Annotated in this window: 49 protein-coding genes and 9 pseudogenes (1 of these 58 cut by a window edge); 33 read left to right on the top strand and 25 right to left on the bottom strand. The window is 70.9% G+C overall.

The genetic code is table 11. The annotated features are described in order from the left end of the window. Both ACWDBE_RS25320 and ACWDBE_RS25315 read right to left on the bottom strand, forming a co-directional pair. Positions 1–57, bottom strand: partial view of a hypothetical protein gene (locus tag ACWDBE_RS25320; RefSeq protein ID WP_449809152.1) — the 5' portion only. It extends 150 nt beyond the left edge of the window; the window shows 57 of its 207 coding nt (coding positions 1–57); its start codon is at positions 55–57; the stop codon falls past the left edge of the window. Positions 58–599: 542 nt separating this feature from the next. Continuing rightward, positions 600–1,367, bottom strand: a complete 768-nt coding sequence (locus ACWDBE_RS25315; RefSeq protein WP_449809151.1) for an HAD-IC family P-type ATPase — start codon at positions 1,365–1,367, stop codon at positions 600–602. A 184-nt stretch (positions 1,368–1,551) separates the two neighbouring features. Between ACWDBE_RS25315 and ACWDBE_RS25310 the strand changes: the two are divergent. After that, a pseudogene (locus tag ACWDBE_RS25310) lies at positions 1,552–1,716 on the top strand (DUF4193 family protein); the annotation flags it as partial. 210 nt (positions 1,717–1,926) lie between these two features. Here ACWDBE_RS25310 and ACWDBE_RS25305 read toward each other — a convergent pair. From ACWDBE_RS25305 to acsA, 5 genes are read right to left on the bottom strand one after another with little or no spacing between them, the layout of a single operon-like run. Next, positions 1,927–2,169, bottom strand: a complete 243-nt coding sequence (locus ACWDBE_RS25305) for an acyl carrier protein (RefSeq protein WP_449809150.1) — start codon at positions 2,167–2,169, stop codon at positions 1,927–1,929. Further along, complete coding sequence (locus tag ACWDBE_RS25300) at positions 2,166–3,524, bottom strand: 2-oxo acid dehydrogenase subunit E2 (protein WP_449809149.1); 1,359 nt, start codon at positions 3,522–3,524, stop codon at positions 2,166–2,168. Before ACWDBE_RS25300 ends, ACWDBE_RS25305 begins: the two co-directional genes overlap by 4 nt. Before the next feature lies 1 nt (position 3,525). After that, positions 3,526–4,521 (bottom strand): alpha-ketoacid dehydrogenase subunit beta, encoded by a 996-nt coding sequence (locus ACWDBE_RS25295; protein ID WP_449809148.1) that lies wholly within the window; start codon positions 4,519–4,521, stop codon positions 3,526–3,528. Next, positions 4,518–5,543: a pyruvate dehydrogenase (acetyl-transferring) E1 component subunit alpha gene (gene pdhA, locus ACWDBE_RS25290; protein ID WP_449809147.1), complete on the bottom strand. Its 1,026-nt coding sequence runs from the start codon at positions 5,541–5,543 to the stop codon at positions 4,518–4,520. The genes ACWDBE_RS25295 and pdhA overlap by 4 nt, the downstream gene beginning before the upstream one ends. Continuing rightward, complete coding sequence (gene acsA / locus ACWDBE_RS25285; protein ID WP_449809146.1) at positions 5,540–7,315, bottom strand: acetate--CoA ligase; 1,776 nt, start codon at positions 7,313–7,315, stop codon at positions 5,540–5,542. Before acsA ends, pdhA begins: the two co-directional genes overlap by 4 nt. Positions 7,316–7,537: 222 nt before the next feature. On the opposite strand from acsA, the gene ACWDBE_RS25280 reads away from it, so the two are divergent. The 4 genes from ACWDBE_RS25280 (at position 7,538) to ACWDBE_RS25265 (ending at position 11,706) form a co-directional block, all read left to right on the top strand. Further along, complete coding sequence (locus ACWDBE_RS25280) at positions 7,538–7,984, top strand: universal stress protein (protein ID WP_449809145.1); 447 nt, start codon at positions 7,538–7,540, stop codon at positions 7,982–7,984. Between the two features lie 928 nt (positions 7,985–8,912). Continuing rightward, positions 8,913–9,332: a CBS domain-containing protein gene (locus tag ACWDBE_RS25275; RefSeq protein ID WP_449809144.1), complete on the top strand. Its 420-nt coding sequence runs from the start codon at positions 8,913–8,915 to the stop codon at positions 9,330–9,332. 755 nt (positions 9,333–10,087) lie between these two features. Further along, the gene (locus ACWDBE_RS25270) at positions 10,088–10,426 is read left to right on the top strand and encodes an amino acid kinase family protein (RefSeq protein WP_449809143.1); all 339 of its coding nucleotides are present in this window, start codon (positions 10,088–10,090) and stop codon (positions 10,424–10,426) included. Positions 10,427–10,581: 155 nt separating this feature from the next. Continuing rightward, complete coding sequence (locus tag ACWDBE_RS25265; RefSeq protein WP_449809142.1) at positions 10,582–11,706, top strand: site-2 protease family protein; 1,125 nt, start codon at positions 10,582–10,584, stop codon at positions 11,704–11,706. A gap of 205 nt (positions 11,707–11,911) precedes the next feature. Here ACWDBE_RS25265 and ACWDBE_RS25260 read toward each other — a convergent pair whose 3' ends face one another. Then, positions 11,912–12,256: an Hsp20/alpha crystallin family protein gene (locus ACWDBE_RS25260; RefSeq protein ID WP_449809141.1), complete on the bottom strand. Its 345-nt coding sequence runs from the start codon at positions 12,254–12,256 to the stop codon at positions 11,912–11,914. A 115-nt stretch (positions 12,257–12,371) separates the two neighbouring features. Continuing rightward, a pseudogene (locus ACWDBE_RS25255) lies at positions 12,372–13,351 on the bottom strand (IS5 family transposase). An 82-nt stretch (positions 13,352–13,433) separates the two neighbouring features. Between ACWDBE_RS25255 and ACWDBE_RS25250 the strand changes: the two are divergent. After that, positions 13,434–13,658 (top strand): hypothetical protein, encoded by a 225-nt coding sequence (locus tag ACWDBE_RS25250; RefSeq protein WP_449809220.1) that lies wholly within the window; start codon positions 13,434–13,436, stop codon positions 13,656–13,658. Between the two features lie 179 nt (positions 13,659–13,837). Here the strand turns inward: ACWDBE_RS25250 and ACWDBE_RS25245 are convergent, their stop codons facing one another. From ACWDBE_RS25245 to ACWDBE_RS25230, 4 genes and pseudogenes are all read right to left on the bottom strand, one after another. Further along, positions 13,838–14,905, bottom strand: coding sequence for a rhodanese-like domain-containing protein (locus ACWDBE_RS25245; RefSeq protein ID WP_449809219.1), 1,068 nt, complete (start codon positions 14,903–14,905; stop codon positions 13,838–13,840). 114 nt (positions 14,906–15,019) lie between these two features. Next, positions 15,020–15,655: pseudogene (locus ACWDBE_RS25240) on the bottom strand (transposase); the annotation flags it as partial. After that, the gene (locus ACWDBE_RS25235; protein WP_449809218.1) at positions 15,622–16,287 is read right to left on the bottom strand and encodes an IS3 family transposase; all 666 of its coding nucleotides are present in this window, start codon (positions 16,285–16,287) and stop codon (positions 15,622–15,624) included. The pseudogene ACWDBE_RS25240 and the gene ACWDBE_RS25235, both read right to left, overlap by 34 nt. A gap of 5 nt (positions 16,288–16,292) precedes the next feature. Continuing rightward, entirely contained in the window at positions 16,293–16,604 is a 312-nt protein-coding gene (locus ACWDBE_RS25230) for a transposase (RefSeq protein ID WP_402399720.1), read from the bottom strand. A gap of 360 nt (positions 16,605–16,964) precedes the next feature. Between ACWDBE_RS25230 and ACWDBE_RS25225 the strand changes: the two genes are divergently transcribed. The 6 genes from ACWDBE_RS25225 to ACWDBE_RS25200 all read left to right on the top strand — a co-directional run bounded on the left by ACWDBE_RS25225 (position 16,965) and on the right by ACWDBE_RS25200 (position 23,750). Continuing rightward, positions 16,965–17,534: a DUF6232 family protein gene (locus ACWDBE_RS25225; protein ID WP_449809140.1), complete on the top strand. Its 570-nt coding sequence runs from the start codon at positions 16,965–16,967 to the stop codon at positions 17,532–17,534. Then, on the top strand, positions 17,531–17,887 hold the full coding sequence (locus tag ACWDBE_RS25220; protein WP_449809139.1) for a hypothetical protein: 357 nt from the start codon (positions 17,531–17,533) through the stop codon (positions 17,885–17,887). Before ACWDBE_RS25225 ends, ACWDBE_RS25220 begins: the two co-directional genes overlap by 4 nt. A 272-nt stretch (positions 17,888–18,159) precedes the next feature. Continuing rightward, a complete protein-coding gene (locus tag ACWDBE_RS25215; protein WP_449809138.1) occupies positions 18,160–18,495 on the top strand; it encodes a CU044_2847 family protein in 336 nt (111 codons plus the stop codon). Next, complete coding sequence (locus ACWDBE_RS25210; RefSeq protein ID WP_449809137.1) at positions 18,492–22,826, top strand: nSTAND1 domain-containing NTPase; 4,335 nt, start codon at positions 18,492–18,494, stop codon at positions 22,824–22,826. Before ACWDBE_RS25215 ends, ACWDBE_RS25210 begins: the two co-directional genes overlap by 4 nt. Positions 22,827–22,910: 84 nt before the next feature. Further along, entirely contained in the window at positions 22,911–23,150 is a 240-nt protein-coding gene (locus ACWDBE_RS25205; RefSeq protein WP_449809136.1) for a hypothetical protein, read from the top strand. 375 nt (positions 23,151–23,525) lie between these two features. After that, on the top strand, positions 23,526–23,750 hold the full coding sequence (locus ACWDBE_RS25200; RefSeq protein ID WP_449809135.1) for a hypothetical protein: 225 nt from the start codon (positions 23,526–23,528) through the stop codon (positions 23,748–23,750). Between the two features lie 858 nt (positions 23,751–24,608). Here the strand turns inward: ACWDBE_RS25200 and ACWDBE_RS25195 are convergent. Further along, the gene (locus ACWDBE_RS25195) at positions 24,609–26,168 is read right to left on the bottom strand and encodes a thiol-activated cytolysin family protein (RefSeq protein WP_449809134.1); all 1,560 of its coding nucleotides are present in this window, start codon (positions 26,166–26,168) and stop codon (positions 24,609–24,611) included. 723 nt (positions 26,169–26,891) lie between these two features. On the opposite strand from ACWDBE_RS25195, the gene ACWDBE_RS25190 reads away from it, so the two are divergent. After that, positions 26,892–27,236, top strand: a complete 345-nt coding sequence (locus tag ACWDBE_RS25190) for a hypothetical protein (protein WP_449809133.1) — start codon at positions 26,892–26,894, stop codon at positions 27,234–27,236. Positions 27,237–27,644: 408 nt separating this feature from the next. On the opposite strand, the gene ACWDBE_RS25185 is transcribed toward ACWDBE_RS25190, so the two are convergent. Continuing rightward, entirely contained in the window at positions 27,645–28,571 is a 927-nt protein-coding gene (locus ACWDBE_RS25185; protein WP_449809132.1) for an NADP-dependent oxidoreductase, read from the bottom strand. Positions 28,572–28,762: 191 nt separating this feature from the next. Between ACWDBE_RS25185 and ACWDBE_RS25180 the strand changes: the two genes are divergently transcribed. Together ACWDBE_RS25180 and ACWDBE_RS25175 are read left to right on the top strand one after the other, a co-directional pair. After that, entirely contained in the window at positions 28,763–29,068 is a 306-nt protein-coding gene (locus ACWDBE_RS25180; protein WP_449809131.1) for a Mu transposase domain-containing protein, read from the top strand. 129 nt (positions 29,069–29,197) lie between these two features. Further along, positions 29,198–29,470 carry an ATP-binding protein gene (locus ACWDBE_RS25175; RefSeq protein WP_449809217.1) on the top strand — a complete coding sequence of 91 codons (273 nt, stop codon included), beginning with the start codon at positions 29,198–29,200 and terminating at the stop codon, positions 29,468–29,470. 44 nt (positions 29,471–29,514) lie between these two features. On the opposite strand, the gene ACWDBE_RS25170 is transcribed toward ACWDBE_RS25175, so the two are convergent. After that, the gene (locus ACWDBE_RS25170; RefSeq protein WP_449809130.1) at positions 29,515–30,690 is read right to left on the bottom strand and encodes a glutathione-independent formaldehyde dehydrogenase; all 1,176 of its coding nucleotides are present in this window, start codon (positions 30,688–30,690) and stop codon (positions 29,515–29,517) included. Positions 30,691–30,964: 274 nt separating this feature from the next. On the opposite strand from ACWDBE_RS25170, the gene ACWDBE_RS25165 reads away from it, so the two are divergent. From ACWDBE_RS25165 to ACWDBE_RS25145, 5 genes are all read left to right on the top strand, one after another. Continuing rightward, positions 30,965–31,120 (top strand): hypothetical protein, encoded by a 156-nt coding sequence (locus tag ACWDBE_RS25165; protein WP_449809129.1) that lies wholly within the window; start codon positions 30,965–30,967, stop codon positions 31,118–31,120. Positions 31,121–31,840: 720 nt separating this feature from the next. After that, complete coding sequence (locus ACWDBE_RS25160; protein WP_449809128.1) at positions 31,841–32,374, top strand: hypothetical protein; 534 nt, start codon at positions 31,841–31,843, stop codon at positions 32,372–32,374. A gap of 16 nt (positions 32,375–32,390) precedes the next feature. After that, complete coding sequence (locus tag ACWDBE_RS25155; RefSeq protein WP_449809127.1) at positions 32,391–33,401, top strand: hypothetical protein; 1,011 nt, start codon at positions 32,391–32,393, stop codon at positions 33,399–33,401. A 20-nt stretch (positions 33,402–33,421) separates the two neighbouring features. Next, positions 33,422–34,756 carry a Dyp-type peroxidase gene (locus ACWDBE_RS25150; protein WP_449809126.1) on the top strand — a complete coding sequence of 445 codons (1,335 nt, stop codon included), beginning with the start codon at positions 33,422–33,424 and terminating at the stop codon, positions 34,754–34,756. Positions 34,757–34,773: 17 nt separating this feature from the next. After that, positions 34,774–35,664: a bile acid:sodium symporter family protein gene (locus tag ACWDBE_RS25145; RefSeq protein ID WP_449809125.1), complete on the top strand. Its 891-nt coding sequence runs from the start codon at positions 34,774–34,776 to the stop codon at positions 35,662–35,664. Between the two features lie 191 nt (positions 35,665–35,855). Here ACWDBE_RS25145 and ACWDBE_RS25140 read toward each other — a convergent pair whose 3' ends face one another. Then, the gene (locus ACWDBE_RS25140) at positions 35,856–36,131 is read right to left on the bottom strand and encodes a Tn3 family transposase (RefSeq protein WP_449809124.1); all 276 of its coding nucleotides are present in this window, start codon (positions 36,129–36,131) and stop codon (positions 35,856–35,858) included. Between the two features lie 33 nt (positions 36,132–36,164). Beyond that, positions 36,165–36,470: a hypothetical protein gene (locus tag ACWDBE_RS25135; RefSeq protein WP_449809123.1), complete on the bottom strand. Its 306-nt coding sequence runs from the start codon at positions 36,468–36,470 to the stop codon at positions 36,165–36,167. Positions 36,471–36,967: 497 nt separating this feature from the next. On the opposite strand from ACWDBE_RS25135, the gene ACWDBE_RS25130 reads away from it, so the two are divergent. Continuing rightward, on the top strand, positions 36,968–37,219 hold the full coding sequence (locus ACWDBE_RS25130) for a hypothetical protein (RefSeq protein ID WP_449809122.1): 252 nt from the start codon (positions 36,968–36,970) through the stop codon (positions 37,217–37,219). A gap of 87 nt (positions 37,220–37,306) precedes the next feature. Here ACWDBE_RS25130 and ACWDBE_RS25125 read toward each other — a convergent pair. Next, a pseudogene (locus ACWDBE_RS25125) lies at positions 37,307–37,438 on the bottom strand (transposase); the annotation flags it as partial. Between the two features lie 320 nt (positions 37,439–37,758). Here ACWDBE_RS25125 and istA point away from each other — a divergent pair. After that, positions 37,759–39,270, top strand: a pseudogene (istA, locus tag ACWDBE_RS25120) (IS21 family transposase); the annotation flags it as partial. A 16-nt stretch (positions 39,271–39,286) separates the two neighbouring features. Further along, positions 39,287–39,469 (top strand): hypothetical protein, encoded by a 183-nt coding sequence (locus ACWDBE_RS25115; RefSeq protein ID WP_449809224.1) that lies wholly within the window; start codon positions 39,287–39,289, stop codon positions 39,467–39,469. Positions 39,470–39,485: 16 nt separating this feature from the next. On the opposite strand, the gene ACWDBE_RS25110 is transcribed toward ACWDBE_RS25115, so the two are convergent. Then, positions 39,486–39,710 (bottom strand): hypothetical protein, encoded by a 225-nt coding sequence (locus ACWDBE_RS25110; protein WP_449809223.1) that lies wholly within the window; start codon positions 39,708–39,710, stop codon positions 39,486–39,488. Positions 39,711–39,742: 32 nt separating this feature from the next. On the opposite strand from ACWDBE_RS25110, the pseudogene ACWDBE_RS25105 reads away from it, so the two are divergent. Both ACWDBE_RS25105 and ACWDBE_RS25100 read left to right on the top strand, forming a co-directional pair. Beyond that, positions 39,743–40,360, top strand: a pseudogene (locus ACWDBE_RS25105) (ISL3 family transposase); the annotation flags it as partial. Positions 40,361–40,503: 143 nt separating this feature from the next. Then, a pseudogene (locus tag ACWDBE_RS25100) lies at positions 40,504–40,710 on the top strand (ATP-binding protein); the annotation flags it as partial. Between the two features lie 21 nt (positions 40,711–40,731). On the opposite strand, the pseudogene ACWDBE_RS25095 reads toward ACWDBE_RS25100, so the two are convergent. Further along, positions 40,732–41,718: pseudogene (locus tag ACWDBE_RS25095) on the bottom strand (thiopeptide-type bacteriocin biosynthesis protein); the annotation flags it as partial. A 33-nt stretch (positions 41,719–41,751) separates the two neighbouring features. Here ACWDBE_RS25095 and ACWDBE_RS25090 point away from each other — a divergent pair. Continuing rightward, the gene (locus tag ACWDBE_RS25090) at positions 41,752–43,020 is read left to right on the top strand and encodes a YncE family protein (RefSeq protein WP_449809121.1); all 1,269 of its coding nucleotides are present in this window, start codon (positions 41,752–41,754) and stop codon (positions 43,018–43,020) included. Between the two features lie 95 nt (positions 43,021–43,115). Here ACWDBE_RS25090 and ACWDBE_RS25085 read toward each other — a convergent pair whose 3' ends face one another. Beyond that, positions 43,116–43,601 (bottom strand): hypothetical protein, encoded by a 486-nt coding sequence (locus ACWDBE_RS25085; RefSeq protein WP_449809120.1) that lies wholly within the window; start codon positions 43,599–43,601, stop codon positions 43,116–43,118. A gap of 101 nt (positions 43,602–43,702) precedes the next feature. Here ACWDBE_RS25085 and ACWDBE_RS25080 point away from each other — a divergent pair. Continuing rightward, positions 43,703–44,299, top strand: a pseudogene (locus ACWDBE_RS25080) (phytanoyl-CoA dioxygenase family protein); the annotation flags it as partial. A gap of 141 nt (positions 44,300–44,440) precedes the next feature. Here the strand turns inward: ACWDBE_RS25080 and ACWDBE_RS25075 are convergent. Both ACWDBE_RS25075 and ACWDBE_RS25070 read right to left on the bottom strand, forming a co-directional pair. Further along, positions 44,441–45,301: an alkaline phosphatase family protein gene (locus ACWDBE_RS25075; RefSeq protein ID WP_449809119.1), complete on the bottom strand. Its 861-nt coding sequence runs from the start codon at positions 45,299–45,301 to the stop codon at positions 44,441–44,443. Positions 45,302–45,336: 35 nt separating this feature from the next. Further along, the gene (locus tag ACWDBE_RS25070) at positions 45,337–47,454 is read right to left on the bottom strand and encodes an alpha-galactosidase (RefSeq protein WP_449809118.1); all 2,118 of its coding nucleotides are present in this window, start codon (positions 47,452–47,454) and stop codon (positions 45,337–45,339) included. Between the two features lie 171 nt (positions 47,455–47,625). Here ACWDBE_RS25070 and ACWDBE_RS25065 point away from each other — a divergent pair, with 171 nt between their 5' ends. From ACWDBE_RS25065 to ACWDBE_RS25040, 6 genes are all read left to right on the top strand, one after another. Continuing rightward, positions 47,626–48,783, top strand: a complete 1,158-nt coding sequence (locus ACWDBE_RS25065) for an ROK family protein (protein WP_449809117.1) — start codon at positions 47,626–47,628, stop codon at positions 48,781–48,783. Positions 48,784–48,957: 174 nt separating this feature from the next. Continuing rightward, positions 48,958–50,229 carry an ABC transporter substrate-binding protein gene (locus ACWDBE_RS25060; protein WP_449809116.1) on the top strand — a complete coding sequence of 424 codons (1,272 nt, stop codon included), beginning with the start codon at positions 48,958–48,960 and terminating at the stop codon, positions 50,227–50,229. Next, positions 50,229–51,215 carry a carbohydrate ABC transporter permease gene (locus tag ACWDBE_RS25055; protein WP_449809115.1) on the top strand — a complete coding sequence of 329 codons (987 nt, stop codon included), beginning with the start codon at positions 50,229–50,231 and terminating at the stop codon, positions 51,213–51,215. The genes ACWDBE_RS25060 and ACWDBE_RS25055 overlap by 1 nt, the downstream gene beginning before the upstream one ends. Before the next feature lie 5 nt (positions 51,216–51,220). Beyond that, a complete protein-coding gene (locus ACWDBE_RS25050; protein WP_449809114.1) occupies positions 51,221–52,066 on the top strand; it encodes a carbohydrate ABC transporter permease in 846 nt (281 codons plus the stop codon). 97 nt (positions 52,067–52,163) lie between these two features. Beyond that, a complete protein-coding gene (locus ACWDBE_RS25045; RefSeq protein WP_449809113.1) occupies positions 52,164–54,125 on the top strand; it encodes a glycoside hydrolase family 5 protein in 1,962 nt (653 codons plus the stop codon). Between the two features lie 37 nt (positions 54,126–54,162). After that, entirely contained in the window at positions 54,163–55,917 is a 1,755-nt protein-coding gene (locus ACWDBE_RS25040; protein WP_449809112.1) for a beta-galactosidase, read from the top strand. 18 nt (positions 55,918–55,935) lie between these two features. Here the strand turns inward: ACWDBE_RS25040 and ACWDBE_RS25035 are convergent, their stop codons facing one another. Continuing rightward, positions 55,936–56,238, bottom strand: a complete 303-nt coding sequence (locus ACWDBE_RS25035) for a hypothetical protein (RefSeq protein WP_449809111.1) — start codon at positions 56,236–56,238, stop codon at positions 55,936–55,938. Positions 56,239–56,767 lie beyond the last annotated feature (529 nt).

Raw genomic sequence — 56,767 nt, 5'->3', positions numbered from 1 at the left:
GCACACGCGGTCGCCGGTGTGGAACTCCACGGTCTCCGAGACGATCACCGCACTCACCTTCCCTCTCTCCTGTTCCGATACCTCCACGGTGACGTATGCGTGCGGCGGCACCGAGAGGCTCAGAGCCCTCGTCGACGGATCTCCCCCGCCCTCGTTCACCAGGGCATCCGGCCGGGCCGGTCCCGGCCGACGGGCCCCCTCGGTCTCGCCGATAGGGCCCACCAGTGAGCCGAACGGCCCCGTCGCCTCGCGCCCGGCGGCGGTCCCCTGGAAGGCGGAGGCCCGGTTCCCCGTGCCGGACCCTGCACCCCCCGGAGGCATGGCCGTGCTGACCGACGACTCCCGCACCACCACCCGGGCAGCTGATGCGCACCACCTGCGGACGAACCATCGCGGTGTCCCGCTTCACCCCGGAAGTCCTGTCGGACACCGGCCGCGTCGTCCTCGACGCGAACCTCGAACCGTACGACAGTGGGCGTCCGGTCGCGCAACCCTGGCCGTCGACCGCCGCGCCGACCCCGGTCGAGCTGTGCGCCTCGCCCCTGGTACTCACCGTGGCCGACGCCGCTTCGTCCACTTGGTCGCCTTGCTCGTCCGACTCAGCGGGTCGCGGCGCGGCGGCGCAGCAGCCAGCGGCGCAGTTCGTCGGCGCCCCACACGATCAGCGGGTACGGCAGGAGCAGGACCAAGTCGCGGGCGGGCGGGACGGCGGTCCCGAGCAGGGACTGCAGCGGCGGGGCGTAGACGCTGAAAACCAGGTCCGGAGCGTCCAGGCGGTGCGCCGTGAGGTCCGTCAGCTCCGCCGAGCGCAGCACCGGGACCGACTCGCCGGTGAGCGTGGACATGTCCACATCGACGGCGCCGGACAGCAGCCGGATGTCGGCGGCGACACGGTCTCCCTCTGCCAGCACGACGATGTCGCCCGGGACGAGCCCGACGGCATCGATGAGCGCCGGCTCGCCGTCACGCAGCACTGTGGCGTGCTGCGGCAGGTACTGTGCCAACGCCTCGACCGCTCGCTCGGCCTGCATCTCCTGGACGAAGGCGAACAGCGCGTTGAGCAGGATCACCAGCAGCACCGCGACGGCTACCGTGCGGCTTCCCACCGCGAACGACAGCGCGGCCGCGACCCACAGCAGCAGGGCGAGCGGATGCGTCACCTGCCGCGCCAGCTCCCGAGGCCAATGACGTCCGCCGCGCCGCCGCAGCTCGTTCGGCCCGTACTGGACGAGCCTCCGCGCCGCCTCCCGCGACGACAGCCCCTGGCGTGCGGCGTGCAGATGTCGCAGCAGCAGGTCTGCAGGCTCCTCCGGTAGCGGCAGCGTGAAGGACTGGATCTGCGCCGCCGGCTCGCTCCTCTCGGACATTCCACTCACCCCGTTGTGATCTCCGGACCAACGCTAGGCATGCGCGGAGCCCCCCACCTGGGCTGAGACCCGAAAGGGCCCCCCTGGGACGGGGCTGGAGGAGAAGCAGGACGCGTACCCCAGGGCATCGAGCGCGACAGCACCGCTGCCGAGCTTCGCCTTCCGGGCCTGTCGTGCACGGCTCGAACCCGTGGAACTGCCCGGTGCAGATCTGTCCGGCGAGGAACTCACTGTCCGCGTTTTTCCTCAGCAGGCTGACGAGTTCGTCTGCGCGGTCTGCTTCACGGTTCACCACCGCAGTCAGCTCGCCGGTCAGACTGCCGACGGCCGGCCCGTCTGCCGTGACTGTCGGGACTGGCCTGCTGGTCGTCCGTGCCTCACCGCCGCGGAGGTATTTTTCGTGGCCGTCTTGGCCATGGCCATATGATCCGAGGACGCCGCGTCTGGGATAGCGGGTAGGCCAGTAGGCCAGCTCAACCAACTCGGCGATCAAGCGGCCCTCCAACCCGTCGGACGTGACCGAGATCCACGCCCACCTCAGTGCGTAGTGGAGGTCCGGTCAGGTCCGTTCGACCAGCAGGGCCGCGCTCTTGGCGAGAGTGCCGAGTCGCGGGTAGTCATCCTCGTCGATCCGACAGCCGGCGCGTTCGGACAACCGCTCCACCAGGGTGAGGAAATCGAGCGAGTCGAGTTCGAGGGCCGCTCGGTAGTCGGCGTCCGGGCCGATCCCGGTGAAGTCGGCGTCCGGAACGATTTGGGTGAGCACCTCCTGCACGAGGGCGAGGGCCTGGTCGTGATTCACAGTTCCTCCGGTGTCTGCAGCAGCCGGTCCAGTGCTGCCAGGTAGCGGGCGCCCGTGGCGCCGTCGCTGGCCCGGTGGTCGGCCGACAGGGTCGCCGTGACCACCGGCCGCACGCCGATCATGCCCTCGGCGGCCCAGGGACGCTCGACCACCTTGCCGAGGCCGACGAGAGCAACCTGCGGCGGGTAGATGACGCCGAACACCGCCTCGACCCCCTGGTCGCCGAGGCTGGTGACGGTGATGGTGGGGTCCGTGGTCTCGGAGGCGCGCAGCCGTCCGGCACGTGCCCGGGCCACCAGGTCACGTAGAGCGGCCATGAGGTCGAGCACCGTGAGGTCGGCGGCGTCGTGGATGGCGGGCGCGATCAGTCCGCCGCCACGCAGAGCGACGGCAACGCCCAGGTGGACGGCGGGCGCGGGGGTGAAGCCGTCGGCGGTCCAGAAGCCGTTGAGCTGCGGCACCTCGCGGGCGGCGAGCGCGGACGCCTTGAGCAGCAGTGCGGCGGGTACCAGCCGTTCGGGGACGGGGAGTTGACGGTTGCGCTCGCGGAGCCACCCGATTGCGGCAGTGAGATCGACGGTGGTGGACAGGTAGTAGTGGGGGATCTCCCGCTTGGAGCGGGCCATGAGATCCCCGACCGCGCGGCGCATCGCCTCCGGCCGGCTGGTCGGCACCTCGCGAGCGCGCTCCGTAGGCGGGGCCGCTGCGGGCCGGGTCCTGCGGGCCGCCCGGATGTCGGCGGCCCGGACCGCGCCCCCTGTGCCGGTGCCCCGCACCTGGCCGAGGTCGATCCCCGACTCGGCCGCGAGGCGCCGGGCCATCGGCGTGGCGCGTACCCGGGTCGTTGCCCCGGGGGCGGCTTGTGGCCGCCCGCCCGGCCCTGTGACGGTGGGGGCGGTGCGCGCAGGCTCCGGCCGGGTGGGCCCGGCGGCGCTCGTCACGTCGGCACGGGTGATCCTTCCTCCGGGACCGGTGCCGTGCACGGTGGCCAGGTCCACTCCGCTCGCCTCGGCGATGTGCCGGACCAGCGGGGTGACGGGAGGTGCCGCCACCCGGCCGACGGGCTCGGCCTTGGGTGCGGCGCGCGGAGCCGCCTTCGGCGCGGGCCGGGGCTCGGGCTCGCCTGACGCGATGGCGGCGAGTGGCGCCCCCACGGGGACGGTCGTCCCGGGTTCGACGAGGAGGCGCTCGACGGTGCCGGTCTGGAAGCACTCGACCTCGATCGCTGCCTTGGCGGTGTCCACGACGGCCACGATGTCGCCCCGGGTCACCTTGTCCCCGGGGTGGACGAGCCACTGGACGAGGGTTCCCTCGGTCATGTCGGCACCGAGCGCGGGCATCGTGAACTCGGCCATCTCAACCGACCGCCCGCCTGGCCGCCGCCACGATGCCGTCGACCTGCGGAAGGGCAGCCTCCTCCAGCTGCCGGGCGTAGGGTACCGGCACCTCGGCCCCGCACACCCGCTCCACCGGCGCGTCCAGATCGTAGAACCCCTGCTCGGTGATCCGCGCAGCCACCTCGGCCGACAGGCCGCCGGTGCGCCAGCCTTCATCGACCAGCACCGCCCGGTGGGTCCGGCGGACGGAGCCTAGGACCGTCGCGTCGTCCAGCGGCCGGAGCGTGCGCAGGTCGACCACCTCGGCGTCGATGCCGTCGGTGGCCAGCCGATCGGCGGCCTCCAGGCACTTGCCGAGCGAGCCGCCGTAGGTGACGAGACTGACGTCGGTGCCACGACGCCGCACGGCCGCGCTGTCCAGGTCCACCGGCCCGGCTCCGGGTGGCAGCGTGCCGGAGGTGTTGTAGAGCGAGCCGTGCTCGAAGATCACCACCGGGTCCGGGTCGGCCAGGGCGGGCGCCAGCATGTGCCGGGCGTCCGCGAGGGTGGCGGGGGCCAGCACCCGGATGCCCGGGATGTGGGCGTACCAGCCTTCGAGGCTGTGCGAGTGCTGGGCGGCCAGCTGACGGCTGGCCCCCGTGGTCATCCGGATCACCAGGGGCACCCCGATCTGCCCGCCGGACATGTGCAGCAGCGTTGCGCCGTTGTTCAGGATCTGGTCCAGGGCCAGCAGGCTGAAGTTGACGGTCATCACCTCGACGATCGGCCGCAGCCCGGCGACGGCGGCGCCGATACCGGCGCCGACGAAGGCCGACTCGGACAGCGGTGTGTCGCGGACCCGCTCCGGCCCGAACTCGTCGAGCAGCCCGAGGCTGACCCCGAAGGCTCCGCCGTACCGGCCGACGTCCTCGCCCATCAGGAACACCCGTTCGTCGGTCGTCAGCGCCTCGCGCATGGCCTCCCGGAGCGCCTCGCGGTAGGTGATCGGCCCGGGTGCGGCCTTCGCCCGGGTCACGACGGTTCCCCGGTCGGGGTGCGGACGAAGCGCAGCAGGTCCTCGACGGGTTCGAGCCCGCCCTGCCGGGCCTGTTCGACCGCCTGGTCCAGTTCCTCGGCGACCTCCTTCTCGACCAGCTGCAGCCCGTCCTCCTGGAGGACGCCGTCGGCGCGCAACCGGTCGGTGAGCAGGGTGATCGGGTCGCGCTCCTTCCAGCGTTCGATCTCGGCCTTGTCCCGGTAGAGGTCCGGGTCGTACATCGAGTGCGCCCGGAAGCGGTAGGTGCGCAGCTCCAGGAAGTACGGGCCGCCGCCCTCGCGCACGGCCTGCGCGGCGCGGCGGGCGGCGTGCTCGACGGCGAGGACGTCCATGCCGTCCACGGCCCAGGCGACCAGGCCGTAGGAGGCCGCGCGGGCCGCCAGGTCGATCTGGGCGTGCTCGCGGCCCAGCGGGGTGCCCATGGCGTAGAGGTTGTTCTCGCAGATCAGCAGCAGGGGGAGGTCCCACAGGGCGGCGAGGTTGGCGGTCTCGTGGAACTCGCCCTCCGCGAAGGCACCGTCGCCGAAGAAACAGCAGGCCAGGCGGGGTTTGCCGCGCATCCGGTCGGCCAGGGCCAGCCCGGCCGCCACCGGCAGGCCGCCGGCGACGATGCCGTGGCCGCCGTAGAAGCGCCGGTCCGCGTCGAACAGGTGCATGGAGCCGCCCCGGCCCCGGCTGCACCCGGTGACCCGCCCGAGCATCTCGGCGAACACCGACTCCGCCGGAAGGCCGCGGGCCAGTGCGTGGCCGTGCTCGCGGTAGGTGGTGACGACGGCGTCCTCGGGGGTGAGCGCCTGGTGCACGCCGACCGAGACGGCCTCCTCCCCGATGCACAGGTGGACGAAGCCGCGGATCTCGCCGGCGCTGTAGAGCTCCACGCAGCGCTCCTCGAAGCGCCGGATGCGCAGCATCCCGCGCAGCAGGCCGAGGCGGTGCTCCGTGTCGGCGGCGACGGCCCGCGCCCGGCTCCGGCGGGGGTTCGCGGCGGTCCGGCGCGTCATGAGGACTCCTCCAGGGTCGACAGGTCGCCCTCGGGCAGGCCCAGTTCGCGGGCGCGCAGCAGCCTCCGCATGACCTTGCCGCTGCGGGTCTTCGGCAGGTGCTGGTCGAAAGCGAGTTCCCGGGGAGCGATGGCCGCGCCGAGCCGACGCCGGGCGAAGGCGGTGATGTCCCGAGCCAGACCGGGATCCGGATCGTGACCGGGCTTGAGGGAGACGAAGGCCTTGACGATCTCGCCGGCGACCGGGTCCGGCCGGCCGATCACCCCGGCCTCTGCCACTGCCGGATGCTCCATCAGGATGCTCTCGACCTCGAACGGACCGATCAGGTGCCCGGCCGACTTGATCACGTCGTCCGCCCGCCCGACGAACCAGAAGAACCCGTCCGCGTCGCGCCGGGCCACGTCCCCGGTGAGATACCAGCCGTCGGCGAAGCAAGCACGGTAGCGTTCCTCCGCCCCGAGGTAGCCGCGGAACATCGACGGCCATCCCGGCCGCAGCGCCAACTCGCCTTCTGTCCCCGGCTGTTCCAGAACGTTGACGTGGCCGTCGGTCACCTTCGCACGCCCGTCCGGCCCCCGCTCCAGCACATCAGCCACCACGCCGGGCAGCGGCCGACCCATCGAGCCGGGCCTGATCTCGGTGCCGGCGGTGTTGGCGATCATGATGCACCCGGTCTCGGTCTGCCACCAGTTGTCGTGGATCGGCAGGCCCAGGATCTCCTCTCCCCAGCGCACGGCCTCCGGGTTGAGCGGCTCGCCCACGCTGGCGATGAACCGCAGCGCCGACAGGTCGAAGGAGCGCGGCAGCTTTGGCGGGCTGCCGCGGGGGCTGACCCGCATCAGCATCCGGATCGCGGTGGGCGCGGTGTACCAGACGTTCACCCGTTGCTCGGCGAGGATGCCGTACCAGCGCCGCGCCTCGTAGTCGCCCGCGTCGACGACCATGGTCGCGCCGTGGGTGAGCGGCGCGATGATCCCGTAGGAGGTGCCGGTCACCCAGCCGGGGTCGGCGGTGCACCAGAACACGTCGTCCGGGTGGAGGTCCAGGGCGAGCGCGGCGGTCGCGTGGTGGGCGACTACCGCCTCGTGGACGTGGACCGCTCCCTTGGGGGTGCCGGTGGTGCCGCTGGTGAAGTGCAGCAGCGCCATGCACCCGGGGTCGGTGTCCGGGATCGCGAACTCCTCCGAGACCTCGGCCATCAGGGCTTCGAAGGACCTGGTGCCGGGCAGCGGCTCCGACACCGGGCCCACGATCAGGACGTGCTCCAGATGCGGCAGGTGCTCCCGCCGAGCTGCCACCTTGCGCCGGTAGAGATCTTCCGTGGTGACCAGGACCCGGACGTCGCCCAGCCGCAGCCGTTCCTCGACGGGGGCGGGACCGAAGGCGGGGAACAGCGGGCAGAACACCGAAGTGTTCTTCAGGGTGCCGAGTACCGACGCGTAGAGCTCGGGACACCGTCCGAGCAGGGAGGCGACCCGCTCGCCCCGGCCGACCCCGAGCGCCCCAAGGCCGTTGGCGAAACGGTTGCTGCGCAGGGCGAGCTCGGCGTACGTCACCGGGGTGGCCGTGCGGTCGGCGGCGACGCAGCGCAGCGCGACGTGTTCACCCCGTCCGGCCGCCACGTGCCGGTCCACGGCCTCGTGGGCGATATTCAGCCCCCTGTGCCCGGGCAGCCCGTCGAGCAGGCCGCGGGCCCTCTGCCAGACGGCACCGGGCCCGACCGGGGCCCCGTCGTCGGGGAAGGGTGTGTCTGCCGGCGTGTGGGGCTCCACGGAGACTCCCTCCGGATCGCGGCCCGCCGTTCGCGGCCCGCCTTCTCCATCCTGCGACGGACCTCGGAGCTCCGCGAGGAGGAGCGGCCCCGGCGCTCCAGGGCCGAGGTGCGGATGCCGCATGTCCGGCCGATGCTGCCAAGGAGACGGTGCGTGCATCGGTCGAGCCGCACGGGCCCCTCGCATCGATGCTCACCTCGGCCGCGATCGGAAGGGCGAGCGATGAGTGACAGTCGGAACAGGGAGAAGATCGTCGTCGGGGTGGACGGCTCCGAGCAGTCCAGGCGGGCACTGCGCTGGGCGGTGCGACAGGCCGAACTGGCCGGCGCCGCAGTGGAGGCGGTCATCGGCTGGGAACCACCGTTCTCCGGGTGGGGCGGCAACGTTCCGGTCCCCGGGGAGAAGGCCTTCGGGGACATCGCGCGGAAGATCCTGACGGAGAGCATCGAGAAGGCGGTGGGCCCTGAGCCTTCGGTGGAGATCGCCGCACGGGTGGAGGAGGGCACAGCCGCCCAGGCGCTGTTGAAGGCCGCGGGCGATGACGACGTGGCGCTGCTGGTGGTGGGCAGCCGTGGGCTCGGCGGCTTCACCGGTGCCCTGCTGGGCTCTGTCGGCCAGCACTGCGCCCAGCATGCTCCATGCCCCGTCGTGATCGTGCGCGGCCGCTGACGGCCCGGAACAGGCGGTGATGCCGAGCGATCGGGTGACCGGCGGCTGCCAGGTCGCGGACGTCTCGCGCTGCCAGGCCCCTGCCCCGCTCACTCCGCGACCAGCACGGCGACCCCGGCACCCGGTCGGCCGCGGGATCAGCACGTGCCGCGTCAACCTGCCCCAGCGGGTAGCGGCACACGTGCACCGCCGGGCGGGTTCGGGCCGCCTCCGTCAGGTAGGCGCGGCCGTCGGCCCGGGTGTTGGCGGTGACGCTGCGCAGTGTGCGTTCCTGAAACAGGTGCTGCTGGTAGTCCAGCGCCGGGATGTGGCTGAGGTGGTTGCCGGCCACCGCGAGGGTGCCGCCGCGGTCCAGTGCCGCCAGGGCGACCGGGACCCTGCTCGCGCAGGTGCAGGGGACACCCTCAAGTCCGCTCCGGCCGAGGACAGTGCACCCAAGGGGACTGGGTCGGCGTCTCCGCCCGCACCGCCGCGTTCGTCGCCGCCACGGGCACTCCCGCCGACACCGCGCCGCCGGCCTCCGTCCTCGACCTGGCCAAGCCGGAGTGGAAGGGCCGCCTGGGCATCGCGCCGAGCGAGACCAACTCGCGCCTCGTTCGCGGTCTGTCTCCGCGAACCGCAGACCGCCCTCTCCCAGGCTCGTCCTGCGCACCATCGCGGGGCAACTCGTTCCTGGCGTCAACCCGGGCGACTGCCACGGTGGCCGCATTTCACACCGCGCACCCGATCCGGGCAAACGGCTCGGGATGGCGAGACTCCGCGTCGAGTACAACCCTGGAAGGGACGGCACCCGTTTGCGAAGGCGACTGGACTGTCAGGCACGACCCCGGGGCGGATCAGGGCATTTCGACACCATCCCATGACGATCGGTCATGAGCGAGTCGCGCACCGTGGGCCCAGAACCCGTACCACGAAGGAGGCAACGGTCATGAGCACGGCACGGGACATCATGCACGCCGGAGCGACCTGCGTACAGGAGAGCGAAACGCTCGATGTGGCGGCGCGGCGGATGCGCGAACTGGACGTGGGCGCTCTGCCGATCTGCGGCGAGGACGACCGGCTCCACGGGATCATCACCGACCGCGACATCGTGGTGAAGTGCCTCGCCGAGGGCAAGGACCCGAAGACCATGACGGCAGGCCGGCTCGCGCAGGGCAAGCCGATCACGGTGGACGCCGATGCTGACCAGGCCAAGGTCCTGCACCTCATGGAGGAGCACCGGATCCGGCGCCTGCCGGTCATCGACGACCACCGGCTGGTCGGCATGATCAGCGAGGCCGACATCGCGCGGCATCTCAGCCGACAGGAGGTCGGTGAGCTCGTCGAGGCCGTCTGCGTCCCCGCCTGATCACGCAACCGATCCAACGCCAGTACAAGGCGCAACCGGACGGGACACGACGAGCCATGCCGCCCCGTCCCTCTGAGCAGCTGGTCATCGCGGGGCGGTGCAGCAGTGCTTGTGACGGGAGATATGACGACCATGACTGGCACCGGGCTCACCGACTTCGACCATGCCGTCCGGACCGCGAACACCTGGCTCATCGATGTCGCCAAGGCCACCGGGAAGTGCGGAGGACCGCCACCGCCCCTACCGGCTGCTTCGAGCCTGGGTGCACACGCTGCGCGACCGGCTCCCGATCGACGTCGTGACCCTCTCGGCGCACAGCTGCCCACGCCGATCCGCAGCATCTACTACGCGGGCTGGAACCGCACGCGGGCCCGAGCCGTCACCGGTGCCCTGCTCCAGCACGTACCTCCCGAACGGTTGGAGCACGTGTTCAACGCGCTCCCGCACGGCCTTCACTCACTGATCAACCCGGCGGTGCAGGAGAGCGGGCGGCAGGAACCGGAAAGAGGCGTCGTGAGCCGGTACCGAGCGGGTCGTGGTGAAGCTCAGCGGTGAAGCGTTCGCCGGCGCGGCCGGCTGGGACACCGATCCGACCAGTCTCGCACGCGTGACGGAGGAGATCCTCTCGGCGCACGAGCTGGGCGTGTGCAGATCGCCGTCGTGGTCGGCGGCGGGAACTACTTCCGTGGCCGGGCCGCGGCGGCGTGGGGCATCAGCCGGGCTGAGGCCGACACCATCGGCATGCTCGGCACCGCATGAACCGACTGGAGGCGGACGCCCTGCTGCTCGCCAAGCACGGCGTGGACGGCGTCTACGACCACAACCCGCGCACCCACCCCGGCGCCGTCCGGTACACCAACCTCAGTCACCGGCAGGCACCCGTCCAGGACGTGCAGGTGATGGACACCACCGCCCTCGTCCTCGTCGCCGAACACCACCTGACCATGCACGTCTTCGACGCCGCCACCGACGCCATGCGCGCGATCTGCCAAGACCAGGACATCGGCACCCGCATCCGCGACTACGCCGACCGCCGACCGCCGACCGCCGACCGCCGACCGCCGACCGCCGACCGCCGACCGGTCGAACCCTGACTGGGCCGCCGCCGCCCGTGATCACCGGCTCCATCTCGGCCGACAGGGCCAAGCCGGCCCCCGCCAGGGGCCCGAACGGCCCTGTGCCACCCCGCGTGGCAGGCGGGAGATTGAAGGTTGTGACGGGCCTCGGGAAGGCCCCCGGAGAGGTCAGGATGCACGGCTCCGCACCACTGGGAAGGATCTTCGGCATTCTGCTGCGGATCCACTGGAGCGCGCCCGTCCTGATCCTCTTCCTCGGCATCGGCCTCGCCGGGCAGACCCTCCCGGCCTGGGTCCCGGGCCGCTCAGCCACCGCCTACGGCGTGGCCGGCGCGGTCGGCGCGCTGCTGCTGACCGCGAGCCTGCTGCTGCATGAGACAGCCCACGCCGTCATCGCCCGCCGGGCCGGGGTGCGCGTCGACGACATGACGGTCTTCGCCCTGGGCGGTGTCACCCGGATGGGACGCGCGCCGACCCCACGGCTCCAGTTCACCGTCGCGGTGATCGGGCCGCTGACCAGCCTGCTCCTCGGCGGGCTCGCCCTGGCCGCCGGGCTCGGTGCGCTGCACAGCCTCCACTGGCAACTGCCCGCGGCAGTGCTGCTGTGGACCGGCCTGGCCAACCTCCTGCTCGGCGTGTTCAACCTGCTCCCCGCGGCGCCCCTGGACGGCGGACGGATCCTCCAGGCGGCGGTCTGGTGGCGCGGCGGAGACCGCGAGCGCGCCGAGCGCATCGCCGGGCGGGTCGGCCAGGTCTTCGGCATCCTGTTGTCCGCCGTCGGCTGGGTCGAGCTGTTTCACGGCAGCGGGGCCGGAATCTGGTTGGTGTTCATCGGGCTGTTCATGTGGTCGTCGGCCCTGGCCGAGGTCCGCCGCGCCGCGATGGTGACCGCGCTGCGCGGGGTACGGATCTCCGAGGTGATGACCTCCCCCGTCAGCACCGGGCCGGACTGGCTCACCGTCGACCACTTCCTCGCCGACATGGCGGCACGGGCACACCACCCCGTGATCCCCCTGGTCGGCTTCGACGGCCACCCGAGCGGCTTGGTCGACCTGCGCAGGCTCGCGATGATCCCGCCCGCCCGCAGGACCGAGGTCCGCGTCCGCGAGGTGGCCACGCCGGTCGCCCGCTGCGTGGTCGCCGCGCGCGGAGACGACCTTGTCGAGGTGCTGGACCATGCGGCCGCGCAGCCACCGATCCTCGTCCTGGACGACGGCCGCCTGGTCGGCATCGTCAGCATCGACGACATCTCCCGCATCGCCCGAAGGCGCCTGCTCACGACCGCCCACGGCACGTGACACCTCCGTCTCGTGGCGAACCGTTTCGGCCTCGTTGTACGGCTGGGCCGCCGGTCGACGGGAGCTGACAGGCCGCCAGGGGAAGGGGGAGCACGGCGCCGGCATGTGCAGCGCCGACGTCCCGCGCGTCGCCGGGCGGCCGCAGGACCGCCCGGCCCAGTTCGCGCTCGCCACCGGAAGGCCGTGGCAGCGAGAGCCGCGTCGGTCAGGTGCCGCGGGAGATCTCGATCCGCCGGGCCTGCTTCTCGACCTCTCCCATCGGTGCCTTCACGGTCAGGACCCCCTTGTCGTAGGACGCGGTGATGTCCTGCTCGTTCACGCCTTGGGGCAGCCGGACACTGCGGGTGAAGGAGCCGTAGCGGAACTCCGAACGCTGTCTCTCCTTCTTCTCCTCCGTGCGTTCGGCGTGGACGGTCAGCACGCCGCCTTCGACCGTGATCTCGACGTCCTTGTCGGGGTCGATCCCCGGCAGCTCGGCCTTGACCACGTACGCTCCTTCCTCCTCGGACTCCTCCACGCGGATCATGTGCTCACCCATCCGCAGTTCCATGGGGAAGTCCTCGAACCACTCCGCGAACGGGGACAGGGGTCACCGGTGCGCACGCCTGTGGAGCAACTCGCCGGCCATCTCGGTCCTCCTCACTAGGGCCTGTGTGAGGTTGCGATCAGTCGGCGTCTCGCAGGAGGTCGTCGACCCAGATCACCGAGGCGCGGAGGTGGAGGCCGGCGAGGTAGCTTTCGGGCTTCTTGTCGCAGCGGGTGGCGATGCCTCGCCAGGCCTTGAGTCTGTTGATCAGGCGCTCGACGGTGTTGCGCTCCTTGTAGAGATCCGCGTCGTGGCCGACCGGCCGGCCGCCCCTGCTGCCCTTCCTCTTCCTGCTGGCGGCCTGGTCTCTCTTCTCCGGGATGACCGCCTTGACCCGGCGTTTAGGCAGGTAGGCGCGGTTGCCGCGGGACGAGTACGCCCTGTCCGCGGCGACCGCGCCGGGCCGCGTGCGAGGACGGCCAACGGGCAGACGGACCCGCACCTTCTCCAGCACGGGGACGAACTGCGGGCTGTCACCGGCCTGCCCCGCGGTCAGCACGAGTGCCAGGGGACGGCACCTGCGGTCGGCGGCCAGATGAACCTTGCTGGTCAGCCCGCCCCGGGACCGTCCGAGGAAGGCTTCCTTCAGGCGGAGCCTACGACGGAGCCGGGCGCGTCGCCGCTCGTCCTGTCCGTCCTGTTCCTGCGGCTCGCCCCTTTTTGTCGGGTCTCCTCCTGCTCCCGCGCGGCCTCCTCCAGGGCCTCCATGATCTCCTCGTCGACGAGCATCCCGGCGGCGTCGTGGTGAGCCCGGACGGACGTGGAATCCACGCTGACCAGCGACAGGTCCGCTGTGCCCTCGCGAGCGGCCTGGGCGATCAGGCCTTCCAGTAGGGCGGTGAAGACGCCCGCGTCCCGCCAGACACGGAATCGGCCGTAGACCGTCGGCCAGGGACCGAACTCGGAAGGCATCTCCCGCCACTGGGCGCTGCAGCGGAACCGCCAGATCACGCCCTCGAACTGCTCCCGAAGCCGCTCGGGGTACGGTCCGAACCTCCCGATCGGCAGATAGGGCTCGATCAACTCCCAATGCTCGTCGGTCAGTTGCCTGCGCGTCACGACCAACCGTTCTACCGGGTTCTGCCCTCAGGTGAGGGCAGAACCCGAAGACTGATCACAACCTCACACAGGCCCTAGCTGTATCCCGCCCGCGGCGGCGCTGCTCGCCCTCCTGCCGTTCCGCTACCGCGCTAACCAACTGCGGACGACCGCCTGGTGCGCGGCCACCATCGCCCCGACGTGTCTGGAGTACACAGCCGGAGCGAGCCCCGAGCGGCTGTCCTTCGAGGCATTCGGCGACGAGTACCGCATGCTGGAGGAACGCACCCGGCTGCGGCCCGAATCGGCGGCGCCGATCGGCTGGTGATTGTTCCACCAGTGGCTGCTGCGCTGCGAGGGGCTCGCTGACCCGGCGGACGTAGCGGAACTGCTGGACCCGGTGGGCACGCGACTCCGGGACTGCGGTTGTGTCCTGGATTTACGTGGCGGGCGCTACCTTCGGGAGCGCCCGCGGCCCGGGCGGGGAGTGAACCGGAGCGACCGGGTTCAGGCCCGGGTGGGGTGAGTGAGGGTGTGCCAGGCGCTGTAGCCGCCGAGGAGGTCGGAGACGTCGGTGTGGCCGTGGTGGCGCAGCAGGCTGGCGGCGATGGAGGAGCGGTGGCCGCTGGCGCAGTGGACGACCAGGGGGCGGTCGGTGGGGATCTCGTCCAGGCGGCTGGGGAGTTCGGTCAGGGCGATGTGCAGGGATCCTTCGATGAAGCCCGTTTCGCGTTCGCCGCAGGTGCGAACGTCCAGGATGGTGGGGGGCTGCTCGTCGGCGAGTGCGGTGCGGAGTTGGTCGGCGGTGAGGCGGCTGGCGGGGGTGACCTCGTCAGCGAGGGCGGGCAGGGCGTTGCCGGGGTTGCGCAGGTAGCCGGCGATGTGATCGAAGCCGATGCGGGCGAGGCGGGTGATGACCTCGCCCTCGCGGTCCTGTGGGGCGATGATCGCGATGTTACTGTCGGGGGTGAGGACCGTGCCGGCCTGTTCGGCGAAGCGGCCGTCGACGGGGACGTTGATGGCGCCGCGGACGTGTCCCGCGCCGAACTCCTGGGGACTGCGGGCGTCGAGGACGACGGCGCCGGCGGTGCGGGCCTCCTTGAAGCCTTCGAGACACAGGGGGCGGTCGGCGTTCGCGCGGTCGAGCAACGGGCGGTCCTGCCGGTTGAGAGCGGCGTCGTGGCCGAAGTAGGCGGGGGCGGCTGACTGGCCGGCGGTGACGATGCGGACGAAGGTGTCCTGGTCCATGGGCTGGCAGGCGTAGTTGGTCAGGCGCTGCGAGCCGATGGTGGACTGCTTCTCGGCGGAGAGGTTCTTGCCGCAGGCGGAGCCGGCGCCGTGGGCGGGGAAGACGCGAACCTGGTCGGGCAGGGCCATGAGCTTGCGATGGACGCTGTCGTAGAGCATCGCGCCGAGCTCCTCGGCGGTGACGCCGGCGGAGGCGAGCAGGTCGGGGCGGCCGACGTCACCGATGAACAGGGCGTCGCCCGTGAGAACGCCGTAGGGGACTTCGTCGGTGGCGTGCTCGAAGACGAGGATGCTGATCGACTCGGGGGTGTGTCCGGGGGTCTCCATGATCTGGAGGGTGACGTCACCGAGGGAGATGCGCTCGCCGTCGGTGAAGTGCCGGATGGAGTACTCGGTCTCGGCACGGTGGCCGTAGCCGATCCAGGCGCCGGTGCGGGCGGCGAGTTCGAGGTGGCCGGCGATCTGCTCGGGGCTCCAAGCCGTCGCCCATCGTCGGTCCTCGCGGCGCGGCTTGTTGCGTCCTTTCCACTCCGGAGTGCGCGGGCCGGATACCGCTGTCCCGTCCGGCAGTTGGACCGCGCCCGACAATCGGGCCTGAACGTAGTCGCGCAGGCGCTCGTCCGCCACGAGCTTCGCGGTCTTGGGGCGCCGGGCCGCCAACTCGGCCTTCCACTGGGCGATCGAGGCCCGGTAGTCCAGCCGGGCGCCGCGCGTGGCCGCGTTGCGCCGCAGCTCTCTCGAGATCGTCGAGGGCGACCGGCCCAGCTGGCGCGCGATCTCCCGCACCCCGGCGTTCTGGGCCCGCAGCAGCGCGATCTCCTCACGCTCGGTGAAGGACAGGTACCGGCCCGAGTCCGGGCCCAGCCGGAGCGTGGGCATGCCGCCACCCTCTCGGAACCAGCGCGAGCCGACCACGCCCGAGACACCGCACGCAGTCCCCGCCTCCTCGCTGGACATCCCCTCCGCGATCCGCACCCAGAACTCCCGCTCCACACCGCGCCGAATCGGAGGCCGCCCCGGCGAACGCATCGCCGGACGCCCCGTCAGCGTCGTGATCCACCCTGCTGGCCGTCCCATGCAACACCACCTCGATCAAGGTGTTGCGACGACCGGTGGAATCCACTCTGGCAGCCGTGGTCGCTGTGGTGGATCAGTTTCCCGGGTTCGACGGGTCGGCCGTGCAGGGCGTATTCGAGGGCGGTGAGGACGAGGTCGGCGTCCGCCCGTTCGCAGGTGTGCCAGCCCACGATCCGGCGGGAGAACGCGTCGCGGATCGTGGCCAGCCACCACGGTCCCTCACCGGTCGGGACCAGTGAGATGTCGGCGACCCACAGCCGGTTCGGCGCCGTCGCGGTGAAGTCGCGCCGGACCAGGTCCGGGGCGGAGTCGGCGGCCGGGTCGCGGTAGGTGAAGGAGCGGGGCCGGCGCGGGCTCACGCCCTGGAGGCCGGCCTGGCGCATCAGGCGTTCGACCCGCTTGCGGCCGACCCGTGTGCCCTCGCGCCGCAGGACGGCGTGGACGCGCGGGGAGCCGTAGGTGGCGTCGGAGTCGGCGTGGATGCGGCGGATGTGCTCGGTGAGTTCGGCGTCGTGGCGCTTGCGCTCGCACGGCTCGAGGGCCTCGCGGCGCCAGCGGTAGTAGGTGGAGGCGGGGATGTGCAGTTCCCGGAGGACGGGCTCGGCCCCGAAGCGGTCCTGGTGCTCGTCGATGAGCTTCAGTACCGTCGCCGGGTCGGGTCGAGCTCCTGGGCGAAAAAAGCCGATGCTGCCTTGAGGATCTCGCAGGACCGGCGGAGTTCGGCGTTCTCCTTGCGCAGAGCGGCCAGCTCCTCCTTCTCCGTGGTGGTCAGCCGGTCGTCGCGCTCGCCGCGGTCCGCCTCGTCCTGGCGGATCCAGTTGCGCAGGGCCTCGTGGTGGACCCCCAGATCGCGGGCCATCTGGCGAATCACGGGCTTCGGATCGGCGGATCGATACATCTCCACCGCACGCCGCCGCAACTCGGGCGGGTACTTCATCTGAGCAGCCATCACAAGAGCTCCCTTCTCATGGCCCATCAGGCCATATCCGGCAACCTTCCGCACCTCGGGGGAACCTCAGGGCGACGCAACCGACGCACCGAGACGAAACACCCCGGCGCAGCCCGGGCCTGGCGCGGCGACCGAGGATCGCCGCGCCGGGCTGCGGCGGCCTGTGCGTGACCACTCGTCAGGGAGGTTCCGGTCGGTCATCCTGAGGGCGTCGACGAAGGAACCGGGCCCCGGCGGGGGCCGGACAGGTGAGGGGGAAGCGTGGGCAGGAACGAGCAGCCGGACCGTCCCTGGCGGGACCCGGCCCGCCAGGTGCCGCCGCAGCCGCCTCGGCCTCCGACGATCGGGGACCGGGGCGGTATGCCGCTCGCGACCGGACCGTCGGCGGTGCTGACAGCCTCGGTCGACCTGCGGGTCAGCAAGCGTCTGCTATGGGTCGGCGGGGCCACCTACCCACTGCACAACATCGTGCGGGTCTACGCCTTCGTGCTGCTGCCGAAGCGCAAGGAGGCACTGCGGCGGTTCGCGCGGCAGGTGGTGCAGGCACTGACGCTGGCCCTGCTGGCCGTGATAGGCGCCGGACTCCCGTCAGACATCGGGAAGGGCGTGGAGATGTTCAAGGGAGCGGTCCTGACGGCGGCCCTGCTCTGGGCGGGGTACGGGTTCGTGGAGATGCTCGTCGTCCTCACCTCGCCCGCGCTACCGGTGCCGGCGGTGGACACGGCGGGTAACGCGACGGCCCTGATCGGGACCGCCGACCGGGCCCGGCTCGCGGAGGCGGTCCGGATCCTCTCGCACGCGCTGGAGAACCCGGAGACCGAGGTCGCCCTGAAGATCCGGTCGGTGACCGTCAACACCGGGAACTACCACATCGGCGACAACGTGAACATGTACGGCGGCAGCGGCAACACCGGGAAGGTGACGGAATGAGCGGCGACCACTTCCACGGCGACGTGGTGAACATGTACGGCGGCACCGACAACAAGGGCATCGTGCACCACCACGCGCCGGCCGCGGACGGCGACCGGACCACCACGGAACTGACGCGGGCGGTCGAGGAACTGGTCGCCATGCTGCGCGAACTCCGGGCAGGCGTGGCACCGATGGCCGCGGAGTCGATCGACGAGGCGCTGCCGGCCATCACCGTCGGCCCACAGGCAGTGCCGCGCGAACGGCACCGGGCACTGATGGCGGTGGCGGGGATCGCCGCCACCCTCGGGGCCGTCGGTACCCCTGTCGTCAAGGCGGTGCAACGAGTCCTGGGACTGCTCGGCGGCCAGTAGACCAGGCCCGGCCTGAAGAGCGGGTCGCCGAAGACCAGCTACAGACCGTGGTGATACGTGTGGCTGTAGTTTGCAGTGAGCCGAAACTGCCCGCAGAGCCATGACGTGCCGCAGATCCTCCTCGACCTCCGTGTCTAGGTACTGGGTGGTGCCGTTGCCGGTGGCGTCGGGTCCAGAACCAGCGGGTCGCGCGATGGAAAATCGAATAAGTAGCCTGCGGGCCAACGGAGTTCGACTACCATCAGTGGTTCGAGGAGGAAGGGGAGACCGCGATGACCCATGCGGGTGAGCTCCGGCTCGCGGACGGCAGCGGGATCTGGGTGGAAGTCTCGGGCGGGGACGACTCCGGGTTCGACCGGGTGGGACGGGCCTCGTCGCTGGCCCGCGCGACATCCGAAACACTCCAGGACGCGATGAGTCACCTGCGATCGGCGCTGGACGTCATCGCGGACGGCCTGGGCGGGATGGTCCACGCCCCGGACACAGTGCGCGTCGACTTCGGCATCAAGTTATCCGCAGAGGCCGGCGTGGTGGTGGCCAAGGCTGCTTCGGAGGCCAACTTTACCGTTAGTGTGGAGTGGCGGCCCCGCAGCGGGGACCGGGGTTGAGCCTAGCGGAGACTCCACCTCCCGGGGACGAGGCCCTGGCCGACGGCTTGGTCCGCATCCGCTCCCGGTCCGGCGAGGTGGTGGGCGCCGGGTTCCTGATCGACGCCGACGTCGTCTGTACCTGCGCCCACGTCGTCGCTCTGGCCCTGGGAGTGTCCGAATCCACCGAGGAGGCTCCGGCGGCCCCGGTGCTCGTGGAGTTCCCCCTTGTGCGTGACGGGAACGGTGCGGTGCCTGCCTGCCCCTCCACGGTGGAGGTGTGGCGCCCGGTGGCCGCCGCGGACCGCGACGACGTCGCGCTGCTGCGGTTGGAGCGGCCCGTTCCCAGCACCCGACCGGTGCCGCTGGTGAACGACGACAGGGTCTGGGACCACCGGTTCCGGGTCATGGGCTTCCCCCGCGGAGCCGAGGACGGAGTGTGGGCGTCGGGCAGCCTGCGCAGCCGGCAGGGTACCGGATGGCTGCAGATGGAGACCGGTGCGACCGGTCAGCGCATCGCCCGCGGCTTCAGCGGGTCCCCCGTCTGGGACGAGGACCGGGGTGGTGTGGTCGGCATGACGGTCGCCGTCCAACGCGGCACCGACTCCACCACCGCCTACCTGATCCCCACCGGCGCGCTGCTCGACGAGCAGCTGATCCCACCACGCTGTCCGTTCCCCGGCCTCGCCTCGTTCGCCGAGGCGGAGGCGGACCTGTTCCACGGACGCCAGGAGGACGCAGAGCGCATTCTGGCCGCCGTCGAACGACGTCCGCTGACCCTGGTGGTCGGTCCCTCTGGCTGCGGGAAGTCCTCACTCGTCCGTGCCGGGCTGCTGCCACGGCTGCGGACGCGCCTGGCCGTGGCGGTCTCGGAACTGCGCGCCGTGCCGGGTGTCCGCGCCTCCGCGGTGGTGGCGCAGACAATCGCCCCCCTGCTGACGGTGAATCAGACCGCCGTCGAGCGGATCCGAGCCGTGACCGACCTGACCGACCTGCTCTCGGGCCGACTGGACGAGCCCGGGCCTGGGCTCGACGAGTTGACGGCCGAGCTGCGCGAGCAGATCCTGGAGACGGTCGGTGAGAACGGTCTCGTCGTGTTCGTCGATCAGCTGGAGGAGTACGTCACCGCCGATCCCACAGCGGCCCGCCAGCTGATGCGCCTGTTGGTCTCCCTCTGCACACCCGGTGTCGGTACTGGGCGGCCCCCGGCGCTCAGGATCGTGGCCACCGCCCGACCGGAGTCCCTGGACGCCCTAGTGGACTCGGCCAACGCCGACCTGCTGAGCGAGGCTACCCAGTACCTGGCACAGCTGTCCCCGGAACAGCTCCTGGAGGCCGTCACCGCCCCGGTCGCAGGCATGCCCGGTCTCTCGTTCGAGGCGGGACTGCCCGAACGCATCGTCGCGGACGCCGCCGACGAACCGGGGCGGATGCCGCTGGTCCAGTTCGCTCTGACCCGTCTATGGGACCTCCGGGACGGACCGGCCCTCACACACGCGGCCTACCACGAACTCGGGGGCGTGGCCGGTGCGCTGGTGGGCTTCGCCGAGGAGTGCATGCGCACCCTCCTGCGCGAAGGTGAGGAGGACCTCGCGCGAAGGCTCTTCACCCAGCTCGCCCGGCCGAACGCGCGCGGCGGCTTCACCCGGCACCCCGCCAGGCTCGCCGCCCTCGACCCGGCCCTGCGGGACCTCGCCCTCCGGCTCGCCCCCACCAGACTCGTCGTGCCGAGCCGCACCGCCGGCGGAGAGGAGATCGTCGACCTCGCCCACGAGGCCCTGATCACCCTGTGGCACAGGCTGGAGAAGTGGCTGGAGAACTCCAGAGACTTCCGCATCTGGCAGGAGGAACTGCGCGCCACCCTGAAGCGCTGGGAGAACCACCGCAGGGAGCCCGGTCAGCTCCTCCGCGGAGGGGCCCTGAACACGGCCATGGACTGGCTCGCCGAGCGCCCCGAGGACATCGCACCGGACGAGGCCAGGTTCATCGGGCTCAGCCACCGCCGCCGCAGACGCGAGGTCCGGGTACTGCGCTCGATCACCGCCTGCCTACTGTCCCTGGTCCTCCTGGCCGGGGGGCTGGCCGCCTGGGCCAGGCACAGCAGCCAGGAGGCCGAGGCGCAATTGCGGACCCAGGCGTCGCGGCTGCTCGCCACCGCCTCCGACCAGCATGCGACGGATCAGCCTGCCGTCGCGCTACAGCTGGCGCTCGCGGCCTGGAACGCCGGCCGGACACCCGAGGCCTACAACTCACTATTGCGCGAGTACACCCGGGGGCAGCGGCTCTCGGCCAGCCGGCCCGGCCCGTGGCCAGGTCGCTTCCAGAACATGAAGGTGACCCCCGACGGCGGGACGGCCGTGGTGTTCTCCATCGAGGGCACGGACGACTACCGGGTGACGGTGGTGACGGGGCTGGCCGACGGTACCCCCCGCCAGCGCCCGCTGAACGACGTCCCCGCGGACATCCGGAACGCACCCGCCCACGCGCTGAGCCCGGACGGCCGGTGGTTCGCCTCCATCGACAAGGAGCTCCGCGTCCGGCTCTGGGACCTGCGCACCACGGACCCACCACGGATCTTCGAGGAGCTGCCGAAGGCCGACGCCAAGTTCGCGGCGAGCCCCGGTCTCAGCTTCAGCAGCGACGGGCGCCGGCTGCTGCGGAGGTACGTGACGTTCGAGTCCACCGAGTACACCGGCGCGCCCGAGCCGCTCTGGGTCTCGGTCTGGGAGACCGCCGACGGGCGGGCCGTCCCGACGGCTCCGGACCTCCTGCGCGGACGCTTCTCCGCCCTGGCGTTCGCGGGCGACGCGGACCGCATCGTTCTTGAAGGCCGGCCGTTCACCGGCGAACCGGCGGTGGTCCGTGACATCGCCTCCGGCCAGGACGTCCGCACCTTCGAAGCCTCGCCCAAGGGCGTCACCTCACTCGCCGCCAACGGCGAGTGGATCGTCGTGACCGACGGCACCGAGGGCCCCGCCCAGGCGTTCTCCACACGCGCCGGAGCAGACCAGGTCACCACCCTGCCTTTCGGGCTCGACTCCCCCGATCTGACGGACGGATTCGTCATCCTGGCCCAGGACAACAAGCAGGCGGGCTACCGGGAGATATCCGCCACCGAGGTACGCACGGGCCGGGTCTACCGGAGCCGGCTCCCCGCGACCACGGATGACAGTTTCGATCTGCGGCGCACTCTGGCGGTGGTATCCCGGCCCGACGCCACGCTCTCGTTCCTGCTCCCGACCGACGACACCCTGCTGACCGCGGTGGCCATGCCGGTCGACGGTGCGAGCCGACTACCACGCAACGACACCGAAACCCGTGGCGCGCTGGCCCCCAGCGGCAAGTGGCTCGCGGAGGCCGGGGACACCACCCTGACCGTCGCCGACACGGCCACCAACGCTAGGAAGTCCGTCACCTACCGGCTCGAGAAGACTTGGGAGCACCCCGAACCGTTCTGGTCGGCGGACTCCCAGTGGATCCTACTGGAACAGCCCGGCGGCACGCTTGCGGCGTTCGCGGCCGACGACCCTGCCGGCCGGCGGGTCGACCTCCACTGGGAGGACGGTGATGCGCCCGCCCGCAAGAAGGGCGTGGAGGCCGTCGAGGCCCTGCAAGGCAGTGAGATGGCCGTCCTCACCACGGACGGCAGGCTCCTGCTGATGGACGCGGCCACCGGGCGGCGGATCGCGCCACCCATCCAGGTGGAGCGCAAGACCACCGCGCGGGCCGCTGACCGTTTCGCCAGTTACGGCCAGCTCCGGGCGCGACCCGAGCACCGTGACGAGATCGCTGTGGTCACCGGTTCCGCCCGGGCCGGCGGCATCGTGGAGCTGTGGAACATCCGGACCGGTTCCCGCATCCGGACGCTGGCCGTGGGCGAGCTTGGGAGCGTCGGCACCTCGGCAGGGGCGCGGCGGCACCTGCTCTTCACTCCGGACGGCAAGGAACTCTTCACCAGCCATCCGGACCACACCACACGGCATTGGGACGTGGAGTCCGGCACGCTCAAGGAGCGGCCGATCACCTCGGCCGCCGCGGACCAGAACGTCCCGCTCGCTTTAGGCCCCGGAGGCAGGCTGATCACCTACAACCTAAACGCACTACAATTCTGGGAGGCCCCGGCCGGCACCCTGACCGCGACCATGCCGCTGTCGCACCAGCTCGCGGTCCTGGTGGTCGACAACCGTCTGCTCGTCGCGGGCGACGGCTGGTTCCAGGACCTGGACCTGCGCCCGGACGAGATGGCCCGCTCCCTGTGCGCGGCCGTGGCACGGGACTTCACTCCGGCCGAGCGAGCACTCCTACCCGCGGGGACGCCGGGCGGGCCACCATGCGACGCCGTCAGGCGGTGACGCCGCCAGCAGCGAGCCGTCCTCCCCGCCGATCGAGCCCCGGCACGCCCAGCACGGGCGCAGCGCGACGTTCGCGCGGCTTCTTTGGGGCTAATTGGGCTGTGTTGCTCAGTAGATGAGGGCGTCTGTGCAGCTCAGCGGCAGGAGGTCGGCGGCTGGTCCACCGCGGCGGACCTGGCCAAGCAGACCAAGGAACAGGGCTACGGCATCTACAACACCTACCGGCTCCCCGACACCGACGTCAGCAAGGGCCTCTCCGCCGTCACCAAGATCCTCTACAACAGCGACGTCCGTCCCCCCGGCGCCACCGAACCCGCGCCGTAGCCGGCTGCACCGGCCCGCCGGGCGACCGCGGGACGAGCCGAACGCCGCGGTCACGGACCGGGCAGCGCGACACCCGGGCGACGCCCGGGATGGCGGCTCTTCGCCAGACCTCCTCACCCACCTCAGCCAAAACCGGCCCCCGAGCAGCAGGTGACAGAACAGCCCGGCCCCGCAGCAGCGCCTCGTCGTCCATGCCGGCCAGCGCCCTGGTCGTAGCCGGCGGCGGAGGCGGAGCCACCGGAACCCGCAACGGGGACGTCGGGCCGGGCGGAGGCGGCGGCACATCAGAGCGCAATGGGCCGAGTTAACGGTGACACCGGGCGGACCAGGCAACGTCGAACTGGTCCAGGGCGAAACAGCCGGATGCCCCGGAGTGTGGGTCGAAGCCACCACAGCCATCGCCCCCGTAACCGTGACCGTGACCCTCCCGCCGGACGGGGCCTGCGCTACGGGCGGGCCAACCTCCCCGACCACCAACTCACCGTCTACACCGGCACCCAGCCTGCGCCCGCCTACATGGGAACCCTCTCCCCGGACGGACCGACGTTCACCTTCACCAACGTCGACCTGCGCATCCCCACCACGGTGCGACCTCAATGATGTACGTCAGCGCCAGCACCTCCCCTCCTGTGGGCTCCACCCTCCAGTCCTCCATCGGCAGCCAGACCTCCCCCTCCACCACCCTCGACGTCACCTGACGCACAACACCCCCACCCGGCCGGGCTCGGGACGCCCTCGAGTGCCCCGGACCCGACCGAAGCTGTCGGGACGACCTGCGCAGCAGCGACGGGCGCGGCCGCGGCGGGCTGCTCGACGACGGCGTCGGGACGGGTCAGCGCCGGGGCGACCGCGACGGCGGGCTCGGCGACCGAGCGTCTTCTCGCTGTCGCTGGCTCCGCGTGCCGCAGGCCCCGACCGGCCCGGGTCCCCAGGCGGTCACGACGGCACGGCCGACACCCCGCCGGGCAGGAACGACGCCCGGCCACCCGCTAACGGCAGGCACAAGAGGCTCGGGGCGGCCGCGTGTTCAGCAACGGGCCCGGGCATGCCGCGGCCGGTGGACATCCTTCCCGGCCCGGCCCATGGCAGGCCGCCGACGTCGACTGTGGTGGGCAGATGAGGGAGCGGTCGCGGCGAGGACCATCGCGAGCGCGAGCGGAACCAGCAGCAGCATCATCGACACGGTCAACCTCACAAGGTCGTCGAGCACAAGGCCGGTCCTCCCCTCCTGCCCCGCCCCGGACGCCATGTCAGCCGTACTTCTTCGCATCCTCCCGCGACCGCCGTTCACGGCACCGGGTGCCCGCCGCTGCCGACGGCTGCGGGCAGCCGTCGGCCGTCAGTGGGCCGCGGACAGCCGGGGATCATCCGCCGACAGCACACTCCCCGTCCGCTCGTACCGCGACAACGCCAGACCCATGCAGAAAAAGCGTCGGCGCCCACTCCCCCAGTTGCCGGTCAGCTTCGTCTGACTTCATAGATCAGGGACCCGACTTCCCTGCGGGGGTAGTCGTCGGAGAAGTACTTTCCGCCGTCCTTGAACCAGCCCAGTTGCTTGGGGTCCAGCCGCCAGTCGACCCTGCGCAGGGAGAAGGGAAGGTCCATCCACTTGTCCTGGATCTGGACGCGGATGGCGATCTCGGTGATGTGAAGTGGCTGCGTTTCGCCGTTCTCGTCGAGGACCATGTCGATGCTGTGCGGCTGGCCGGGCTCGGTCGAGAAGACGTCCTTCCCGTTGGCCTTGATCCTGATGTCGTGGTTCGTGCTGTCGGAATTGCGCGTGCCCTTGGGCGAGAAGGACCAGACCTGGCCGCCCCAGGTGGTGGCGTCGTAGGTCGTCTCCTCGCCCATCCAGCAGGGGTCTCCTGTGAGGGTGAGCGCGGTGAAGCCGAGGATCGAGTACGACGCGTACGGCTGCTTCTGGGGGAACAGGGACCTGTGGTCGCCCTGGATCAGGGCGCTCATGACGTCGGCGGTCACGCCCCTGCCGATGACCTCCAGGGAGGAGGCCTTGAACAGGTCCTGATACTTGCCCTTGACCTTGGCGTCGACGTTCGCGAAACCCTGGTAGCTGGCGTTGAGGGCGAGACCGATCTCCGTCTCGGTGGCGGTGGAGGTGAGGATGAACAGCACCATCCGGCCGTAGTGCACGGCGGAGACGACCAGCGGAGGGTTGTCGTAGCCCATGTCCTTCTCGTTGACGAGCTTGCGCAGCTCCTCCTCCGTGAAGTCGTCGTTGAACAGGGCGCCGGGTGTACTGAGGGAGCACTTTGCATCGAATGCGTACTCGCGCAGGTAGACCGCGACGCTGTTGTGCTTCTCCTTCCGCTTGAGCCTGGTGCTGATCTCGGCGGCACATTTGCCGTAGCTCGCGGAGACGCCGATCTCCAGGGCGATCTCGGTAGCGGTGTAGGCCTCGATCCGCTTGTAGTGCGGGTCGGTCGAAGGACACTCCTTGTCCCCGAGGATCTGGCCGATCGCCTCCATGACCTTCCCCATTGTGGGCGGGTCGACCGTCTTGGACTCGCCGACCAGCTTGCTGATCGTGACATCCAGCGGCGCACGGTGCTCATCCTGCACCTGGGCGGACTTGAGAATGCCCTGATCGATCAGCGAGCGGGACTGGACGATCGCCCCGGGGAAGCACCAGTTGCCCGCCGAGAGCAGAAGCGCGTTCTGCGGGGTGTTCTGCAGCCTCCACTTCTGAGTGGTGCGCAGCCGGCCGGTACTGGTGTCGAACTGGGGCTCGCCGACCTTTTCCTTCTTGTAGGAGAGTTCCTTGACCAGCTGGCTCCACTTCTTCCACTGGTCGAGGTGTTTGCGGATGTCGGCCTTCTGCTGCGAGTCGCCGAAGCCGACCACCGACTGGCGGGAGGGGAAGTCGTCCCCGTCGTCGAAGGCCAGAGCGAGGTAGTCCTGCCCGTCCCCCGTGTCCGGCGCCTCCAGCATGATCCCGTCGGTGACGCGGCCCTGGGCCGCGACGACGAGACCCTCACCGCCCAGGCGGACCACCTGCACCTGCCGCTCTCCTGCCGCGTCCCATTGGAGGCGGTAACGGCCGTCCCCGTCCGGCACTGCCCAGGCGGGCGCCGGAAGGTCCCTTTTCACCGTTGCGACATCGTTCTCGGTAAGACGTTCCACGGCCTGCTCCCACTCGACGGTCCGGCAGTGTGTCGGCGTTCGACGGCCTCCCACGCGTGGCCACCGCACCCGGAGATAGTTTCTATACGAATCGACAGGCCGCCGCGCGCCCTCCCCACCCGCCACACCCAGGAGCCACTCCAAAGGCCTTTCCGCATGGCACTCCAACCGGCCCGATCGGGCCACCGGCGGGCACCGGGGGACGGGGGGTCTGCTAGGCGGTCGACCGGGTCCTGCGGCCGACCGCCTTCGCGGCCGGATCGGCCTGGTCGCGGTGGCCCCGCGCCGTTGGTCGATGCCGCGGTTTCTCCCCGGGGCGCGGCGGGCGGCGTCAACCGCTGCGCGGCCCGCCGCTCGAGGTCCAGGGCACTGGGTGTGCTCGGGCTGTGAAGCGGACCGGGCCGTTGCCGAGGGCAACGGCTGGCCCGCATCGCTCGCTGCGACATGTCACCTGGTCCGGCCCCACCGCGCAGGCCGCCCGCCCGGACGTCACGCAGGAACCGGCGGCCTGACCGTCGGCCGGGCTTCGCCGTCGTCGGCCGGACGCCGCGGTTCCCGCTTCCTTGGTCGCAGGAGTCGGTCGACGACGGGCTGCAGAGCGTGCTGGCCGGCCACCAGCGGCTGGTGGCCGGCCGGTGGGAGGCGACGTTCAAGGACCTGGACGAGGACGTCCTCGGCGAGGTGGCCCAGGAGGCCCGCCAGGACGGGCAGGACCCGGGCCGGGCCGTCGACGTGTTCGTGCGGGGCCTGCCCCGGCAGCTGGAGGACTGGAAGCAGGCCGACACCGCGCTGGCGAAGGCGCTGAACGAGGCGGCGCTCGGGCGGCCGTTGCCGGTGTGGGCGGCCGACGCCCTGGCCGCCGAGCAGGGCCGGCTGTGGGGCGCGCGGCAGGCGCTGCTGGAGGCTGTAGCCCGGCACCACCACGGCGGTCCCGCGCCCTGGTGAGGCCGGGTCAGCGGGTTCCCCACGGCGTCGGGCAGGGGCGCGGTCCATCCGATCGGTGTGCTGTCGAGGCGCAGCTGGAGGACATCCTTCGCGTCGGGGGTGAGCCAGGAGCCGAGTTCCCAGCCGGGGCCGAAGGTGGGCTCCAGGTCGTCGAGGAGGTCGGGGAAGTCGAAGCGGCGCTCGGGGTCGGTGCAGGCCGCCCGGCGGGCCTGCTCAGCCTGTTCGGCCGCGGCAGCCGCCGACCGCTGGGCTGGCACCGGCCCGGCGTCCGGCTCGGGGGTGGGGGCGGGCGGCTGCTCGGCCGTTCCAGGGCCGCCCAGCGCTCGCCGGGCTTGTAGCCGCGGCCGTGGGGGCGTTCGCGCATCTTGCCGACGATGCCCGCCGGCCCCGGCCCAAGCTGCGGGTCGACTATCCGTCCGCGACATGGATAACGACCTTGCTGCGCCGGTGTTCCTTCTCCAGCGCCTCGTACGCGGCGCGGGTCTGCGAGAGGGGAACGCCCCAGTCGACCTGCGGGCGCAGCCGTCCGCTCGTGATCAACTCGCTGATGACATCGAGGCCGGAAGGGTCCGGCTCGACGACGAAGAACACGCCATGTGCGGCGGGGTCCCGGGCCGCGCTGGGGTCGGGCGGCGCGACGATGCTGACCAGGACGCCGCCCGGGCGCAGCACAGCCCAGGACCGGGTCTGGGTGTCGCCGCCGACCGTGTCGAGCACGACGTCGACGTCGGCCGCCTGGTCCTCGAACCGGCCGCCCGCGTAGTCGATGACGTCCTGGGCGCCGAGGCCGGCGACGAATTCGGCGTCGCGGGCCGAGGCGGTCGCGGTGACCCTTGCAACCAGCGCGGCCGCGATCTGTACGGCGAACGACCCGACGCCTCCGGCGCCGCCGTGGACGAGGACGTGCTGGCCGGGCTCCAGGTGGGCGTGGTCGGCTAGGGCCTGCCATGCTGTGAGCGCCGCCAGCGGGACGGCCGCCGCGCTGCGGTGGTCCAGTCGGGCCGGCTTGGCGGCGAGGATCCCGGCCGGCATGCCGACGTACTCGGCGGCGGCCCCGTCCCGCAGGAACGGAATCAGTCCGTACACCTCGACGCCCAACGCCGGAGCCGTGACACCGGCCCCGTGCTCGACCACGACGCCCGACACCTCGTGCGCGGGAATGACGGGCGTCCGGTCCCGCCCGGCACCGTCGAAGCTGTCGGTCCAGGTGGCGTCCCAGGCAAGCTCTCCCGCGGTGATGGAGGCGGCCCGGACCGCGACGACGACCTCGCCGGGCCCCGGCTCGGGACGCGGCGCACTCTCGTAGACCAGCTGCTCGGGGCCTCCGCGCCGCAAGGTCGGGGGTGGGGCCTGAAACGGTGTTCGGTGTGGCGTGGGCGGTGGTGTGCCGATGGTGGGATCTGGCGTTGGAGTGGCCGGACGAGAGGGTGTGGCCCGCTCGGCTGCCCTGGCGGGCGGGACGCGAGCGGGGATTTCTGGCGGTGGCGGGCGCTGGTGCGGGACGTCCCGGAGGTGGTGGAGGTCGCGTGGGCGCTGCTGGATCCGGGGATGGCCGAGTTGGTCTGGCAGGACAGCGGGCGGAAGTCACCGTCACCTGCGGCGACGAGATCGTGGCCCGCCATCCGCGTTGCTGCGCCAGGCACCAGAGCCTGACCGATCCCGACCACATGCGCGGCGAGGTAATCCACCAGCAGGCCGCCCGCGCAGCCATCACCCGGGCCGCGATGCTGGCCCCGGACAGCCTCGGCATCGAGGTCGAGCAACGCGAACTGGGCATCTACGACCGCATGTTCACCCTAATCGAGGGCGGCGCCGGAAAGGAGGACACGTGATGCCGCGCACCGCTCCCCACCCCCGAACACCACCACTGACGCCGCTAAAGCCGACGTCCCCGCCGCCCGCACCACCCGGCAGGCCGTCGCCGACCTGGCCTTCCTCGCCCGCGCGATGAAAGCCAGACGATCGAGGAACTCGACCTCGCCCATCCGCGCGGAATGACGCGCCAGCAACTCGCCCACCTGGGAACGCTGGACTTCATCGCGGCCAAGGAGAACGCGATCTTCCTCGGGCCGCAGGGCACGGGCAAGACGCACATCGCGACCGGGCTGGCGATCCGGGCCTGCCAGGCCGGACACCGGGTCGCGTTCGCCATGACAGGACCGCAGGTGACGACGGCCGTCCAGCCCTCAGTCGAAGCCGGGGCCGGACGCCACTTGTCGGCCGGCCGGTCCTGAAGAGCAGGCGCCGAGCAGGCGGCGAGCCAGCGGCCCTGAATCCATCACCGCTTGTGGCCGTTGCCGTGTCCGTTGGGATGCAGGACCACCTTGGTCCAGCCCTCGTCCCGGGCATCGAAGTGCTCGTAGGCGGTGGGGGCCTCATCCAGGCTGAGCTCGTGGGAGACCACGAAGCTCGGCTTCGCCTTCCCGCCGACGATCAGGTCCCGCAGCGCCCGGTTGTACCTCTTCACCGGAGCCTGCCCGGTCCCCATGTGCTGACCCTTGAACCACATCATCCCGAAGTCGATCGGAACCTTGCCCTGGGCCTCCAGCTCACCCTGAGCCTCCATGCCGCCGGGATCCTGGGGCAAGAAGACACCCACCACCCCGATGTAGCCCGTGAACCTGACCGAGTCGATCAGTCCGTTGAGCGTGAGGCTGGCGTCCTCGTGTCCCTGAGGGTCGTGGGCCTGGTAGCCAACGCATTCGCAGCCGTTGTCGGCGCCAAGGCCAAGGGTGGCCTCCTTGACGACCTCCGCCGGGTTCTGCTCGGCGGTGTTGATCGGGATGGCCCCGATCTCCTCCGCCTTGCGCAGCCGGTCGGGCTGGTGGTCGGCCGTCCAGACGCGGCCGGCGCCCCTGAGGAGGGCGGAGTAAGTCGCCATAAGCCCGACGGGACCGGCCCCGAAGACGATGGTCTGGTCGCCCGGTTTGACGTGGGCCATCTCGGTGGCGTGATAGCCGGTCGGGAAGATGTCGGCGAGCATCACGTAGTCGGTCTGCCGCTCGGCGGCGTCCTCGCCCAGACGCAGCGCGTTGAAGTCGCCGTAGGGCACGCGCAGCAGTTCCGCCTGGCCGCCCTGGTAGGGGCCCATCTCGGCGAATCCGTAGGCGGCTCCCGCGAGGGCCGGTTCCGGCTGCATCGTCAGGCAGTAGTTGGTCAGACCCTGCTCGCACTGCTTGCAGAAGCCGCAGGCGATGTTGAAGGGCAGGACCACATACTCGCCGACCTGCACCTTGCGGACAGCCGGGCCGACCTCCACCACCTGCCCCATGTTCTCGTGCCCCAGGGTGCGGCCGGACTCGAACGAGGTGCGGCCCTCGTACATGTGCAGGTCCGAACCGCAGATGTTGGTGGTGGTGATCTTGACGATGATGTCGCAGGGGTGTTCGATCTTCGCGTCCGGTACGTCCTTCACTGTGACCGTTCGCGGTCCTTCATATACCGCTGCTTTCATGATGATTGCCCGACTCTCGGAGTTCGCTGCGGGTCCGGGCCCGCCGGCCCGCCAGGCGGAGCTTCGGCCGATCCGCCCGCATAGCGTGCGGGTCCCCATCGGCCTCCGACGCGAAACAACCCTTCGCCGACCGATCAGCCGATTTTTTGTCCCTGGGCGGCCACCGACCAAGGACGGATCTCCGAGTCTGGTCTTGCGCAGGCTTGAGATACTGCATCTTCACCAGTAGGTCCGCGTCACCACAGAGGCGCTGGTCGGCGCCGTCACTGGGACGATGGGCACCGACCAGCCTGCTGCTGGGCCGCTACGACCCGGCTGGATCGACGGCGGCACCGACCTGACCCAAACGGGCGTCGTGGTCGGCTCCGTCCCCTGCCTCTCCCCCGAACGCGCCGCCGGCCAGCGCCCCGGCCCGCCCGCCGACCTGTGAGCCCTCGGCGTGCTCCTGTACGAGACGGTCGTAAGGACTCCACCTCTACCGCAGGCAGCACCCCCAGAGCACCCTCGCCGCGATCCCCACCGACCCCGTGCCCGAACCGCGCCGCGCAGGTGTGCTGACCGCACCGATCATGTCACTGCTGGAGCGCGATCCCACCCGCCGACCGACCGCCGCTCAGGCCCAGCTCCAGCTCGCCGCGGCAGCGGCAGCAACCCGACGGCGAGGTCGTCGCCACCGCGTGGGGTGAGGGCGCCGACTGGCTCTTGGAGCGGCTGCCCGTCCTGCTCGACGCGAACGACACCCCCCATCAGCTCGTCCTCGCGCCCGGACCGCTGCGCGAGGCCCAGCGCCGCAACCCCGGGTTGCGCCTGCCGGCCACCGGACTCGTCCTCGACTCCCTGATCCTCGCGATACTGGAGCAGAAGCCGGCGCAGGGTGCGCTCTCGATCATCGATGGGGACGTCCGCAACGACAGCGGGAGCCCGGGCTCCCACAACCTGATGACTTCGACCGCGGTGAGTGACCCATCGGCCGGGGGCTCGGGCGAAGGTGGCTGCACCGTCGAACTACCGCATCGCGCCCCGCTGACATCACGGCCCGGGGATGGCGGGGAGCGGATCCACGTGCGCTTCTCCTGCTCGGCAGGCGCGCCCAGTGGTGGGGAGGGAAGATGGGATCGTCCCGGCCCGTTGGTTGGCTGGAGGAGCGGACATGGAGATCAAGCCTCAGGCTGTCGTCCTCCCCAAGGAGACGGATCATCTCGAACAGGGGAAGTACGGGCCCGTTTTCCCCAGGACTCCGGCGTGCTACGGGTTCACCATCGTCGCGCCCGTCAAGCCCGGCCACGCCGATGCGATGCGCCAGTACGGCTCCGCGCTGGCGGAAGCACTGGAACAGGATCCGTACCTCCTCGCACCGCTGAAGCTCCACTACCTGCGCTGGGTCCTCTTCGACGACGACACCCGCTTCATGTACCAGGGGATCTTCGACACCGACTTCGACAAGTACACCGAGGACGCCGTCGCGCTGTTCTCGAAGGCGGGTGTGAGCACTGCGTTCGAGCATCTGGAGGGGTTTCCGGAGGACTGGCGGACCAACCCGGAGGCGTTCGTCAGGTTCGTCCGTGAGCACCACTGCCCGAGCTTCATCGAGTACGGAGAGTATCCGTACGTGACGGCGGACGAGATCAAGAAGGCGTTGCGGATCAAGAACGCTCTGTCGGAGATGCTCGACCAGATGCAGTGAGGCTGGGAACTGGGCGATGAACGAGACCAGAACAGCGCGGGTCTACAACCAGCGGCACGTTCCAAGGAAGTACACGCCTGCGGGGCGGCGTGTGAGCGTCTACGTGTCGTGGAGCTATCCGGCCGAGGCGGGCCGGAACACGGCCGAGCTGGACAACCGGTTCTCCACCCTGACGGAGGTTCGCCGGGTGGCGTGGCCGGCCTACGAGGACCCGAAGTGGTCGGACCCCTATCGGTTCCAGCAGGGCATCGCAGGGTCGCTGGAGCTGTTCTTCTGGGCCTGGGTGCCGTTCCAGGACTTCGTCGAGGAGGTCACCGGGCATCCCGTCCCGGTCTACCAGCGCATCGACCAGGCCGGATTCCACACCCCGCTCGATGAGCGGGTGCTCGACGACACGGACGTCCTGTTCGTCTTCGGGCTGGATCACATGATCACCGGACAGGAAGCCGAGCCGGGGGAGATCGAGGCGCTGCAGGCCTTCCTCGCCCGGGACAACGCCCGCCTGGTCCTGGGCCCCCACCACGACGTCGGCGCGTCGGACGACCTGTCCGTGCGGGAGGTGGAGTACCGCCACCACGGCGATCCCCTGGTGCCGCGCCAGCAGCGGTTCGCCACCTACGTCCGAGATCTAATGAAGGGCCTAGGCGTGCCGGTCATCAACCGGTACGGGCTGCGTCCCGCCACCGGTCAGGACAACCGGATCGCCCCTTTGTCGACCGTCCCGGACCTGGACGAGAAGGGATGGCTGAACGGGGTCACGAACTTCAACCTCCACCCGCACCTGCCGCACTACGCAGTGACCAGTGATGATCCCAACGCCATCCACGTGCTGGCCCGGCAGCCGATCGACACCTCACGGCCCCATCCGTTCACCGACGACGGGAACACCGAGTTCAACATGTTCCTGCGGATGCCCCCCGACGGCGACCGCGCGGCAGACGTTCTGCTGGCCGACTCCACGATCTTCAGCACGCTCTTCGGCGCCGACGACAGCCTTCGGAACTTCTGGCGCAACCTCGTTACGTAGCGATGCGCAGGGAGGCCGACGTGAGCGCACCCACCCACGTCACACTCGAACTCGACGACATCCAGCGCGGGATCCTCAGTCCACGCCCCACCCCGTACGCGGCGACGTACCTGGCCTTCCGCATCGACGGCCGCGCCCATGGCCGGGAGCTGATGCGGCGGGCGAGCGCGGCGGCGACCTCCGCCGCCGACACCTCCAGCCCCCTGGGGGACACCTGGGTCAGTGTCGCCGTCACCTACTGGGGCCTGGAGACCCTCGGGGTGCCGCGCTCCTCGCTGGAGTCGTTCGCATGGGAGTTCCGGCAGGGCATGGCGGCCCGCGCACGGGCACTGCGCGACGAGGGCGCCAGCAGCCCACAGCGCTGGGAGGCACCGCTCGGTACGCGCGACGTCCATGTGGTGATCACGGCGATCGCACCCGACCCCCCTCGCCTCGAGGCGGCCCTCGACCGCGCCCGTCCCGCCTACGAGCTCCTGCCCGGCGTGACGGCCATCTGGAGGCAGGACTGCTACGCACTGCCCACCGAGAAGGAACACTTCGGCTACCTCGACGGCGTCAGCCATCCGGCCATCGAAGGCAGCGGCATCCCAGGGTCCAACACGCTGGAAGCACCTCTGAAGAGCGGCGAGTTCGTCCTCGGCTACCCCGATGAGCTCGGCGGTGTCCAGACGCCTCAGCCGGCCGTGCTCGGGCGCAACGGCAGCTATGCGGTCTTCCGTAAACTCCACCAGGACGTCGCCGCGTTCAGGCGCTATCTGAGGGACAACTCCACCGGCCCCGAGGACGAGGAGCTGATCGCCGCGAAGATCATGGGCCGCTGGCGCAGCGGAGCCCCTCTCGCGCTCGCCCCGCAGCACGACGACCCCACCCTCGGCACCGCCCCCCACCGTCGCAACACCTTCCTGTACGAGCAGGACGACCCGGCGGGATTCACCACGCCCGGTAGCTGCCACATCCGCCGGGCCAACCCGCGCGACGCCTCAGTGGCCGGGGAGGTACGGCTGCACCGCATGATCCGGCGCGGCGCCGTCTACGGACCGCCACTGCCGGAGGGGGCGCTGGAGGACGACGGAGCGGACCGCGGTCTGATGTTCGCGTTCATCGGCGCCCACGTGGGCCGGCAGTTCGAGTTCGTCCAGTCGCAGTGGATGAACGACGGCGTCTTCTTCGGGGCCGGCAACACGAAAGACCCCGTCGTCGGCGCCGCGGAAGGGGAGACCGGCTACACCATCCCCCGGCGGCCGGTGCGGCGCCGCCTGGCTCCGCTGCCCCGGTTCGTCGTCACCCGCGGGGGCGAGTACTGCTTCCTGCCGAGCCTGAGCGCCCTGCGCTGGCTCGGGGAACTCCACGACTGACCGGGCGGACAGGCGCCATGGACACTCTGCATCTCGTCCTCAACGCGGTCACCGTCATCTTCATCGCGGCCACCATGTTCGCCGCCGGCCTGCGAGCCACCATCCCGGCACTGCGCGGTGTCTTCGCCGACGTTCGGCTGCTGTTGCTGGCGCTGATCGCCAACATGGTGGTCATCCCGCTGCTCGGCTGGGGCATCGGTGCACTGTTCGGTCTTCCCTCGGCCGCCTTCATCGCCCTCGTCCTGGTCGCCTCGTCCCCGGGCGGCCCCTTCGGGGCGAAGCTGGCGACGGTGCAGCAGGGGGACGTCGTCGCGGGCGCGGCGATGCAGGTGCTGCTGGCCTCCCTCGGCAGCCTCACCTTTGCCCCCACCGCGAGCGCCATCCTCACCGCCGCCGACATTGGCACCAAGGTCTCCCTCGACGTCGGCGCGCTGGTGCGGACGGTGGCGCTGCTGCAACTCGTCCCGTTCGCCATCGGCCTGCTCCTGCGCCGCTACGCCGGACCCACGGCACAGGTATGGCACCCCACGGCAGCCGCCGTCTCCAACATCACGTTCCTGGTGGTGCTGGCGGGCATGCTGCTCGGCAGCTGGCATGACGTCGCCGACCTCTTCGGCTCACTCGCCCTGCTCGCCGGCTTCCTGCTCGCCGTCTTCGCCTTCGCCGTGGGAACCCTGCTGGCCACCGGCCCGATGATGCGCCGCACCACCATGGGAGGCGTCGCCTCGGTGCGCAACGCCGGCCCCGCCCTGGCCGCCATCGGTCTCGCCTTCGCCGACCAGCCCGATGTTCTGGGCGCACTCGCCGCGATCCTCCTCAGCGGCCTCGCGGCAGCCCTCCTCATCGCCACTTGGCTCAGCAGGCACAGGAAGGCCCCAGACGCCGCCCCTGGCAGGAGCTCAGGGTGAAGCAGCAGCCACTCGACAAGGCCCACGTCGGCTGCGATGCCCGGTCGAGCGCGGGCGTCCACCGTCAAACGTCAGCAGCCGAGCAGGTTCATGCGTCCTCGGTGGATCGCGCGGCCTCGTGGTCCGCAGCCCGCGGCCCCGGAACGGTGGCCGCGGCGAGGTTGAGGCGGGTGTCCATGTCGAGGTTCACCTCACCGTAGGGCCGGACGTTTGCTGCGGGCAGCGAAAATGGCGTTCGCGATGTTCACGGCAATGGCGCGGGCTGCCTCCGCCGAGAGATAGCGACGGCGTACGTAGCGCAGTTCGTCCTCGGTGTGACCGTGGCCGCCGGAGGCGACCGCCCTGATCCCCGTGTTCGTGCCGTAGGCGTAGATCACCGACAGCAGGCGCTCGGCCAGAACCTCCGCCGAGAGGCTGCCGCCGCCGGAGACGGAGGTGACCGCGTCCAGACAGCCCGTGCGCAGCACCGCTCTATCGCTTTGCGTTGCCCGGCTGGCCGGTCAGTCGAGGTCGGCGGATGCCAGGGCCACCGCGAGCACCAAGTACGGGACGGCTTCCAGGCACTGCTCGGCCATCAGGCTCGGGTCGGACGCCGTGCCCGCGTCAGCCAGCGCCAACAGCCCGGCACCGATCGCCGCGTCAACCGCCGCGTCCAGGATCTCGGCCGCCGCGAACTCCCCGCACGCCACCAGCTCACGCACCAGGGCGACATCCTTCGCCGGATCGCCGCGCCACAGCTCGGCGACCTCGCCGCCGGCGCCCGCCAGGTCGATGACCGCGCTCTGTTCCGCGGGCGGCAGCGGCACGGGTAGACGACCGGCAGGGGATCCACCACGACCGCCTCCTGCCCGGGCGGGGCGTCCGCGACCGGCTGGTACAGCGCCTGCGCCGCCGCGGCGCAGGCCCCGACCGTGGTGGTCAGAGCGGCGATCAGCCGGGCATGGCGACGTCGGCGCGTGGGCAGGTCCAGACGGGCGGGAATCGCGGTCACCCCCGCACTATGCCGCGCCGCACCTGCCCGCGACTTCCGTTCCCCTGAACATCGTGCTGTCGGCGGGCGGTTGACCGTGGTTCTGGATAACTTTCCGTGCCAGAGCCACAGAGCGTCACCGGAACCGCGATCATGAACGGTCGTGACTGCTGTGACGCCTCATGGACAGCCAGAGCAATCGGTTGTCCCTTGAACGCCACCCCAAGGCAGAATCAGCGCATGGCAACTTGAAGAGCACCGGCCGGACGGAAGTCCTGGCGCAAGAGGGGAAACGGCTGGTCCGTCCGCGACGGTGACCGCTGGATCTGCGTCGTGTGCCATGAACCTGTCCGCTCCTACCAGTACCGCTTCCATCCGCCGGAGTCCTCCAGTTTCGAGCGTTGCATCGGGCTTGCCTGGTGCTCGGGGTGCCGGATCTACTCGGGCAACATGGTCTACGTTCCTCGCAAGCGCGTCCTGGTCGACGCCCTTGCCTCGCTGCCTGCCGATGACCGCGACCAGTTGCTCCGGAAGGAGGCCGCGCTGGTCGACTATCTCGACAGCCGAGGACTCGGCCAGCGCTGACCGGAGCCCCCATCCTGGGCCGTCGTGCTCGGCGCCATCACCGTCCAGCTCCGATCCGTGACCCTCCGCGCACCACGACCAGCGGTTTCAGGTGTGGAGGACGCGCTTGCGCAGGAGGTCGAAGTTGGCACGTCCGAACATCTGCCGCTTCAGCATTTTGATCTTGTTGTTGTGGCCCTCGACCGCGCCGGAGCTGTAGCTCAAGGTCAGGCCGGCGACGACCGCATCGAGGTCCTGCAGGAGACCGGTGGCGAAGCTGCGAAGGGCCCGGGACGTGGTCCTGCTGGACGCGTGTGATCCAGTCCTTGAGCTCTCGCCCGCGGCGGTCGTTCATCAGCTCGGCGAAGGCCCTGACGTGCTCGGCGGTGGTGGCCAGCACTGGGACTCGGGCGAGGACCTCCTTGAGCTGACGGCCGTCTTCGTAAGCTCCCCGAGTGCGGCCATATACGACGCATTCTGTGGCCACGGGTTTCCCCGGGTACGGCCAGATATTTCTCCCCGCTCGTCCCTTGTAGTCCCGCTCGGCGACGCTGGAGCGGGTGAAGAACAGCGAGGAGATCATGGAGATCCTGGAGGCTTACGACCTCACCGGGAGTTACCGCGCCGCGGCCGAGCTGGCCGGATGCGACCACCACACCGTTGCCCGATACGTGAAGATGCGGGCCGCCGGCCAGCAACCGGACCGGCGCCGGCACCGGACCCGGCAGATCGACGACTACCTGCCGAAGATCGAGGAGCTGGTGGTCCGCTCCCAGGGCAAGATCCGCGCGGACGTGGTCCACAAGAGGATCACCGCGATGGGCTTCACCGGCGGGAACGCACCACCCGCCGCACCGTCGCCGAGGCGAAAGCCCAGTTCAGGTCCGGTCGGCGGAGGGTCTACCGGCCGTGGGTGACCGAGCCTGGGCTCTGGCTCCAATATGATTTCGGCGAGGGCCCGGTGATCAAGGGCCGCAAGACCACGCTGTTCTGCGCGTGGCTGGCCTGGTCCCGCTTCCGCGTCGTCATCCCGATCTGGGACAAGACCCTCCCGACGGTGACCGCCTGCCTGGACACCACCTTCCGCAGGATCGGCGGCATCCCGGCCTACGTGCTGACCGACAACGAGAAGACGGTCACGACCGGCCACATCGCCGGAATCGCGATCCGCAACCCTGATGTCGTCGAGGTCGCCCGCCACTACGGCACGACCATACGCACCTGCGTTCCCGCAGACCCGGAGAGCAAGGGCGGCTCGGAGTCCACGGTGAAGATCGCGAAAGCCGATCTCGTGCCGAAGGACGTCAACCTGCGCGAGCACTACCAGACCTTCGGCGAGCTGGAGGCAGCCTGCCGCCAGTTCGGCGAGGAGGTCAACTCCCGCGTCCACAAGGCAACCCGGCGCAAGCCCGCCGAGCGGCTGGCCGAGGAACAGCAGCGGCTGCACCCGCTGCCGAAGAGCCCGTTCACCGCGGCGTTCGGCACCACCCGCCGGGTCGCCTGGGACTCGACGATCTCCGTCGAAGCGGTCCGCTACTCGGTCCCGCACCAGCTGATCGACACCCGGGTCTGGGGCCGCTTCCACGGCGACGAGCTGATCGTGACCGCCGTCGACGAGCACGGGCCGGCCCGCGAGGTCGTCCGCCACCTGCGCGGACAGCCCGGCTCCCCGGTCCTGGACGACGCCCACTACCCGCCCCGCGAGGACAAGACCGCGGACCGGACCCCGCGCGCGACCAGCACGGAGGAGGCCGCGTTCCTAGCCCTCGGCCCTGGGGCGGCATCCTGGCTGGTCGAAACCGCAGCCGCCGGCGTCCGCAGGATCAAGACGAAGATGGCCGAGGCCGTCGCCCTGGCGAAGCTGCACTCCGCACCGGATGTCGACCGGGCTCTTGGCACCGCCACGGTCACCGGCCGGTTCGCCGACGCGGACTTGCTGTCCATCCTCGACTACCAGGCCGTCCACGAGCACACCGAGCCGACCCGCCGCAGCGAGGACCACTCCCTGCAGCCCGGCACCGGTGCCTGGTCCTCCTTCGGCCGCACCCCCACCGACATCCCCGAGTTCGACGAAAGCGATCTGCCCTGATGGCCGCCCCTCTCCGCACCGTTCCCGGCACCAACGGCGACCCGCTCGCCGAGGCCATAGAGCTCACCCGCCGCCTCAAACTCCCGCACATCCGACGCTCGTTGACGGACATGTCGGCGACGGCTCAAAACGGGTTCTGGATCACTTTCCGTGCTGATCTGACCACCCGTCACCAGCAGTGACCGGGCCGGGTGCCGGTCACGCGGCGAGGAGCACACGCTTGCGCAGGAGATCCAGGCCCGCCCGGCCGAACATCTGTCGCTTCAGCATCTTGATCCGGTTCACCTGCCCCTCCACCGCACCCGAACTGAACGGCAGACTCAACCCCGCCACCACCGCCCCAAGATCAGAACCGATCCCGTTCACGAATGACACCAATGACTTGTGATCACTTTCGATGCTCTCCAGCCGGGACGGCATCACGTGCGTAATGATCACCGCCGTGAACGGCCTGGATGCTGCGGTGCCAGATCACGTCGGGTCCACAGCCGCATGAGCGCCGGTTGGCCGACTCGGCAATCGGTGGCCGACGGATGGTCGTGGAGCTGCAGGTCCGGCGCTTCCGCTGTTCCACGATGTCGTGTCCCCGAGCGACATTCGTTGAGCAGGTCAACGGCCTCACCTTCCGCCACGGGCGGCGGAGCCTGCGGCTGCACACGATCCTGCAGGCGGTGGCGCTGATGCTGGCCGGCCGAGCCGGTGCCCGCCTGTCTGATGTGATCAGCTCGAAGGTCAGCCGCTCAACCCTGTTGCGACTGATCCGCGCGATGCCCGACCCGCAGGCAACCACGCCACGGGTACTCGGAGTTGACGACTTCGCCCTGCGCAAAGGACACGTCTACGGGACCGTGCTGATCGACATCGAGACCCGCCGTCCCGTCGACCTGCTGCCCGACCGAGAGGCCGCCACCCTGGCCCGCTGGCTGACCGAGCACCCCGGAGTCGAGGTCATCTGCCGCGACCGCGCCACCGGCTACGCCGAAGGCGCCCGCCTCGGCGCACCGAACGCGGTCCAAGTCGCAGACCGCTGGCACCTGTTCCACAACCTCACCGAAGCCGTGGAACGCTGCGTCACCCGACACTCCACCCAACTGCGCGAACCCGCCCACGTCCCCACCCCCGAGGAATCCGCGGCAGCCCTCGCCGAACTGGAGAAGATCACCACGACAGCGAAGGCGGACCGGGGCGCCCACCGTTATGCGGACCGCACCCGCGAAGGGCACTGGCCCGGATCATCCGATCCGATTCGATCATCGTTGACGATATCGGCCTACTGCCGGTCTCTGAGGACGCCGCCGAGGGCTTCTACCGGCTGGTCGATGCCGCCTACGAGCGGCGCTCGATCGCGGTTTCGAGCAACCTTCATCCCTCGGGATTCGACGAGATCATGCCCAAGACCCTGGCCACCGCCACCGTCGACCGCGGCGGAGCTCGGGTCCAGGAGGCGGTTGCAGTGTAGGTGGACGTAGCTGTCGCAGAGGTCGAGGAGCGGGCGGCCGAGCAGTGCGCGCCGGTGTAGGTCGGTGAGCCGGGCGGCGGCGGGGGCCAGGATACGGCGGCGTTCGGCGAGGACGTCGGCGACGGGCGGTGGCGGCGGGGCGCTCAGCAGTGCGCAGAACTCGGCCTTGCGCGCGCGAAATTCGGCACCGGCGAGGTGGGCGTGGCGGGCCCGGCGGCGGTAGAGGCGCAGCCGGGCCCGTTCGTCCAGGCCGACGCCCGCCGGTAGGTCGTCGATGCTGAGCAGGGCGAGCGCGGTGTCGTCAAGCGGCGGCCGGCCGGTGTGGCGCAGGGCCAGCAGATCGAGGACGGCGTGGCTGTCGGCTGTGTAGAGCTCCTCGGTGGCGTCCATGCCGGTGAGGCCGCCGTAGCGTTCGACCTCGCGGTCGTAGACGTCGAAACCGAACCGGGTCAGGTGCCCGTCGGCGAGGAGGCCTGCGGCCCAGTCGCCGAGGGCCGGGACGAGCAGGGCGAGGTCGCCGCGCAGGCGCAGCCGCAGGTGGGGGTCGGGGTCGGCGTAACGGAGGAAGAAACGGCGGTCACTGTGGTGCGCCAGGTCGGCGACGAGGTCGCGGACGGCGCCGGCGAGCAGGGCGTCCTCCTCCTGCCGGTCGCCGTAGAGCTTGAGGTAGGTCCACTCGCTGCCCGGGGGCCGGAGGCGGTCGGCCGGGGCGACGGGCGCGGGGCACGGGCGGTGGCTGCTGGACGCGGACGCGGACCAGGCACTGGAGTCCCTGGACCTGCGCGGCCTGCCCAGGCCCCCCTCAAACCTCAAGGGGGTTTCACGGTTTCCGTACGGTGGGCGGGAGACCGGCGGACCGGCCGGCGGCGGCGGGCGGACGGCCCCGCCGCGAACGCGTCCGCCGCCGACGTCTTGCCAGCGGACCGGCCCCCTCCCTACCGTCGAATGGCGCAAGCTGACAGGCCGTCTCACAACCCGTCGTGCCACCCCCACGAAGGAGCGACGATGTCCAGGACAGGTTCCCGGCGCCGACTCGGCGTCCGATCCCTCCGCACCCTCGCGGTCGCGCTCGGCCTGCTCGCCCCGGCCGCCGCCACCAGCAGCGCCGCCCCCGGAGCCATCCCGGCGCTACGGGAGGTGATGTTCGTCGGCAACAACTGGGACGGCACCGCCGACGTGATCGAATCCTCCGGCGCCCTCAGTAAGGTCGGACGGATCGACGTCATCCCCGACAAGGACCAGCGGCTCGCCGAGATCTACCTCAACCCCGTCAAGCTCGGCTACTTCCTCGGCATCAGGCTCGGCCCTGGTGAGGGCCACGACCAGTTCGTCGACGACATGTACAGCACGCCGGACGGCACCGCGGTTGTCGTCTCCCGGCCCAGCTTCGCCGACGTGGTCTCCCTCGACCTCGCCACCGGGCGGGTCAACTGGCGCTTCCCCGTGGCGGGTTACCGCGCCGACCACATGGCGCTCTCGCCCGATGGCACCCGGGTGGCGGTCTCCGCCTCCACCGCCAACACCGTGCACGTCCTGGACGTCCGTACCGGCGCCGAACTCGGCTCGTTCCACACCGGGGACAAGCCGCACGAGAACATCTTCACCAACGGCGGCCGGCAGCTGTGGAACATGTCCATCGGCAACGTCGAAACCGCCCTGGACGCGCCCTGGCTGGACTGGACGAAAGGCGACCGGCACATCACCGTCGTCGATGCAGCCACCCTCACCCCGATCCGCGAGATCGACATGCGCAAGCGCCTCGACGACGCCGGCCTCGGCGGCCTCTCCAACGCCGTCCGGCCCGCCGTCTTCTCCCCGGACGGCACCCGGCTCTACTTCCAGGTGTCCTTCTTCAACGGATTCCTGGAGTACGACGTGGCCGCCGACCGGATCACCCGGGTGAAGACCCTCCCGGTCGACCCGGCCGCCAGTACCGACCGCACCACCTGGCCCAACGACTCCCGCCACCACGGCCTGTCGATGAGCCCGTCGGGCGACCGGATCTGCGTCGCGGGCACCGTGGACGACTACGCGACGGTGGTCGACCGCGCCACCCTCCAGGAGGGGCCGCTGGTGCCCGCGTCCAAACCGTACTGGGCGACGGTGAGCGGGGACGGCAAGTCCTGCCTGATCTCGGAGAGCGGCGCGGACCAGGTCACCGCCATCGACTTCGCGACCGGGCGCAAGACCGCCTCGGTCGCCGTCGGCCGCCACCCCCAGCGTGTCCGCCTTGGCCACGTCCCCGCCGGCTGGACCGGCCCCACGAGGCCGTAGCGCGCCGAGCCCGTGGCGGAGCGTCGGTCCTCTTCGGCGTGGCGGCGCGTTTGTCCCGGGCCCTGGTGGCTCCAGGCCGTCCGGAGCTGACGTGCTCAGGCGCCGTGGTGGGAGTGTGCGATCGCGCGGATCTCGGCGCGTACGGCGGCGGCTTCGGTGCCGGTCAGGTGCGCAACCTCCTCCGCTGGCAGCGTGAGAGCGTGGTGCAGGAGCACGATGTCCTGCTGCCGGGGAGTGAGGTGGGCCAGGGGGCGCAGAGGGCCCGGGCCTGCGAGGAGGCAGACGCGGTGGCGCAGGGCCTGCCAGGCGAAGGCGCGAGGGTTCGCGGTGCCGACGGCGTGGGTCCGTTCGGAGGTGAGGTAGTCCTGGGTGGCACGCAAGGCGAGGTCGGCGTCGGCAGGGGCAAGAAGCAGGTCGGCGTAGTCGCGGTAGCGAGGTTGGTGAAGGTCGTAGAGGGCTTGCAGACCGAGGTCGTGGTGGGGTCGGCGCTGGCCGGCGGGGGAGGTGGTGGGTTTTGGCGGGGTCGTGGGGCAGGGCGAGGCGGCAGGCGGATACCGGCGGCGGACTCCGCAGAGTGCCACGACCAGGCTTCCGGCGTAGCAACCGGGGTCTACCCTGGCCGAGGGCCAGGAGTGACGGACTGTCGGACAGCCCCCCGGGCCTCCGCATCTCAATTAGTGACCGGGAGATACTCCCCCACCGGGTGAGCCCCCTCGCCCTGCGCCGTCTGCTGGACCACCGCGTCGCCGCCGTCCTGCGTGAACTGCTCGGTGAGGAGCCGCTGGCAGCCCAGAGCATGTTCTACTTCAAGCCGCCGGGGGCCCGGGGCCAGGCGTTGCACCAGGACGACTTCTACCTCCGCGTCGAGCCCGGCACCTGTGTCGCCGCCTGGCTGGCGATCGACCGGGCCGACCGGGCCAACGGCGGACTGGAAGTCGTGCCCGGGACACACCGCATGGACCTGTTCTGCCCCGAGGACGCCGACGGCACCGCCTCCTTCACCCGCGAATACGTGCCGCCACCGCCGGGCCTGTCGCGCCACCCGGTCGACATGGACCCCGGGGACGTGCTGTTCTTCAACGGCAGTCTGGTGCACGGCTCGCAGCCCAACACCACAGCCGACCGGTTCAGGCGCAGCTTCATCTGCCACTACACCGGACGCTCGACCGAGCGCATCTCGACGTGGTACCCGACCCTGACGATGGGCGGGGAGCCGGTCGAACTGCCCGCATCGACGGCCGGCGGCCCCTGCGGCACCGAGGAATCGGGCCCGCACTGACGCCGGGCTACCCCCACGCTCACCCTCGTCGGGGGAGGTTGCTCGGACGAGCCCGATCGGCCGGACGAGTAGTCCGCCGCGGAGTGGCGCGCGTCTGACGGCGCCACCGTCGAACGCCGCAAGGAGCCCGGCCCGCAGGAATCAGGCGGTTCGCGGTGTGAGGGTGGGGAAGGGCCGTCCGTCGAGCGTCCAGTGCGGGTCGGGCGCGATTCCCAGGGCGGCGTAGACGTGGGCGGCGACATCGGCGTGGTGGAGGCTGTCCGGCCTGGTGGAGGGGGTGAGGCCGGGACCGCTCGCGGCTATCCAGGCGGTGCGCTCCAGCGGGCTCCGGCCGCCGTGGCCGCCTTCGTCGCGGTGGCCGTGGTCGGTCACCGCGATGACGGTCCACTCCTCGGCCCGGGCGTCGGGCCGCTCGCGCAGGGCGGTGAGGAGCTGTCCGAGGCGTCGGTCGGCGGTCTCGATCGCGCGGCGGTACTCGGGGCCGCAGCCGAGGAAGTGGGCGGTCTCGTCGACCGCGCCGAGGTAGACGAAGGAGGCGTCCAGGTCCTCGCCGGAGATGAGTGCCCGTACGGCTTCGGCGGTCACGCTCCGGTCGCACTCCTCCCAGGCCTGCGGGGAGTCCTCGCGCGGGGCGATGTAGGCGAGCCGGCTCGGGGCCGCGAAGACCGGGCCGCCCTGCCGGGCCAGGAACAGGGGTTCCCAGCCGCCGGCGGCGAAGGTCCGCAGCCCGTGTTCGGTGGCGAGCCGGGTGGTGAAGTCGGGGAACACCCCGAGCCGGTTTCCGGTGAAGTTGTTGCCCCAGACGCCGTGCTTGGCCACGCCGACGCCGGTGACGATCGTGGTCCAGCAGGGGCCCGACATGGTCGGGGTGCTGTCGTCGACGTGGACGGGCGCGAGGAAGCCGGCGTTCGCGAGCCCGTCGAGGTGCGGGGTGTCCAGCAGCGGCAGCAGGTCGAGGCGGACGCCGTCGATGCCGACGACCAGGACGCGGGGCGTGGCCATGTGCGCGGGTCCTTCGTGAGGAGGGTGGCGAAGGGTCAGATCGTCCGGCGCAGCCGGATCAGGCGGCTGGCGTAGTCGCCGGCGGGCAGCCGGAGGTCGATGCCCCGCCGGGTCAGGACGGCACCGCTGTGGGTGGTGCCCTCGTCGACGTCGAGGTAGCGGGCCGCCGGGTCCAGGGCCGGCAGGGCGAGGCCGGCGGGCTGGTGGCCGAACCGGGTCGCGGGGCGCCAGGCGAGGACGGCGTGTTCGGCGCCGTCCTGGGACGCGTAGTGCACGGCCGTCACTCCTCCGGGGCCCGTCAGGCGGTGCTGGCGGCCGTGCTGGACCAGGGGGCGGATCTCCTTGTAGCGGGCGACGAATGCGGCGGCCTCGTCGAGGTCCTCCTCGGACCAGGCGGTGAGGTCCGCGCCGAGGCCGAGCGCGCCGGCCATGGCGACGTGGAAGCGGAACCGCAGAGGGGTGGTGCGGCCGGTGGCGAGGTTGGGGCTGTCGGTCACCCAGGCGGCCATGGTCTGGGCGGGAAAGAGCTGGCTGAAGCCGTGTTGGATGCCGATCCGGTCGACGGGGTCGGTGTTGTCGGAGGTCCAGACCTGGTCGGTGCGGGCGAGGATGCCGAGGTCGGCCCGTCCGCCGCCGCCCGCGCAGGCCTCGATGCGCAGGCCCGGATGGTCGGTGCGGAGGCGGTCCATGATCCGGTGGACGGCACGGGTGTGGTCGATCCAGAGCCGGTCGGGGTCCGGGTGGCCGGCCCAGCCGGCTTCGGTGACGACCCGGTTGGCGTCCCACTTGAGCCAGTTGATGTCGTTCTCGCGCACCAGTTGGTCCAGGGTGCGGTGGGCCCAGGCCTCGACGTCGGGGCGGGCGAAGTTCAGCATGAGCTGGTTGCGCAGCTCGGTGGCGTCCCGGGTGGGGGCGTGGACGACCCAGTCGGGGTGGGCGCGGTGGAGCTCGCTGTCGCGGTTGACCATTTCCGGCTCGACCCACAGTCCGAAGGCCATGCCCAGGCGGTGAACCTCGTCGGCCAGTGGGCGCAGCCCGTCCGGGAACGCCTCGGGCCGGGGTTTCCAGTCGCCGAGGCCGGCGCGGTCACTGGTACGGCCGCCGAACCAGCCGTCGTCGAGGACGAAGAGTTCGGCGCCCAGGCGGGCGGCCAGTCGGGCCAGGCGCAGCTGGCCGGCCTGGTCGACGTCGAATCCGGTGGCCTCCCACGAGTTGTAGACGACGGGTCGGTCACGCTCGGGGTCGGGCAGGACGGCGGTGCGCAGGTGGGTGTGCCAGGCGCGGCTGGCGCCGCCGAAGCCGCCGCGGGTGTGGAGGCCGGCGAAGACGGGGGTGTGCAGGCTCTCGCCGGGCCCGAGGGTCCAGGTGAGTCCCTCGTGGCCGAAGCCGCCGGTCCAGGTGGTCCGGCCGACCGGGTCGCGGTGCACGGTGATGCGCCAGCTTCCGCTCCAGGCCAGGGCGGTGCTCCAGACCTCGCCGTGTTCCTCGTCGGCGGTGCCGTCGTCGAGGGCGAGCCAGGGGTTGGCGTGGTGGCTGGTGACGCCGCGTCGGCTGGTGAGCACGGTCTCGGCGACCGGGAGCCGGTCGCGGTGCAGCTGGAACTCGCTGTTCCAGCCGCCCACGAGGTGGCTGAGCCGGTAGTCGGGCAGGGCCGGCGTCGTCCAGGAGGCCGAGTCCAGCCGGTCGACGCTGATCGGGCCCGCGTCGTCGGCACCGGTGTGGGTGAGTTCCACCCATCGTTCGATGACGTCGCTGTCGGGGCGGACGCGGTAGCAGAGCTCGGCGGCCAGCGGGTAGCGGCGGTCCGCCAGGCGCAGGCGCAGCTCCCCGCCGTGGACCGTGTGCCCGCTGAAGGACCACTGTGCGCCGCGGGTGCCGTCGGCGAATCGCACCTGGAGGCCGGCGGGCCCGAACCGCGCACCGGTCTGCGGGGCCAGCTCGTCCGGTGCGGGGTCTGCCTCGAAGCTGCTCGCGGCGGGTGAGGCGGCCGCCGGCAGTCCACCGAGGGCGTCGGTGTCGAGCGGTGCCCCCCAGTGCAGATGCCGGGGGCTGCCGTCAGCGCCGATGCGTACGGCGTAGACGCTGTTCGGGGTCCGTAGGACCGCCAGCCCGCGGGCGGGGTCGAAGGAAGCGGATGAGGGCGTGGTGGGCACAGGAGGTCCTGAGGGGTGTCGAGCGACGCTGGGGGTCGGACGCGGACCGGAAGCGGCCGGTCGCCATGGTGAACGACGATGGAAACGCCCGGAGTTGGGCCAGAGCGTAGGACCGCCCGGAAGGGAAATCAATACTGGACGAAGTTATTTATTTACCGGTAGGTTGCGGCCGTGTTTCCAAACCACTCGCGGCCACTGGTCACCGCACCGGCCGAAACCGCCGTCCTCGCCCTGCTGCTGGCCGAGAGCCCGCTCAGCCGGGTGGAGCTGGCCCGCCGGACGGGCCTGTCCTCGACCGCGGTGACCAAGGCCGCGCGACCACTCATCGACGACGGCTACCTGCACGAACTCCCCCCGGAGCGCACCGCTCCGGGGGCCGGACGTCCCGTCAACCCGCTCGCCGTCACTCCCGACCGGGAGTTCTTCGTCGGTGTGAAGATCAGTGCCGACACCCTCTTCGGCACGGTCTGCGATCTGCGGGCCCGGATGCGTACCACCGCCGTCCGGCCGCTGGGCGAGCGCGACCCTGCCGCCGTGTGCGCGCTGCTGACCGACCTCGTCGGTGAACTCCTCGACGCGAGACCCGAGTACCGGGCCCGCACCCGGCACCTGGGCATCGCGGTCTCCGGCGACGTGGACCGCCCCAGGGGGCGCGTCCGCTACTCCGTGCTCCCCGGCTGGCGCGACGTGCCGCTGGCGGAGACCGTCGCCGCGGCGACCGGTCTGATCGTCACCGTGGAGAACGACGTCAAGGCCCTCACCGCCGCCGAGCACTGGTACGGGGAGGGCATCGGCACCGAGTACTTCGCGCTGGTCACGATCGGAGCCGGGATCGGCTCGGGGATCGTCGTCAACGGTGAGCTGGTCACCGGCGCGTACGGGGTCGCCGGCGAGATGGGGCACATCAGCATCGACCCGGTCGGGCCGCGGTGCCACTGCGGCCAGGTCGGCTGCGTCGAGGCCGTCGCCTCCAGCGACGCCATCCTCGCCACCGTCCGCCGCTCCACCGACGACCCGGACCTCGACTTCGACGGTGCCGTCCAGCTCGCCCGCGGCGGAGAACCCGCCGCCCGCGACGCCTTCGCCCGGGCCGGCCGCGCGATCGGCACCGGCATCGCCACCCTGGTCAACCTGCTCGGCCCCGAGCGCGTCGTCGTCACCGGCGAAGGACTCGACACCTACGACCTCTTCGGAACGCACATCAAGGAGGCCTACGCCGCACACTGCTTCAAGGCGGCGGCGAGGTGCCCGCTGACCCTGCGTCCACTCTCCTGGGAGGAGTGGGCCCGCGGAGCCGCCGTCGTCGGCATCCAGGCCCTCCTGCCCTGAAGGCCCCTGGCGAACCGCCACCACGCCGCCCCGGGCAACCGGGGATCCGCCGATCACCAACCCGAGCCTCCGGCACGACCGATGTCCGGCACCGCCTGCCAGCCGTGAACGTCGGACACCGGCCACGCCGGACAACCACCCACACCCCCACACCCTCAGCCTGGAGGATGCGAAGTGAGCGCACAGACATCCCAGCTTAGCCGCAGAGGATTCCTCGGCGGATCCGTCCTGTTCGTCGCCGGAGCAGCGGTCGGCTGCACCAGCAACCCGACCGGCGGGGCCTCCGGCGGGGCGAAGACCACCCTGAACGTCTGGTCCCACGCCTACGGCGAGGCCGGCACCCAGCAGGCCCTCACCCGCTACGCGGCCGCGTTCACCAAGGCCAACCCGGACATCGCGGTCAAGGTCACCTGGACCCCGGGCGACTACGCCGGCAAGCTCAGCGCGACCCTGCTCACCGACGCGGCCCCGGACGTCTTCGAGATCGGCGACTTCAACGACGGCCTCGCCTGGCACGGCCAGATAGCCCCGCTGGACGACCTCTACGGCAGCGCCAAGTCGGACTTCAACCAGGGCGACCTCGACACGGCGACCGTCGACGGCAAGCTCTACGGCGTCAAGATGATCGACGACGTCATGATGCTCTACTACCGCAAGAGCGCGCTGTCCAAGGCCGGCATCACCCCGCCCGCCACCTTCGACGCGCTCGTCGCCGCGGCCAAGGCCCTGACCACCAAGAACACCAAGGGCCTGTTCCTCGGCAACGACGGCCTGGGCGACAGCGCCATCATGGCGGTGTGGTCCAACGGCGGCGACCTGGTAGCCGACGGCAAGGCCGTCTTCGGCTCCCCGCAGGCCGCCGAGGCCGTGGCCGGCCTCAAGCGTCTTCACGACGACCAGTCCCTGCTGCTCGGCTTCACCACCGACTGGTGGGATCCCGCCGCCCTCGTGCAGAACGTCACCCCGATGCAGTGGGGCGGCCTCTGGTCGATGCCCGCCATCAGGACCGCGCTCGGCGACGACTTCGGCGTCCTGCCCTGGCCCGCCTACCGGCCAGGCGGCACGCCCGTCGTGCGCGTCGGCGGCTGGACCAGCTGCGTCAACGCCAAGGGCAAGAACGTCGACGCGGCCAAGAAGTTCGTCCAGTGGCTCTGGATCCAGCAGACCGACCTGCAGAAGGACTGGGCGGAGAGCTACGGCTTCCACATTCCGCCGCGCAAGTCCGTCGCCGCCTCCGCTGACAAGGTCGCCCAGGGCACCGCCAAGGAGACGGTCGAACTGGCCGCCACGTACGGCCGGCACAACCCCGGCACCTGGAACAGCGCGGTGAGCTCCCTGTTCAGCGCCGCCGCGTCGAAGATCGTCAGCGGGCAGGGGGATGCGTCCTCGCTCCTGGCCGACGCGGCCAGGCAGGCCCAGAGCGAGATCGACAAGCAGCGCGCCTGATGAAGCCCGTAGCCTCGACCACGCTGCCCGACGAGCGTGCCCGGCGCCCCACGGCCCGGCCGCAGGGCGCCCCCACCCGCCGGCCCCGCACGGACTGGCGTGCCTGGGGAGCGTTCGCACTCCTCGCCGGGCCCCTGCTGATCGGCGTGGGCGTCTTCAAGTACGTCGCGATCGGCTGGAGCTTCCTGCTCAGCCTCAGCGAGGCCCGCGGCACCATCGCCCTGGGCCACTGGGTCGGCCTGGACAACTACCAGGCGCTGCTCTCCGACGCCGTGTTCCGCACATCGCTCGTCCAGATCCTGTTGTTCACGCTGTTCATCGTGCCGGTGACGTTCGCCGCCTCGCTGGGACTCGCGCTGCTGGTGCACAGGATCCGGCGCGGCCGGGCCCTGCTGCGCACCGCCTTCCTGATCCCGGCCGCCGTCTCCTACGTCGCGGCGTCCCTGGTGTGGAAGATGTGCCTGTTCAACGGTCTGCCGGCCGGGATCGCCAACACCATCGGCGGATGGTTCGGCATGTCCGCCGTCCCGTGGCTGCAGACCACGTCGCCGCCGCTGTACTGGGTCGTCCTCGTCACCCTCCGCCTCTGGCTCCAGGTCGGCTTCTACATGGTGCTCTTCCTGGCAGGCCTCCAGGGCATCCCCAAGGAGATCCACGAGGCCGCCGCACTCGACGGCGCCACCGGCCTGCGCCTGCTGCGCAGGATCACCCTGCCGATGCTGCGCAACACCTCGGTGGCCGTCCTGATGCTGCAGTTCATCGCCGCCTTCCAGGCGTTCGACGAGTTCTACAACCTGTTCAACAGCGGGCTGTCCGGGGCGTCGACGGCCCCGGTCCGAACCCCGCTGGTCTATCTCTACGACACCGCGATGGGCGCCCAGAACTACGGTCTCGGATCGGCCGGAGCCTTCGTGCTCACCGCCCTCATCGTCGGGGTGACCCTGCTCCAGGGCCGGGTCACCGGCTTCGGCAAGGGTGAGGAGTGAGTGGAATGAGAAGCACGCGAGAGCTGTCGCAGGTAGTTCGCCGGTGCGCGCGGGGGGTGCTGGCGGGCCTGCTGACGGCAGTGTTCCTGGCCCCCTTCTACCTGATGCTGCGCAACGCGCTGATGGACTCCCGGGGCCTGACGTCACCGCAGTGGACCTGGTGGCCGTCGGCCATGCACTGGGAGAACTTCAGCTCGCTCTTCAGCGACCCCGCCCTGCACATGGGCCAGGCCCTCGGCAACTCGCTGCTGATCGCCGTGATCACCGCCCCGGTGTCGACGATCCTCGCCTCGGCCGCCGGATACGCCCTCGCGCGGATACCGGTGCCCGGACGCGGCGTCCTGCTCGCCCTGGTGGTGGCCACGCTGATGATCCCCGGCTCGGTGACGTTCGTGCCCACCTTCGTCCTCGTGGGCTCCATGGGCGGGGTCAACACGCTGTGGGGAATCATCGCACCCGGGCTGTTCAACCCCTTCGCCGTCCTGCTCTTCCGCAACTTCTACCTCCAGTTCCCCACCGAGATCGAGGAAGCGGGACGCCTGGACGGGCTCGGCTGGTTCGGCCTCTACCGCCGGATCGCGTTGCCGTCGTCCGGAGCGATGCTGGCCTCGCTCGGCGCGCTCGCCTTCATCGACAGCTGGAACTCCTTCCTGTGGCCGCTCGTCATCGGCCAGGACCCGTCCGCGTGGACGGCCCAGATCGCCCTGTCGACCTTCCTCACCTCACAGACCATCAACCTGCCCGGACTGTTCGCCGGAGCCGTCGTGACCATCACACCGCTGGTGGCCATGTTCCTGGTCGCCCAGCGCTACATCGTCGAAGGCATCGCCACCAGCGGACTCAAGGGCTGAGCCGCCCCCGGTCCGCCCCCCGTGACTCCGGACCGTCCGATCCGGGCCGCACCACCTGAAGATCCGAGGCCCCACCCCCACCCCTGGAGGGGAAACCATGAGGTCAGACAGTTCGCCTCCCACCGTCCGAAGCCCCTTCGCCCGAATCCTGCCCGCCGCGGCCGCCGCGGTGACCCTCGCCCTCGGGGGAACGTCCGCCTCCGCCGCAGCGCCCCCCACCACCGCCTCGACCACCGCGTCCGTCATGACGGGGACGCAGCTCGCGGCTTCATGGACCGGTCCGCTGAGCACCCGGGGCCGGTACGTCGTCGACGCCAACGGCGACCGCTTCAAGCTGAAGGCCGGCAACTGGGCCGGCGCCCAGGGCACCTGGGAGGGCAGCGGGGACGTCAACGATCCGGCCAACAACCAGGCGGGACAGGTGTCGCACAACATCCCGCTGGGCCTGGACCGGACACCGCTGACGCAGATCCTGGCCGACTTCCACGGCCTGGGCCTCAACAGCATGCGGCTGCCCTTCGCCAACGCGCTGATCCACGACACCAGCACCGTGCCGGACGCGGCGGTGGCCGCCAACCCGCAACTGAAGGGCAAGACCCCGCTGCAGGTCTACGACGCGGTGGTTGCCGCGCTGACCGCCGACGGCTTCGCGGTCATCCTCAACAACCACACCACCACCTACCGCTTCTGCTGCGGCCTGGACGGCAACGAGCGGTGGAACAGCAGCCAGTCCACCGAGCAGTGGGAGGCGGACTGGCTGTTCATGGTGCAGCGGTACCGGACGAACAAGCGTGTCGTGGGCGCGGACCTGCGCAACGAGGTCCGCCGTGACACCTGGGACAACCCCAACTGGGGCTGGGGCGACTCCCACGACGAGTACGCCGCCTTCGAGGAGGCGGGCAACCGGATCCTGGCTGCCGACCCCGACATGCTGGTCATCATGGAGGGCATCAACTGGTCCGGGATCCCGACCGCGATCACCTGGCACGAACGGCCGATGCTCACCCCGGTGCGCACCCTCTCGAACACGCTGGTCCGGTCGGACAAGCTCGTCTACGCGGCCCACTTCTACGCCTACACCGGGCCCTCCAACACCGGGGCGGAGAGCGGCCCGGGCTCCACCAGCGACCCCCGCTACCAGGACTTCACCCCCGAGCAGCTCGCCCAGGTCGTCAACGACGAGGCACTGTTCGTCACCCAGTCCGGCCAGCACTTCACCGCGCCGGTGTGGGTCAGCGAGTTCGGCGCGGCAGGCCGCGGCTCGACCAACGCCAAGGAGCAGGCCTGGTTCCACAACTTCACCGACATCCTGGTGAAGAACGACACCGACTTCGCCCAGTGGCCGGTCGTCGGCTGGAGCGACGCCAACGGAAACCCGCAGGACAACTGGGCACTGCTCTCCTACGACGCCACCGGCAAGCGGCTCGGCCTGGGCGACCCCGGCGACTGGCGGGCCGCCGACTGGAACAAGCTGATCAACGCGCCGAGCCTCACCGGCCCGGTGGCACCGGTCACACACTGGAACATGCTCGACCTCGACTTCGGCGACCAGAACGTCTCCACCCGCATGCTCGCCCAGGGCGACTGGTCCAACGGCAACCGCAAGGGCAACTGCCCCGACACCGAGCGCCTGGTCGGCCTCGGCCGCGGCGACAGCCGCGGCCTGTGCACCGACGCCGGCCAGCCCGCCGCCGGAGCCGGCGACTGGGTGACCGTCACCGACGAACGCTACGTCACCCACGGCGACTGGGCCCCGGGCTACAACAAGCTCCAGTGCCCCGACAACACCTACGCCGTCGGCTACAGCGCCCACAGCAACGCGATGTCCGCCCTGCTCTGTGCGCCGGCCGCAGCTCCGCTGCCGACCACCGGGCGCAACGCCTGGTTCGACCACGGCGACAACCGCCCCGCCACCGGCGGCTCCACCGCCAGCGACTGGGCACCCGGCTACTACAAAGGCCAGTGCGCCGACAAGGAGTACCTCGCCGGCGTGGCCTACACCTGGAAGTGGAACCACGGCGGAGTCCCCGACACCCTGCTCTGCCGCCCGCTGAGCTGACCTGACAACCGTCTCGATCGCAAGGAGCACCACGGCAATGCCACGACTGGAGATCGCCGCAGACGGCTTCCGTCTCGACGACCGACCGCTGCGGATCATCTCCGGCGGGTTGCACTACTTCCGCGTCCATCCGGAGCAGTGGGCCGACCGGCTCCGCAAGGCGCGCCTGATGGGGCTGAACACGGTCGAGACCTATGTCCCCTGGAACCTCCACGCGCCCCGGCGCGGGGAGTTCCGGCTGGACGCAGGTCTCGACCTGCCCCGATTCCTCGACCTCGCCGCCGCCGAAGGCCTGCACGTGCTGCTCCGCCCCGGCCCGTACATCTGCGCCGAGTGGGAGGGCGGAGGCCTGCCCTCCTGGCTGCTCGTCGACGAGGACATCGAACTGCGCAGCCGCGACCCGCGCTACCTGGAGGCGGTCGACGCCTACCTCGGCGCCCTGCTACCGCCCGTTCTCCCGTATCTCTCCACCCGCGGCGGCCCGATCCTCGCCGTCCAGCTGGAGAACGAGTACGGCGCGTACGGCGACGACTCCGGTTACCTCGAGGACCTGGCGGAGATGCTGGACCGACACGGAGTCAACGTGCCGCTGTTCACCTGTGATCAGCCCTCCGACCTGGCACGCGGCGGCCTCGACGGCGTCCTGCGCACCGTCAACCTCGGCAGCCGGGTGGACGCCGGGCTCGCCGAACTGCGCACGCAACAGCCGTCCGGGCCGCTGATGTGCAGCGAGTTCTGGATCGGCTGGTTCGACCGTTGGGGCGGCACCCATGTCACCCGCAGCGCCGCCGACGCCGCGGCGGACCTCGACCGGCTGCTCGCGGCCGGCGCCTCGGTGAACATCTACATGTTCCACGGCGGCACCAACTTCGGCTTCACCAACGGCGCCAACGACAAGGGCACGTACCGCCCCACCGTCACGTCGTACGACTACGACGCGCCGCTGGACGAGGCCGGCGACACCACCCCCAAGTACACCGCCTTCCGCGAGGTGATCGCCAGGTACGCTCCCGTCCCCGCGGAGCCGGCACCCGGGCCCGCCCCCAAGCTCGCCCCGACCACCGTCGAACTCACCACCTGTGCGAGCCTGCTGGACCAGCGCGAGCGGCTCGGCGACGCGGTGCACGCCGACCGACCGCAGACCATGGAACAGCTCGGCCAGTCCTTCGGCTTCGCCCTCTACGAGACGGCACTCCCGGCGGCCGGACCGGCCGTCCTGCACATCGCCGAGGTACAGGACCGCGCCCAGGTCTTCGTCGACGGCCAGCCGGTCGGCGTCCTGGAACGCGAGAGCCACGAGCACACGCTCTCCTTCCACGCCCCCCGCCGGGGCGCGCGGCTGTCCGTACTGGTGGAGAACCAGGGCAGGGTCAACTACGGCCAGGGCATGCACGACCGCAAGGGGCTGCTCGGCGAGGTCGCCGTCAACGGGCGGGCCCCGGAGAGCTGGGACAGCCGGCCGCTGCCGCTCGACGAGCTGGGCGGACTGTCCTTCACCGCGTTCGAGTCCGCCGCGCCCCCGGTCGGCCCGGCCTTCCACCGCGGACATCTGGACATCGAACAGTCGGCCGACGGCTTCATCGCCCTGGACGGCTGGACCAAGGGCCAGGTCTGGATCAACGACTTCGCGCTCGGCCGGTACTGGTCCCGGGGCCCGCAGACCACGCTCTACGTCCCCGCACCGGTCCTGAAGGCCGGCCGGAACGAGATCACCGTGCTCGAATTGCACGGCTCCACCACCCGCACGGTCGAACTGCGGGGCACCGCCGACCTGGGCCCCACCGAGGACTGAGGCGCACACACCACGGACTCAACTGCCTCCCACGCCCGTCCGAGCAACCACACCGCCGGCCGGGCGAGTGGGCGAGGCGGCGGAGTCGTGGACCAGGTCGGTCGGGTTCTCGACGTCGAGGGACGGCATCGGCGCGGGCGACGAGGTGGCGGCCGCGGGGGGAGGAGTCGCGGTGTGGGGCGGCGCCGTGACGGCGGTGGTGGGAGCCGTGGTCGGGCTGGCGGGCTGGTCGTCGCCGCCCATGTCCGCGTCGCAGGCCGAGGCGGTTCCGAGCGCGGCGAGGATGAGGACGACGATTCCCACGGCTCTGTGTCGGTGCATGCGGTGGGATCTCCCGATTCTGGCGGACGGTGTGGCCGTGAGACGACCTCCCTGCGCAATCGGTTCCGTCGGCGCGGCCCCAACCCTCCCCGGTCGGCGATGCCTTGACCACCAACTGTCGGCCGACACTCCGTTCTCCTGAACTGATTTCACAGAATTGGCTTTAATCATTCGTTATGCCGATTCCCTTCCCAGTGTGCCATTGCACCGGCCAGGCTTCGGTCTGCTCAAGTCGGGGCGCTCGACCGCGCATCCCGGACGCCCAGGGGAGGACGCACCCGTGCCGAACAGGAACCGGACAACCTGCCTTCAAGTACGACTAGACCCACCGACACTCGCAGAAGGGCTCTGCCCCGTATCCGGTGGTAACGAAGGGTGACGGTCGTCGTTGGCATGGCATGCGCGATGTCAACGAGCTTGTGAGTTTGGTGTTTTCAGAGGGCGTTCTGCGAGTCTTGGGTGGTTCTCGTAGTCCTTGAAGGCAGGTTGTCCGGTTCCGGTGCTTCACGGCGGGCCGTCGGCGCGGTGT

The sequence above is a fragment of the Kitasatospora sp. NPDC001132 genome (assembly GCF_053598415.1).
The sequence above is the reverse complement of the archived record's forward strand: the minus strand, read 5'-3'. Positions and strand labels throughout refer to the sequence as shown.

Excerpts from the sequence above, each read along its gene's own strand:
- ACWDBE_RS25315 (WP_449809151.1), bottom strand. The coding sequence starts at position 1,367 with ATGTCCGAGAGGAGCGAGCCGGCGGCGCAGATCCAGTCCTTCACGCTG.
- ACWDBE_RS25300 (WP_449809149.1), bottom strand. The coding sequence starts at position 3,524 with ATGGCCGAGTTCACGATGCCCGCGCTCGGTGCCGACATGACCGAGGGA.
- pdhA (WP_449809147.1), bottom strand. The coding sequence starts at position 5,543 with ATGACGCGCCGGACCGCCGCGAACCCCCGCCGGAGCCGGGCGCGGGCC.
- ACWDBE_RS25280 (WP_449809145.1), top strand. The coding sequence starts at position 7,538 with ATGAGTGACAGTCGGAACAGGGAGAAGATCGTCGTCGGGGTGGACGGC.
- ACWDBE_RS25275 (WP_449809144.1), top strand. The coding sequence starts at position 8,913 with ATGAGCACGGCACGGGACATCATGCACGCCGGAGCGACCTGCGTACAG.
- ACWDBE_RS25270 (WP_449809143.1), top strand. The coding sequence starts at position 10,088 with ATGAACCGACTGGAGGCGGACGCCCTGCTGCTCGCCAAGCACGGCGTG.
- ACWDBE_RS25265 (WP_449809142.1), top strand. The coding sequence starts at position 10,582 with ATGCACGGCTCCGCACCACTGGGAAGGATCTTCGGCATTCTGCTGCGG.
- ACWDBE_RS25260 (WP_449809141.1), bottom strand. The coding sequence starts at position 12,256 with ATGGAACTGCGGATGGGTGAGCACATGATCCGCGTGGAGGAGTCCGAG.
- ACWDBE_RS25245 (WP_449809219.1), bottom strand. The coding sequence starts at position 14,905 with ATGGAGACCCCCGGACACACCCCCGAGTCGATCAGCATCCTCGTCTTC.
- ACWDBE_RS25230 (WP_402399720.1), bottom strand. The coding sequence starts at position 16,604 with ATGGCTGCTCAGATGAAGTACCCGCCCGAGTTGCGGCGGCGTGCGGTG.
- ACWDBE_RS25225 (WP_449809140.1), top strand. The coding sequence starts at position 16,965 with ATGCCGCTCGCGACCGGACCGTCGGCGGTGCTGACAGCCTCGGTCGAC.
- ACWDBE_RS25220 (WP_449809139.1), top strand. The coding sequence starts at position 17,531 with ATGAGCGGCGACCACTTCCACGGCGACGTGGTGAACATGTACGGCGGC.
- ACWDBE_RS25215 (WP_449809138.1), top strand. The coding sequence starts at position 18,160 with ATGACCCATGCGGGTGAGCTCCGGCTCGCGGACGGCAGCGGGATCTGG.
- ACWDBE_RS25170 (WP_449809130.1), bottom strand. The coding sequence starts at position 30,690 with ATGAAAGCAGCGGTATATGAAGGACCGCGAACGGTCACAGTGAAGGAC.
- ACWDBE_RS25165 (WP_449809129.1), top strand. The coding sequence starts at position 30,965 with ATGGGCACCGACCAGCCTGCTGCTGGGCCGCTACGACCCGGCTGGATC.
- ACWDBE_RS25160 (WP_449809128.1), top strand. The coding sequence starts at position 31,841 with ATGGAGATCAAGCCTCAGGCTGTCGTCCTCCCCAAGGAGACGGATCAT.
- ACWDBE_RS25155 (WP_449809127.1), top strand. The coding sequence starts at position 32,391 with ATGAACGAGACCAGAACAGCGCGGGTCTACAACCAGCGGCACGTTCCA.
- ACWDBE_RS25145 (WP_449809125.1), top strand. The coding sequence starts at position 34,774 with ATGGACACTCTGCATCTCGTCCTCAACGCGGTCACCGTCATCTTCATC.
- ACWDBE_RS25115 (WP_449809224.1), top strand. The coding sequence starts at position 39,287 with ATGGCCGCCCCTCTCCGCACCGTTCCCGGCACCAACGGCGACCCGCTC.
- ACWDBE_RS25090 (WP_449809121.1), top strand. The coding sequence starts at position 41,752 with ATGTCCAGGACAGGTTCCCGGCGCCGACTCGGCGTCCGATCCCTCCGC.
- ACWDBE_RS25075 (WP_449809119.1), bottom strand. The coding sequence starts at position 45,301 with ATGGCCACGCCCCGCGTCCTGGTCGTCGGCATCGACGGCGTCCGCCTC.
- ACWDBE_RS25055 (WP_449809115.1), top strand. The coding sequence starts at position 50,229 with ATGAAGCCCGTAGCCTCGACCACGCTGCCCGACGAGCGTGCCCGGCGC.
- ACWDBE_RS25050 (WP_449809114.1), top strand. The coding sequence starts at position 51,221 with ATGAGAAGCACGCGAGAGCTGTCGCAGGTAGTTCGCCGGTGCGCGCGG.
- ACWDBE_RS25045 (WP_449809113.1), top strand. The coding sequence starts at position 52,164 with ATGAGGTCAGACAGTTCGCCTCCCACCGTCCGAAGCCCCTTCGCCCGA.
- ACWDBE_RS25040 (WP_449809112.1), top strand. The coding sequence starts at position 54,163 with ATGCCACGACTGGAGATCGCCGCAGACGGCTTCCGTCTCGACGACCGA.
- ACWDBE_RS25035 (WP_449809111.1), bottom strand. The coding sequence starts at position 56,238 with ATGCACCGACACAGAGCCGTGGGAATCGTCGTCCTCATCCTCGCCGCG.